Annotated in this window: 50 protein-coding genes, 1 tRNA gene and 2 pseudogenes (2 of these 53 cut by a window edge); 24 read left to right on the forward strand and 29 right to left on the reverse strand. The window is 48.5% G+C overall.

What is annotated here, in order from left to right:
- The 6 genes and pseudogenes from cyoA to AYY17_RS15930 all read left to right on the forward strand — a co-directional run.
- A protein-coding gene (cyoA, locus tag AYY17_RS15905; protein WP_067425197.1) for a cytochrome o ubiquinol oxidase subunit II crosses the window boundary here: on the forward strand, positions 1–407 show its 3' end. It extends 547 nt beyond the left edge of the window; the window shows 407 of its 954 coding nt (coding positions 548–954); the start codon falls outside the window, past its left edge; its stop codon occupies positions 405–407.
- Between the two features lie 3 nt (positions 408–410).
- The gene (gene cyoB / locus AYY17_RS15910; protein ID WP_067425200.1) at positions 411–2,402 is read left to right on the forward strand and encodes a cytochrome o ubiquinol oxidase subunit I; all 1,992 of its coding nucleotides are present in this window, start codon (positions 411–413) and stop codon (positions 2,400–2,402) included.
- Complete coding sequence (locus AYY17_RS15915) at positions 2,392–3,006, forward strand: cytochrome o ubiquinol oxidase subunit III (protein ID WP_067425204.1); 615 nt, start codon at positions 2,392–2,394, stop codon at positions 3,004–3,006. Before cyoB ends, AYY17_RS15915 begins: the two co-directional genes overlap by 11 nt.
- On the forward strand, positions 3,006–3,338 hold the full coding sequence (locus AYY17_RS15920) for a cytochrome o ubiquinol oxidase subunit IV (protein ID WP_067425208.1): 333 nt from the start codon (positions 3,006–3,008) through the stop codon (positions 3,336–3,338). Before AYY17_RS15915 ends, AYY17_RS15920 begins: the two co-directional genes overlap by 1 nt.
- A gap of 11 nt (positions 3,339–3,349) precedes the next feature.
- Complete coding sequence (gene cyoE, locus AYY17_RS15925; protein WP_067425211.1) at positions 3,350–4,234, forward strand: heme o synthase; 885 nt, start codon at positions 3,350–3,352, stop codon at positions 4,232–4,234.
- A gap of 108 nt (positions 4,235–4,342) precedes the next feature.
- A pseudogene (locus AYY17_RS15930) lies at positions 4,343–5,703 on the forward strand (MFS transporter).
- Between the two features lie 40 nt (positions 5,704–5,743).
- Here the strand turns inward: AYY17_RS15930 and AYY17_RS15935 are convergent.
- Positions 5,744–6,235, reverse strand: a complete 492-nt coding sequence (locus AYY17_RS15935; RefSeq protein ID WP_067425214.1) for a YajQ family cyclic di-GMP-binding protein — start codon at positions 6,233–6,235, stop codon at positions 5,744–5,746.
- 158 nt (positions 6,236–6,393) lie between these two features.
- On the opposite strand from AYY17_RS15935, the gene panE reads away from it, so the two are divergent.
- Together panE and yajL are read left to right on the forward strand one after the other, a co-directional pair.
- Complete coding sequence (gene panE, locus AYY17_RS15940; protein WP_067425217.1) at positions 6,394–7,296, forward strand: 2-dehydropantoate 2-reductase; 903 nt, start codon at positions 6,394–6,396, stop codon at positions 7,294–7,296.
- Complete coding sequence (gene yajL / locus AYY17_RS15945) at positions 7,265–7,882, forward strand: protein deglycase YajL (protein WP_067425220.1); 618 nt, start codon at positions 7,265–7,267, stop codon at positions 7,880–7,882. The genes panE and yajL overlap by 32 nt, the downstream gene beginning before the upstream one ends.
- A 74-nt stretch (positions 7,883–7,956) precedes the next feature.
- Here yajL and AYY17_RS15950 read toward each other — a convergent pair whose 3' ends face one another.
- Together AYY17_RS15950 and thiI are read right to left on the reverse strand one after the other, a co-directional pair.
- Entirely contained in the window at positions 7,957–9,663 is a 1,707-nt protein-coding gene (locus tag AYY17_RS15950) for a DUF7057 domain-containing protein (protein WP_067425223.1), read from the reverse strand.
- Positions 9,664–9,876: 213 nt separating this feature from the next.
- The gene (thiI, locus tag AYY17_RS15955) at positions 9,877–11,325 is read right to left on the reverse strand and encodes a tRNA uracil 4-sulfurtransferase ThiI (protein WP_067425226.1); all 1,449 of its coding nucleotides are present in this window, start codon (positions 11,323–11,325) and stop codon (positions 9,877–9,879) included.
- 213 nt (positions 11,326–11,538) lie between these two features.
- Between thiI and xseB the strand changes: the two genes are divergently transcribed.
- The 3 genes from xseB to dxs are packed head-to-tail and all read left to right on the forward strand — an operon-like array spanning position 11,539 to position 14,679.
- Positions 11,539–11,793 carry an exodeoxyribonuclease VII small subunit gene (gene xseB / locus AYY17_RS15960; protein WP_067425672.1) on the forward strand — a complete coding sequence of 85 codons (255 nt, stop codon included), beginning with the start codon at positions 11,539–11,541 and terminating at the stop codon, positions 11,791–11,793.
- A gap of 42 nt (positions 11,794–11,835) precedes the next feature.
- Entirely contained in the window at positions 11,836–12,753 is a 918-nt protein-coding gene (gene ispA / locus AYY17_RS15965) for a (2E,6E)-farnesyl diphosphate synthase (RefSeq protein ID WP_067425229.1), read from the forward strand.
- Positions 12,754–12,810: 57 nt separating this feature from the next.
- Positions 12,811–14,679: a 1-deoxy-D-xylulose-5-phosphate synthase gene (dxs, locus tag AYY17_RS15970; protein WP_067425232.1), complete on the forward strand. Its 1,869-nt coding sequence runs from the start codon at positions 12,811–12,813 to the stop codon at positions 14,677–14,679.
- Positions 14,680–14,758: 79 nt separating this feature from the next.
- On the opposite strand, the gene thiL is transcribed toward dxs, so the two are convergent.
- From thiL to queA, 10 genes are all read right to left on the reverse strand, one after another.
- Positions 14,759–15,748, reverse strand: a complete 990-nt coding sequence (thiL, locus tag AYY17_RS15975; RefSeq protein ID WP_067425675.1) for a thiamine-phosphate kinase — start codon at positions 15,746–15,748, stop codon at positions 14,759–14,761.
- A 98-nt stretch (positions 15,749–15,846) separates the two neighbouring features.
- Positions 15,847–16,263 carry a transcription antitermination factor NusB gene (gene nusB, locus AYY17_RS15980; protein WP_067369861.1) on the reverse strand — a complete coding sequence of 139 codons (417 nt, stop codon included), beginning with the start codon at positions 16,261–16,263 and terminating at the stop codon, positions 15,847–15,849.
- 27 nt (positions 16,264–16,290) lie between these two features.
- A complete protein-coding gene (gene ribH, locus AYY17_RS15985; RefSeq protein WP_067369864.1) occupies positions 16,291–16,761 on the reverse strand; it encodes a 6,7-dimethyl-8-ribityllumazine synthase in 471 nt (156 codons plus the stop codon).
- A 121-nt stretch (positions 16,762–16,882) separates the two neighbouring features.
- On the reverse strand, positions 16,883–17,992 hold the full coding sequence (ribD, locus tag AYY17_RS15990; RefSeq protein ID WP_067425678.1) for a bifunctional diaminohydroxyphosphoribosylaminopyrimidine deaminase/5-amino-6-(5-phosphoribosylamino)uracil reductase RibD: 1,110 nt from the start codon (positions 17,990–17,992) through the stop codon (positions 16,883–16,885).
- Positions 17,993–17,998: 6 nt separating this feature from the next.
- A complete protein-coding gene (nrdR, locus tag AYY17_RS15995; protein ID WP_067369869.1) occupies positions 17,999–18,448 on the reverse strand; it encodes a transcriptional regulator NrdR in 450 nt (149 codons plus the stop codon).
- 110 nt (positions 18,449–18,558) lie between these two features.
- Entirely contained in the window at positions 18,559–19,527 is a 969-nt protein-coding gene (secF, locus tag AYY17_RS16000; protein WP_067369876.1) for a protein translocase subunit SecF, read from the reverse strand.
- Between the two features lie 10 nt (positions 19,528–19,537).
- A complete protein-coding gene (secD, locus tag AYY17_RS16005) occupies positions 19,538–21,385 on the reverse strand; it encodes a protein translocase subunit SecD (protein ID WP_082981429.1) in 1,848 nt (615 codons plus the stop codon).
- A gap of 33 nt (positions 21,386–21,418) precedes the next feature.
- Positions 21,419–21,754, reverse strand: a complete 336-nt coding sequence (yajC, locus tag AYY17_RS16010; protein WP_067399073.1) for a preprotein translocase subunit YajC — start codon at positions 21,752–21,754, stop codon at positions 21,419–21,421.
- A gap of 101 nt (positions 21,755–21,855) precedes the next feature.
- Entirely contained in the window at positions 21,856–22,980 is a 1,125-nt protein-coding gene (gene tgt / locus AYY17_RS16015; RefSeq protein ID WP_067425235.1) for a tRNA guanosine(34) transglycosylase Tgt, read from the reverse strand.
- A 136-nt stretch (positions 22,981–23,116) separates the two neighbouring features.
- A complete protein-coding gene (gene queA / locus AYY17_RS16020) occupies positions 23,117–24,193 on the reverse strand; it encodes a tRNA preQ1(34) S-adenosylmethionine ribosyltransferase-isomerase QueA (RefSeq protein ID WP_067425238.1) in 1,077 nt (358 codons plus the stop codon).
- 141 nt (positions 24,194–24,334) lie between these two features.
- Here queA and AYY17_RS16025 point away from each other — a divergent pair, with 141 nt between their 5' ends.
- Together AYY17_RS16025 and AYY17_RS16030 are read left to right on the forward strand one after the other, a co-directional pair.
- Positions 24,335–24,922, forward strand: a complete 588-nt coding sequence (locus AYY17_RS16025) for an acyl carrier protein phosphodiesterase (protein ID WP_067401519.1) — start codon at positions 24,335–24,337, stop codon at positions 24,920–24,922.
- Positions 24,923–25,125: 203 nt separating this feature from the next.
- Positions 25,126–25,728: a peroxiredoxin C gene (locus AYY17_RS16030; RefSeq protein WP_067401517.1), complete on the forward strand. Its 603-nt coding sequence runs from the start codon at positions 25,126–25,128 to the stop codon at positions 25,726–25,728.
- A gap of 129 nt (positions 25,729–25,857) precedes the next feature.
- Here AYY17_RS16030 and brnQ read toward each other — a convergent pair whose 3' ends face one another.
- From brnQ to phoB, 3 genes are all read right to left on the reverse strand, one after another.
- Positions 25,858–27,189, reverse strand: coding sequence for a branched-chain amino acid transport system II carrier protein (gene brnQ, locus AYY17_RS16035; RefSeq protein WP_067425241.1), 1,332 nt, complete (start codon positions 27,187–27,189; stop codon positions 25,858–25,860).
- 433 nt (positions 27,190–27,622) lie between these two features.
- Positions 27,623–28,918, reverse strand: a complete 1,296-nt coding sequence (gene phoR / locus AYY17_RS16040; RefSeq protein WP_067425244.1) for a phosphate regulon sensor histidine kinase PhoR — start codon at positions 28,916–28,918, stop codon at positions 27,623–27,625.
- A 24-nt stretch (positions 28,919–28,942) separates the two neighbouring features.
- Positions 28,943–29,632 carry a phosphate regulon transcriptional regulator PhoB gene (gene phoB, locus AYY17_RS16045; RefSeq protein ID WP_067425247.1) on the reverse strand — a complete coding sequence of 230 codons (690 nt, stop codon included), beginning with the start codon at positions 29,630–29,632 and terminating at the stop codon, positions 28,943–28,945.
- A gap of 277 nt (positions 29,633–29,909) precedes the next feature.
- On the opposite strand from phoB, the gene sbcD reads away from it, so the two are divergent.
- The 3 genes from sbcD to AYY17_RS16060 all read left to right on the forward strand — a co-directional run bounded on the left by sbcD (position 29,910) and on the right by AYY17_RS16060 (position 35,619).
- Positions 29,910–31,136, forward strand: a complete 1,227-nt coding sequence (gene sbcD / locus AYY17_RS16050) for an exonuclease subunit SbcD (RefSeq protein ID WP_067425250.1) — start codon at positions 29,910–29,912, stop codon at positions 31,134–31,136.
- Positions 31,133–34,819 (forward strand): AAA family ATPase, encoded by a 3,687-nt coding sequence (locus AYY17_RS16055; protein WP_067425254.1) that lies wholly within the window; start codon positions 31,133–31,135, stop codon positions 34,817–34,819. The genes sbcD and AYY17_RS16055 overlap by 4 nt, the downstream gene beginning before the upstream one ends.
- 197 nt (positions 34,820–35,016) lie before the next feature.
- On the forward strand, positions 35,017–35,619 hold the full coding sequence (locus AYY17_RS16060; protein ID WP_067425258.1) for a nitroreductase family protein: 603 nt from the start codon (positions 35,017–35,019) through the stop codon (positions 35,617–35,619).
- Between the two features lie 116 nt (positions 35,620–35,735).
- Here AYY17_RS16060 and mak read toward each other — a convergent pair whose 3' ends face one another.
- The gene (mak, locus tag AYY17_RS16065; protein ID WP_067425261.1) at positions 35,736–36,644 is read right to left on the reverse strand and encodes a fructokinase; all 909 of its coding nucleotides are present in this window, start codon (positions 36,642–36,644) and stop codon (positions 35,736–35,738) included.
- A gap of 240 nt (positions 36,645–36,884) precedes the next feature.
- Here mak and rdgC point away from each other — a divergent pair, with 240 nt between their 5' ends.
- A complete protein-coding gene (gene rdgC, locus AYY17_RS16070; RefSeq protein WP_067425263.1) occupies positions 36,885–37,793 on the forward strand; it encodes a recombination-associated protein RdgC in 909 nt (302 codons plus the stop codon).
- 54 nt (positions 37,794–37,847) lie between these two features.
- On the opposite strand, the gene AYY17_RS16075 is transcribed toward rdgC, so the two are convergent.
- Complete coding sequence (locus AYY17_RS16075) at positions 37,848–38,552, reverse strand: DAPG hydrolase family protein (RefSeq protein ID WP_067425266.1); 705 nt, start codon at positions 38,550–38,552, stop codon at positions 37,848–37,850.
- 87 nt (positions 38,553–38,639) lie between these two features.
- Between AYY17_RS16075 and AYY17_RS16080 the strand changes: the two genes are divergently transcribed.
- Positions 38,640–39,266, forward strand: a complete 627-nt coding sequence (locus AYY17_RS16080; RefSeq protein WP_067425269.1) for a TetR/AcrR family transcriptional regulator — start codon at positions 38,640–38,642, stop codon at positions 39,264–39,266.
- A gap of 36 nt (positions 39,267–39,302) precedes the next feature.
- Here AYY17_RS16080 and yedF read toward each other — a convergent pair whose 3' ends face one another.
- The 7 genes from yedF to folB form a co-directional block, all read right to left on the reverse strand.
- Positions 39,303–39,548, reverse strand: coding sequence for a sulfurtransferase-like selenium metabolism protein YedF (gene yedF, locus AYY17_RS21640; protein ID WP_067401497.1), 246 nt, complete (start codon positions 39,546–39,548; stop codon positions 39,303–39,305).
- 12 nt (positions 39,549–39,560) lie between these two features.
- A complete protein-coding gene (yedE, locus tag AYY17_RS16090) occupies positions 39,561–40,772 on the reverse strand; it encodes a selenium metabolism membrane protein YedE/FdhT (protein ID WP_067401593.1) in 1,212 nt (403 codons plus the stop codon).
- A 651-nt stretch (positions 40,773–41,423) separates the two neighbouring features.
- On the reverse strand, positions 41,424–42,443 hold the full coding sequence (hypE, locus tag AYY17_RS16095; RefSeq protein ID WP_067425272.1) for a hydrogenase expression/formation protein HypE: 1,020 nt from the start codon (positions 42,441–42,443) through the stop codon (positions 41,424–41,426).
- 1 nt (position 42,444) lies between these two features.
- The gene (gene hypD, locus AYY17_RS16100) at positions 42,445–43,575 is read right to left on the reverse strand and encodes a hydrogenase formation protein HypD (RefSeq protein WP_067425276.1); all 1,131 of its coding nucleotides are present in this window, start codon (positions 43,573–43,575) and stop codon (positions 42,445–42,447) included.
- A 9-nt stretch (positions 43,576–43,584) separates the two neighbouring features.
- Positions 43,585–44,763, reverse strand: a complete 1,179-nt coding sequence (gene hypB, locus AYY17_RS16105) for a hydrogenase nickel incorporation protein HypB (RefSeq protein ID WP_067425279.1) — start codon at positions 44,761–44,763, stop codon at positions 43,585–43,587.
- 250 nt (positions 44,764–45,013) lie between these two features.
- On the reverse strand, positions 45,014–45,835 hold the full coding sequence (bacA, locus tag AYY17_RS16110; RefSeq protein ID WP_067425282.1) for an undecaprenyl-diphosphate phosphatase: 822 nt from the start codon (positions 45,833–45,835) through the stop codon (positions 45,014–45,016).
- Positions 45,836–45,956: 121 nt separating this feature from the next.
- Positions 45,957–46,313 carry a bifunctional dihydroneopterin aldolase/7,8-dihydroneopterin epimerase gene (gene folB, locus AYY17_RS16115; RefSeq protein WP_067425285.1) on the reverse strand — a complete coding sequence of 119 codons (357 nt, stop codon included), beginning with the start codon at positions 46,311–46,313 and terminating at the stop codon, positions 45,957–45,959.
- A gap of 109 nt (positions 46,314–46,422) precedes the next feature.
- Between folB and plsY the strand changes: the two genes are divergently transcribed.
- Positions 46,423–47,079: a glycerol-3-phosphate 1-O-acyltransferase PlsY gene (plsY, locus tag AYY17_RS16120; protein WP_067401485.1), complete on the forward strand. Its 657-nt coding sequence runs from the start codon at positions 46,423–46,425 to the stop codon at positions 47,077–47,079.
- 32 nt (positions 47,080–47,111) lie between these two features.
- Here plsY and tsaD read toward each other — a convergent pair whose 3' ends face one another.
- Positions 47,112–48,131 carry a tRNA (adenosine(37)-N6)-threonylcarbamoyltransferase complex transferase subunit TsaD gene (gene tsaD, locus AYY17_RS16125; RefSeq protein WP_067425288.1) on the reverse strand — a complete coding sequence of 340 codons (1,020 nt, stop codon included), beginning with the start codon at positions 48,129–48,131 and terminating at the stop codon, positions 47,112–47,114.
- A gap of 575 nt (positions 48,132–48,706) precedes the next feature.
- Between tsaD and rpsU the strand changes: the two genes are divergently transcribed.
- From rpsU to AYY17_RS16150, 5 genes and pseudogenes are all read left to right on the forward strand, one after another.
- Positions 48,707–48,922, forward strand: coding sequence for a 30S ribosomal protein S21 (gene rpsU, locus AYY17_RS16130; RefSeq protein ID WP_004240446.1), 216 nt, complete (start codon positions 48,707–48,709; stop codon positions 48,920–48,922).
- A gap of 111 nt (positions 48,923–49,033) precedes the next feature.
- A pseudogene (gene dnaG / locus AYY17_RS16135) lies at positions 49,034–50,775 on the forward strand (DNA primase).
- Positions 50,776–51,035: 260 nt separating this feature from the next.
- Complete coding sequence (gene rpoD / locus AYY17_RS16140) at positions 51,036–52,931, forward strand: RNA polymerase sigma factor RpoD (RefSeq protein ID WP_268873068.1); 1,896 nt, start codon at positions 51,036–51,038, stop codon at positions 52,929–52,931.
- Positions 52,932–53,139: 208 nt separating this feature from the next.
- Positions 53,140–53,215 (forward strand) — tRNA-Ile (locus AYY17_RS16145).
- Positions 53,216–53,626: 411 nt separating this feature from the next.
- Entirely contained in the window at positions 53,627–53,815 is a 189-nt protein-coding gene (locus tag AYY17_RS16150; protein ID WP_067425294.1) for a hypothetical protein, read from the forward strand.
- A 1,127-nt stretch (positions 53,816–54,942) separates the two neighbouring features.
- Here the strand turns inward: AYY17_RS16150 and AYY17_RS16155 are convergent.
- The 3 genes in view from AYY17_RS16155 to AYY17_RS16160 are tightly spaced (each overlapping or abutting the next) and all read right to left on the reverse strand, a layout consistent with a single transcriptional unit that may run on beyond the window.
- Complete coding sequence (locus AYY17_RS16155; protein WP_202906430.1) at positions 54,943–56,544, reverse strand: hypothetical protein; 1,602 nt, start codon at positions 56,542–56,544, stop codon at positions 54,943–54,945.
- Entirely contained in the window at positions 56,544–57,137 is a 594-nt protein-coding gene (locus AYY17_RS21935; protein WP_202906431.1) for a hypothetical protein, read from the reverse strand. Before AYY17_RS21935 ends, AYY17_RS16155 begins: the two co-directional genes overlap by 1 nt.
- A protein-coding gene (locus AYY17_RS16160; RefSeq protein ID WP_202906432.1) for a hypothetical protein crosses the window boundary here: on the reverse strand, positions 57,088–57,671 show its 3' portion. Its footprint extends 529 nt past the window's final position; only the last 584 of its 1,113 coding nucleotides appear in the window; its start codon lies beyond the right edge, outside the window; the stop codon is at positions 57,088–57,090. Before AYY17_RS16160 ends, AYY17_RS21935 begins: the two co-directional genes overlap by 50 nt.

Consider the following 57,671-nt stretch of genomic DNA (forward strand, 5'->3'; position numbering starts at 1 on the left):
CCGGCATGCAAACCAAACTGCATCTCATTGCTGATGAACCGGGTGTGTATAAAGGAATTTCCGCGAGTTACAGCGGTCATGGCTTCTCTGACATGAAATTTACCGCAACCGCCACCCCGACACGTGAAGCCTTTGATGAATGGGTCGCCAAAGTGAAAGCCTCGCCGGATACCCTGAACACCACTGACGCGTTCAATGCATTAGCAAAACCGAGTGTTAATAACCCGGTCGCCTACTTCTCAACCGTCAAGCCAAATCTGTTTGTGGATACCATTAACAAATTTGGTCACGCCGGTCATGGCAGCGCAAAAATGCAGGAAGGCGAAAGCCATTCAATGATGGATATGAGTGCAGATGAACACAGCAGCCATACGCCTGTGGCAACTCATACCGGAAATAAGGGGTAAAGCATGTTCGGAAAATTAACACTGGATGCAGTTCCCCTGCATGAACCGATTGTCGTTGTGACGCTGCTCGGTATCATCTTAGGTGGCCTTGCAGTCCTCGGTTTAATCACCTACTTCCGTAAATGGGCGTGGTTATGGACCGGATGGTTAACAACTGTTGACCATAAAAAAATTGGTATTATGTACATCATTGTGTCACTGGTGATGTTAATCCGTGGTTTCGCGGATGCCATTATGATGCGTGCCCAACAGGCACTCTCTTCCGCCGGTGAAGCCGGGTTCCTTCCGCCTGAGCATTACGACCAAATCTTTACCGCTCACGGCGTCATCATGATCTTCTTCGTGGCAACGCCATTTGTTGTCGGTCTGATGAACCTGGTTGTGCCGCTGCAGATTGGCGCGCGTGATGTTGCCTTCCCGTTCCTGAACTCCCTGAGTTTCTGGTTCTTTGTCGTCGGCGTCCTGTTAGTGAATATTTCACTGGGTGTCGGTGAATTCGCACAAACCGGCTGGCTGGCTTATCCGCCATTATCCGGGCTTGAATATAATCCGGGTGTCGGGGTTGATTACTGGCTGTGGAGTCTTCAGATTTCCGGTATCGGTACATTGCTGACCGGGGTTAACTTCTTTGCCACTGTATTGCGTATGCGCGCACCGGGTATGTCGATGATGAAAATGCCGGTCTTTACCTGGGCGGCATTCTGTACCAACATCCTGATTATCGCAGCATTCCCTATTCTGACTGTCACTTTAACCGGCCTGACGCTTGACCGTTACATGGGCACCCATTTCTTTACCAATGATATGGGCGGCAACATGATGATGTACATCAACCTGGTATGGGCATGGGGCCATCCGGAAGTGTATATCCTGGTTCTGCCGGTATTCGGGGTCTTCTCTGAAGTCACTGCGACATTCTCGAAAAAACGACTGTTCGGCTACACCTCTCTGGTGTGGGCAACCATCGCGATTACCGTGCTTTCTTTTATCGTCTGGCTGCATCACTTCTTCACCATGGGTTCCGGTGCAAACGTCAATGCCTTCTTTGGTATTGCCACGATGATTATCTCCATTCCGACAGGCGTGAAGATATTTAACTGGCTGTTCACCATGTATCAGGGCCGTATTGAGCTGAAAACACCGATGCTCTGGACTATCGGCTTCATTATCACCTTCTCAGTCGGTGGTATGACCGGGGTTCTGCTGGCGGTGCCTGGCGCGAACTTTGTTCTTCATAACAGCCTGTTCCTGATTGCGCACTTCCATAACGTAATTATCGGCGGTGTGGTCTTCGGGTGCTTTGCAGGTACTGCTTACTGGTTCCCTAAAGCTTTCGGTTTCACGCTGAATGAAAAATGGGGTGTTCGCGCATTCTGGTGCTGGTTCATCGGTTTCTTCGTTGCCTTTATGCCGGTTTACGTGCTGGGCTTTATGGGAATGACCCGTCGTATCAGCCAGAACATTGACCCGGTATTCCATACTATGCTGGTTATTGCCGCTGTCGGTGTGGCGATTATCGGTGTCGGTATTCTGTGCCAGGTTATTCAGTTCTACGTCAGTATCCGTGACCGTCACCAGAACCGTGACCTGACCGGCGACCCGTGGGGCGGACGTACACTGGAGTGGGCAACATCTTCACCACCGCCGTTCTATAACTTCGCGCAAGTACCGGATGTTCAGTCCCGTGATGAATGGTGGGACATGAAAGAAAAAGGTACCGCTTACAAACGCCCTGCAAAATATGAAGAAGTTCATATGCCGAAAAACACGGCAGCAGGTGTGATTATCGCCGGTTTCAGCCTGATCTTTGGTTTCGCCATGATCTGGCATATCTGGTGGCTCGCGATTGTCGGTTTCGCCGGTATGATCGTGACCTGGATTGCAAAAAGCTTCGATGAAGATGTGGATTACTATGTTCCTGTGGCGGAAGTCGAAGAAATCGAGAACGCCCACTACGAACAACTGAGCAAGGCAGGTGCGGATAATGTCAACTAATACCCTGACTCAACATAATAACGCCCATGATGATCATGGGCATCACGATGCAGGCGCGACCAAAGTCTTCGGATTCTGGATCTACCTGATGAGTGACCTTATTCTGTTTGCGAGTCTTTTCGCCATCTACGTGGTACTGAAAGACGGTACTGCGGGCGGCCCGTCCGGCAAGGAGATCTTTAACCTGCCGTTCGTTCTGGTTGAAACCTTCCTGCTGTTATTCAGCAGTATTACCTATGGTTTTGCCATGCTGGCGATGAACCGTAACAAGGTCAGTCAGGTTAATTCGTGGTTATTCGTTACTTTCCTGCTCGGCCTCGGCTTCGTGGCAATGGAAATTTATGAATTCCATGAATTAATCAGTGAGGGTTATGGTCCGGATCGCAGCGGCTTCCTCTCCGGCTTCTTTACCCTGGTTGCGACACACGGACTTCACGTCACTGCAGGTCTTATCTGGATTATTATCATGATTATCCAGAACAGCCGCCGCGGACTCACAGAAGTGAACAAGACGCGTCTGAGCTGCCTGAGCCTGTTCTGGCACTTCCTGGACGTCGTATGGATTTGTGTGTTCACCGTTGTTTATCTGTTGGGGGCACTGTAATGAGTCATTCAAATACAGCAAATACCGGTGCAAGCCACGGTAGTGTAAAAACTTATCTGATTGGCTTTATTCTGTCCGTCATTCTGACAGTTGTGCCGTTTTACATGGTTATCGAGGGCACAGCATCACCATCCGTGATTCTGGCGACCGTCGTCATTAGCGCCGTTGTACAGATTTTGGTTCACCTGGTGTGCTTCTTACACATGAATACCGCCTCTGAAGAGCGTTGGAACCTGATTGCGTTCCTGTTCACACTCCTCATTATCGGTATCGTGGTAATTGGTTCACTGTGGATTATGTACAACCTGAACATCAATATGATGGTTGATTAAAGGTTGCCGATATGATTAAGCAATACCTGCAAGTCACCAAGCCCGGAATTATTTTCGGAAACCTGATTTCCGTGATAGGGGGATTCCTGCTCGCCTCCAAAGGCGATATTGATTACCCTCTGTTCATGGCAACATTGCTCGGTGTTTCGCTGGTCGTGGCATCCGGTTGTGTATTTAACAATTATATTGACCGCGACATTGATTCTGTCATGGAACGCACCAAAAACCGCCCTCTGGTCAGGGGGCTGATTGACCCTAAAGTCAGTCTGGTATATGCCTCTGTACTGGGTATTGCCGGTATGGTGCTGCTTTTGGTTGCTGCCAACGCGGTTGCTATGCTGATTGCAGTGGTCGGGTTTGTCATTTATGTCGGGGTTTACAGCCTCTATATGAAACGCAAATCTGTTTACGGTACGCTGGTCGGTAGCTTGTCCGGTGCCGCTCCGCCGGTTATCGGTTACTGTGCAGTGACGGGGCAGTTTGATACCGGTGCGCTTATCCTGTTGTTAATCTTCAGTTTATGGCAGATGCCGCATTCGTATGCGATTGCCATTTTCCGGTTCAAAGATTACCAGGCGGCCAATATCCCTGTATTGCCGGTGATTAAAGGTATCTCTGTGGCGAAAAACCACATTATCCTGTACATCATCGCCTTTATGTTTGCCACTCTGATGCTCGCTATCAGTGGTTACGCGGGATATAAATACCTGATTGTCGCGGCGGCAGTCAGTGTATGGTGGCTGGGAATGGCACTGTCGGGCTATAAAACAACTAACGATCGCCTGTGGGCACGTAAGCTGTTCGTATTCTCCATTGTCGCTATTACATCACTCAGCGTTATGATGTCAGTGGATCCGGGCGTCGCTAATGACACCCTGCTGGCTTACGTCCGGTAATATTTGTCCTCTGTAATAACAAAATGGCAGGGCTTCCCTGCCATTTTGTGTTTAGCAAAAACCGCAAATCTCATTAGAATGTGGTGTCTGTCTTTTTGAGGTTACTCCATGAACGATAATAAAATGACCCCGTCCGAACGTCGCGCGACCTGGGGGTTAGGCTCGGTATTTTCTTTGCGCATGCTCGGCATGTTCATGGTTCTCCCCGTTATCACCACCTTCGGTCTTGATCTTAAAGATGCCACCAGCACTCTGACAGGCTTTGCTATTGGTGTTTATGGTCTGACTCAGGCTATCTTTCAAATTCCTTTCGGTCTGCTCTCCGACAGAATCGGCAGAAAGCCGCTGATAATCGCCGGATTGATTATTTTTATCGCCGGCAGCCTCGTTGCCGCATTCAGTGATTCCATTTACGGCATCATTGTTGGTCGTGCCCTGCAAGCGCGGGCGCCATTTCTGCAGCTGTCATGGCGCTTCTTTCTGATGTTACCCGCGAGCAAAACCGCACAAAAGCGATGGCATTCATCGGGATAAGTATTGGTATCACCTTTGCAATCGCACTGGTTCTGGGACCGATTCTCGCGAATATTGTTGGTCTGAGCGGATTATTTCAGGGAATTGCCCTGCTCGCGTTTCTTGCCATAATCGTCACATTGTATGTTGTGCCGGATAACCCGGAGCACCGGAAAAACCGCGAAACGGCCATTGTTAAAGGTGCACTAAAACGGGTCTTATTTGATAAGCAACTTACACGGCTGAATTTCGGGATTCTCGCACTCCATACTCTGCTGATGGCAACCTTTGTCGCTCTTCCGCTGGTCATGAGCGATGCAGGACTTGATCGTGGATTACACTGGAAAGCCTATCTCTATACCATGCTGATTGCCTTTGTTTCCGTTCTGCCGTTCATTATTTACGCAGAAAAATACCGGAAAATGAAACAGGTGTTTATCTGTTGTGTCGTGATGATGATGCTGGCAGAAGTCACCTTTTTGCTGGCAGGAAAAAACCTCTGGTTACTGTACCTCGGGTTGCAAATTTTCTTTATTGCATTCAATGTGATGGAAGCTATTTTACCGTCCCTTATCAGTAAAGAAGCCCCCGCCGGATATAAAGGCACGGCAATGGGAATTTACTCCACCAGCCAGTTTCTCGGCGTTGCGCTCGGCGGCAGCCTCGGCGGATTACTGTATAACATAAACGGTGCATTCGCCGTATTCGGCGGCGGGCTTGTCCTGACACTTATCTGGCTGGCAGTCAGCATGACACTGCGCCAACCGCCGTATGTCAGCAGTATTCGTCTGGATTTATCCCAAAATAATATTAATTATCAATTAATCGCAGATATATTGCGCGGGCAGCCGGGGGTCAGTGATGTGGTGATTATTGAAGAGGAACGGGCGGCGTATATCAAGACAGATACAAAACTGTCAAACCGCAGCCAGCTCGAAGCTGTGCTGCAGGGATAATCAAAAACCGGCAACCTGTAAACGGGTTGCCGGGCAATACTTAATCGCGGAAATTTTTAAACTGGAACGGTTGTCCCAATTTTCCACCGCGCACCAGCGCCATAACAGCCTGCAAATCATCACGGGCTTTCCCCGTAACACGGACTTCTTCGCCCTGAATCTGCGTCTGAACTTTCAGCTTACTGTCTTTAATCAGTTTGACGATTTTTTTCGCCAGCGCGGTATCAATACCCTGTAACAATGTGGCTTCCACACTGTACATTTTTCCGCTGTGTTCCAATTCATCCGGAACCGTCAGAGACGCACCTTCAATTCCGCGTTTCGCCAGTTTTTCACGAACGATATCAATCAATTGGTTAACCTGGAAATCGGACTCACTGGTCACTTTAACACTGTTATTTTTTTCATTGAGTTCAATTGTGGCGCTCACATTACGAAAATCAAAGCGGCTGGTCACTTCACGCTGCGCATTTTCCACGGCGTTACGCACTTCATGTAATTCAACTTCAGAAACAATATCAAATGATGGCATTGTATGATCTCCCTATATTCAACTGACCGGCATAATACCGGGTTTATCAAACCAACAAAAGCACTATATTTTCCGCTGTATTTACTAAGGCAGTACCGGTATAAAAGTGGTACTATTCAGTGATATTGCTCACATCTTTTTCACTGTCCGGAGTCCTTATGAAAATAACAGTACTGGGTTGTGGCGCAATCGGGAAACTCTGGCTTGCTGCACTGTCCGGCAATCATGAGGTGCAGGGATGGCTGCGCATTCCCCAACCCTATCTGAATGTAAATATTGATTCTCTTAACGGAGAGCCTTTCTACGGTCAATTTACCACAAATGACCCGGAATTCCTGGCTGAAACCGAATTACTGCTGGTTTGTCTGAAAGCCTGGCAGGCTTCAGAAGCTGTCAACCAGTTATTGCCGCAAATACCCGAATCCTGCCCTGTGCTGCTGCTTCATAACGGCATGGGCGTTGCCCGTGAACTATCCCGGGTGACCAATCCGCTGCTGACCGGCGTCACCTCTCATGGTGCATCTGAAGAAAATGGTTTACTTCACCACAACCGCAATGGTATGACCCACATTGGTCCGGTCAATGATCGCGCCCGTCACTACGGCTATCTGGCGGATATTCTGCATGATGCCCTGCCTGATGTCGCCTGGCATAACGAAATTGATGCCGCCAGCTGGCAAAAACTGGCAGTGAATTGTGTGATATCCCCGCTGACGGTCATTTATGACTGTAAAAATGGCGGGCTGATGGCGCATCTGCCACAAGTTCGCGAGCTGTGTGATGAAGTCGCTCTTGTGATGCAGCGGGAAGGTATCCATACTGATAGCGCGGATATCTATGAATATATCCTGCATGTCATTGAAAAAACAGCAGACAGCAGTTCATCAATGCGCCAGGATATTCTCTATGGCCGCTATACTGAAATTGATTATATTACCGGCTATTTGCTGCAACGCGCCCGTTATCACGGAATTTTACTGCCGGAAAATATTCACGTTTACAGCCTCGTAAAACAGAAAGAGGAACAAAATGCCCCCTTCAGTTCTCATTTGTCTCGCTGACGGCTGCGAAGAAATTGAAACCGTCACCACGGCTGATTTACTTATCCGTGCCGGTATTCAGGTAACACTGGCCAGTGCCAATAATGATGGCGGCTGCCTTATCACCGGCTCACGGGGGATCCGCTTACAGGCAGATCTCCCGCTGGTGCGTGTTGCCGATGAACCTTTTGATGCCATTGTGCTGCCCGGCGGCCTGAAAGGGGCAGAAAACCTGCGGGACAGCCCGCTGGTGATTGAAAAAATCCGCCGGATGCAGTGCGAAGAGAAAATTGTGGCGGCTATCTGTGCGGCACCGTCCGTTATCCTGGTGACTCACCAACTGTTTCCTCTCGGCAATATGACCGGCTACCCGGCATTACAGGATAAAATCCCCGCTAAACAGTGGGTGAACCAACGCGTTTATTTTGATGAGCGGGTAAATCTGCTGACCAGTCAGGGACCTGCGACCGCGATTGACTTTGCACTGCGCCTGATTGATTGCCTGTGCGGACAGGAAACAGCGGCACGGGTTGCCGCAGAGTTAGTACTGCCGCCGGGGATCTGGAACTATCAGGACATTCCTGAATGGACGCCTGACAATCGCTGAACAGAATAAAGCCCGGCAGATAACTGATACCGGGCTTTTATTTTAAACCGTCAAATTGTCAGCAAGGCACAACATTACTCTTGTATATCAATCTGCTGCCACTCTTTCGTTTTCAGTAAAAAACGACCTTCTTTGAGCTTGTTCCAGTTGGTTTGCCGCAATTCTGAAGACATAGATTCACTCTCCTGTGAATCAACCTGCCGCCACTCATCCATTTCTGCGCCTTCCTCCGTCACCACGGTTATCCGCTGCCAGACATAGCAGGAAAATGAGGTTCTCAGCGGTTCGTAATAACAGGCAACCACATCATTTTCGCCGTCTTTATTCACATCTGCCATAAACCCGAGACACTCTGAATCCGTATTTTTTTCCTTACAGTACCAACTTTCCGGAAAATCCGGATTACCCGACCACCAGCTGTCAGGTAGTGCAGGGCTGTTTTTGGCAATAAGCAGAATCTCTTTCAGGGTAACGGATTCGCGTTGATCATAAGGCGAATACTCCAGTTCCGTACTGTATTGCGGGGAAGCCTTCAGTGTGGCAAGCGCTGCTTCACCACGACGTCCGAGGGATTCAAGGTGGTATTTCAGATCAGAATCTATCTTGATTTTTCCGTCGCCGATTGCTGCCATCAGGCTGTTTACTGAAATACGGTTAAAATCAGCCAGCGGGCTGCTGATCACCAGTATTCCGGCGATCAAAACTAATATCCCTGCTTTATTAATAGTACCTAACAAGCCGGCCCAATTACTGCGGCGGCAGAGCACTGCAATACTGTATGCGAGGATAATCGTGGTTAAAAACAGCGCAAGGGTAAATGCATACAACCGGCTTATACTCCAGCTGTACTGATTGACGCGCATAAGGATCCCGTACAGCGACAGTACAGAGAAAATATTCAGTAACACGATACTGAACAACACAAAGTGATTCAGCCAGCCCCGGAAGCGAAATGGCTCCGTGCCTGCACCATACACCAGATTCAGCAGAATAATATTCAGGATCAGAAACCAGAGCATGGTAAATGAATCAAGTCCGCTAACCCGTGCCCCTGTGCCGGCAGAGAAAATAAGCCCCGCAATAAATATCACTGCAATGATATTCAGTACCGGTAACAGAACCCGCGCAACATAACCGGCAATTTTCCCCGCCTGAAAATCAAAGGCTGAGCGCATAAAGACCAGGCTGATATTAAAACCCAGACAAAAACCAACCCAATAAATCAATGCATTATCAAATGCTTCACTGAGATAAGTGAGATTTACAATGCCAAACAGAAAACCGGCCAGTTTAACTATCCCGGCAACTATTCCACCAATCACACAGGCAAGGACACCTAATACCACGTTCCGGATATAACTGTTAATTAAGCTGAGATAGTCGGGATTGCGGACGCCGGTATTCAGGCGTAATTGCAGCCACGGCAGCAGAAAGAAAAACAGCAGGGTCAGCATCACTATAGCCGTGAACGGATCGGCCTCACTCTCTGATTTAGCCTCTCCGCCGTACCAGAAATTAATCCAGACGATCAGCAAAACGGCACATACCAGAAAGAGATAAAACAGTGCTGATTTGAGGCTCGTGACCAGATAGCTGCTCACTGACGGCACAAATATCGCCAGTAACATCGGCAGATAAACAACCGGTGCCGGCAACCCGATATAATTTCTCAGCGTATAATCCGTCGCCGCATACAGAACGACACCCTGTAAAATGGCCATGACGATAATAAAAAGATAAATATAACGGCTGAACGATATCTGCTGTATGGCGTTTTTCATCCCGGCTCCCTGCTCAGTAAAAAATATCGCATGTCGAAAGAACATAATATGCTTATGTATAAACGGGTATCAATTTATTCTGAAAATGATTATTTACATAGTTATACCCGTATTCATTCAGGATGCGACCAACAAACCGGCAGTTTGAATGAATAAGGTATAAAAAACCCCGTGTTTTCACGCACAGGGTCAGATATCTCATTTATTCACGGCTCAGGGACGATACACTTTCACATTAGTGAAACCCTGCTCCAGCAAATAAAGTGCCTGCAAGCGGCTCATCACACCCCGGTCACAATACAACAGGTAATCGGTCTCTTTTGGTAAATCACCAAACTGTGAGCTGAGTTTATAGAATGGCAGTAATTTAACATTCACACCGTCAATGACCAGCGGATGTGATTCCTGTTCCTCCGGCGAGCGGATATCCAGTACCACGTCAGCGCCTGACAGCTCTGAAACCATCTCAACTTCGGTTACCTGCTGCTGCGGATTTTTTGTGATTTCGCGGATATCAATATTTTGCGCGGCAGCGACAACATCATTAAGAATAGCAAAGTTGAATTTCTCTTCTTCTGCTTCGATTTTCTCTTTAATGGCTTTAACTGTCGGGTTTTTCGAGATAACGCCGCAGAATTCCGGCATAACGCGGGCAAAATCTTCTGTACCGATTTCGCGGGCAACATTGATAATGGTTTCTTTATCATGAGAGATAAGCGGACGCAGCACCAGGGTGTCAGTCGCGTTATCAATCATGCGCAGATTGGTTAAGGTCTGGCTGGATACCTGTCCCAAAGCCTCACCGGTAACAATCGCCTGCACGCCGTAGCGCTGTGCCACAGCAGATGCCGCGCGTACCATCATGCGTTTGAGTACCACGCCCATCTGGCCGTCATCCACATTTTCCAGAATCTCAGCCACGACCGGCTCGAAATTAACTGCGACAAAACGGACTTTGTGCGAACTGCCGAAACGGTTCCACAGGTAATGAGCCACCTGTTTCACACCCGTTTCATGGGCGGCACCGCCTAAATTAAAGAAGCAGTAATGCACACGACAACCACGGCGCATCAGCATATAGCTGGAAACCCCGGAATCGTACCCGCCGGAAATCAGCGATAACACCTCTTCCTGTGTCCCGATAGGGAAACCGCCGATACCTTCCAGGCGACGGACCACGAGGATCAGTTTATCGTCTTCCACTTCCAGATTCACCGTGACATCCGGATGAGTCAGTTTCACTTTTGCTGATGCAATATGCTGGTTCAGACCACCGCCGACATAGCGCTCAACCTCACTGGAGGTAAACGGATGTTTGCCCCGGCGCTTAACACGGACACAAAATGTTTTATTTTCCAGTGACGCGCCGTACATCTCAAATGCCTGCTCATAAATATTGTGCAGGTCGGTGAATGCGCGATCTTCCACCTGTAAAATATGGTGGATGCCCGGAATGCGGGTCAGGCGGTCAGCAACCCCTTCACCCAGCTCTTCTTTCTTCACGCGGACTTCAATAAAATCCCAGTGACGAACAACAGCCACATCTTCTGCAAGGTCTTTCAGCACATTGCGGATATTACTGTTCAGAATTTTAATAAAGCGCAGGCGCACACTCTGGCTTTTGATGGTAATTTCAGGAAATAATTTAATGATAAACTTCATAACGGTTTAATGGCTATCATATTGATTTGCAAGGGACGGAGCGGCCGGTATCAGATAAACGGCAATCCCCGTTGATGAAATTGAAAGGCGGTAGTATATCACTATATCCCGATCTGCCCCGTAAAAATCGTAAATGAGGGCCACAATTTTCACCGGAAAGTGTAAACTGGAATTTATGTGCGACATAAATGTAACATCAGCGAAAAACAGACTATGACAAAGAAAACATCTGCTGCAAAAACAGACGCTCTGAGCTTTGAAGCCTCACTTGATGCACTTGAGGGGATCGTCACCCGCCTGGAAGCCGGTAACCTGCCGCTTGAAGAGGCGCTCGGTGAATTTGAACGCGGTATCGCACTGACCCGCACCAGTCAGAAAACCCTGATGGCGGCGGAGCAACGGGTGCAAATCCTGCTTAATGATGATGAAAATGCGCCGCTGAGCGATTTTTCATCTGATGAAGACTGACAACCCGGTTTCCGGCTGCAACCTGTGTGAATGAGAATAATCATGCCTGAACAAACACCCGACACATTCCGCACTCAACTGGCGCAAACCAGAGAGCACGTTGACCATGTCCTCGACGAGATTCTGACCACCCTGCCCTTCGCTGCAACAGACATGGGAAAAGCCATGCACTACGGCGCACTGCTTGGCGGAAAACGCCTGCGCCCTTTCCTGGTGTATGCGGTGGGAGAGATGTTTGGTGTGACCACCGAAAATCTGGATGCACCGGCGGCAGCCATAGAGTGTATCCATGCGTATTCTTTAATCCACGACGATTTACCGGCCATGGATGATGATACCCTGCGCCGCGGCAAACCGACCTGCCATGTTGCGTTCGGTGAGGCCAATGCCATTCTGGCAGGCGATGCACTGCAAACCCTGGCATTTTCTGTTCTCGCCCGCCGCCCGATGCCCGATGTCCGTCCTGCTGATCGTCTTGCAATGATTGCTGAACTGGCAGATGCTGCCGGTTTAGGCGGAATGTGCGGCGGACAGGCACTTGATCTGGCAGCCGAAGGTAAAAATGTCGATATTTATGCGCTGGAACAAATACATAACCATAAGACCGGTGCTTTAATCCGTGCATCTGTCCGTATGGGGGCCATGAGCGCCGGTGAAGCAGGCTATACTGTATTATCTGCACTCGATACTTACGCCCGGGCAATCGGTCTGGCGTTTCAGGTTCAGGATGACATCCTCGATGTCATCGGTCATACGGATGTGATTGGAAAAAGCCAGGGCAGTGATGCTGCTCACGGAAAGAGTACCTATCCGTCACTGCTTGGTTTAAAAGAGGCTCAGAATAAAGCGCAGGCGCTTTATCAGGAGTCACTGACTGCGCTTTCACAACTTGAAGAACATCATTACAACACGGCAACCCTGCGTGAACTGGCTAACTTTGTGATTGAACGCAACAGCTAATACTGCTGGTACGTTCCGGCATTTTCAGAAACTTTAATAAAAATTAGTGAGCATTACATGAGTATTGATATCGCTAAATATCCGACTTTGGCACTCGTTGAGACGCCTGATGATTTGCGTCTGTTACCGAAAGAGACTTTACCGAAGCTCTGTGACGAACTCCGGCAATATCTGTTAAACAGTGTCAGCCGTTCCAGCGGACACTTTGCATCCGGTCTGGGCACGATCGAACTGACTGTGGCACTCCATTATGTTTATCAGACCCCGTTTGATAATCTGATCTGGGATGTCGGCCATCAGGCATATCCGCATAAAATTCTGACCGGGCGGCGTGACCGCATTGATACCATCCGCCATAAAAACGGGCTGCACGCCTTCCCGTGGCGCGAAGAGAGCGAATATGATGTGCTGAGTGTCGGGCACTCTTCGACCTCGATCAGCGCCGGTGTCGGGATGGCGGTTGCGGCTGCCCGCGAAAACCGTAACCGTAAAACCGTTTGTGTGATCGGTGACGGCGCAATTACGGCAGGTATGGCATTTGAAGCCATGAATCACGGCGGGGATATCAAATCCGACATGCTGGTTATTCTCAATGATAATGAGATGTCGATTTCCGAAAACGTCGGCGCACTGAATAACCATCTTGCACAACTGCTCTCCGGCAAGCTCTACACCACACTGCGCGAAGGCGGAAAAAAAGTCTTCTCCGGCCTGCCGCCTATCAAAGATCTGCTGAAAAAAACGGAAGAACACATAAAAGGCATGGTTGTTCCGAGCACCTTCTTTGAAGAGCTGGGTTTTAATTACATCGGCCCGGTCGATGGTCATGATGTGGTGTCTCTTATTCAGACACTGAAAAATATGCGCGACCTGAAAGGGCCGCAATTTCTGCATATTATGACGAAAAAAGGCCGTGGTTATGAGCCCGCCGAAAAAGATCCGATCAGCTGGCATGCAGTCCCGCAGTTTGATCCGTCAACCGGCGCACTACCGAAAAGCAAATCCTCAAAACCGAATTTTTCCAAAATATTCGGAGACTGGTTATGCGAAGAAGCAGAAAACGATCCAAAACTGATGGCGATCACCCCTGCCATGCGCGAAGGTTCAGGTATGGTGCGCTTCTCCAAATCCTTCCCGGAACAATATTTTGATGTAGCGATTGCCGAACAGCACGCCGTCACATTTGCCGCAGGTCTTGCTATCGGTGGCTATAAACCGGTGGTGGCGATTTACTCCAGCTTCCTGCAACGCGCCTATGACCAGGTTATCCATGATGTGGCGATTCAGAAGCTGCCGGTGCTGTTTGCTATCGATCGCGCAGGGATTGTCGGCAACGATGGTCCGACTCACCAGGGCGCGTTTGATCTCTCTTTCCTGCGCACACTGCCAAATATGGTCATAATGACCCCGAGTGATGAAAACGAGTGCCGCCAGATGCTGCACACCGGTTATCACTACGGCAAAGGCCCGGTTGCTGTCCGTTATCCGCGCGGCAGTGGCTGTGGCGCGACTCTGCAACCCTTCACTGAGTTTGAAATCGGTAAAGGTGTTGTGCGTCGTGAAGGTGAAAAAACAGCTATTCTGGTGTTCGGTACCTTACTGGAAGAAGCCCTGAAAGCCGCTGAAACCCTGAACGCAACCGTCGTTGATATGCGTTTTGTCAAACCACTGGATGAAGCATTGATCCTGGAAATGGCAGCACGTCATGACACACTCGTTACCATTGAAGAAAATGCGGTTATGGGTGGTGCGGGCAGCGGTGTGAATGAATTTCTGATGGCGCAGCGCAAACCGGTTCCGGTACTGAATATCGGGCTGCCGGATATCTATGTTCCGCAGGGCGATCAGGAAGAGATCCGCCGCGATATGGGGCTGGATGCTGAGCATATTCAGCAATCAATTGAAACCTATCTGGCAAAAGCCTGATTAAGCCCGGTTAGTTGAAACAAAAAAAACCTGCTTGCGCAGGTTTTTCTTGGTCACTACAGGTATACCGCGTTTTGTATTACTCTGCCGTCACTTTCTCAGCAAAATGATCAAATCCTTTCAGTGATGGCGTGACTTCTTTGCCCTCACTGAAATAGCGGATCCCGTCACTTTCCGGTTTCATCTGACCAATACAGCGGAACGGCGCCCCCGTATGAGCCAGTGCCATTTCCAGCGCACCCCGGTTTATCTCAGGGATAGTGAAACAGAGTTCATAATCTTCCCCGCCTGACAGCGCCCAGGTCAACGCCTGCTGCGGATCAACATTTGCTTTCATTTCAGGCGACAACGGCAGCATGTCCAAATCGATTTTTGCCCCGCAACGACTGGCTTTGAGAATGTGCCCGAGATCAGAAATTAATCCGTCAGAGAGGTCAATCGCGGATGTTGCCAGGTTACGCAATGCCTGCCCCTGCAAAATTCGTGGTTGTGGCCGCAGATGGCGTTTCAGGAAAAATTCACGGGCAGCCGGATCGGTCACCTGTAATTGTTCCAGTAAAATAGCCAGCCCGGCAGCACTGTCACCCAGCGTACCGGTCACATAGATCCAATCACCATTACGCGCACCCGCACGTTTCAGGGCGCGTCCGGCAGGAACCAGACCATGAACAGTCAGGGTCAGACTCATTGGTCCGCGGGTGGTATCACCGCCAATCAGTTGCATGCCGTAATAATTGAGCTGCTCAAAGAAGCTGTCACTGAATTCGCCCAGCCAATCTTCATCAACGGTGGGTAATGTCAGTGCGAGTGAAACCCATGCCGGATCTGCGCCAACGGCCGCCAGATCACTTAAATTAACAGCAAGGGATTTCCACGCCAGGTCGCGGGCAGAGACAGAAGGCAGGAAATGAATGCCGCTGACCAGGGTATCGGTACTGACAGCAAGCTGCTGTTTTTCCGCCACTGACATCAGTGCGCAGTCATCGCCAATCCCCAGCTCGACGTCGCGGCGATAGTAGTGCTGCCGGTCAAAAAAGCGTCGGATGAGATCAAATTCACCACAGGCCATAATCAGAAATTCCACGGTCAGATAAAAGACAAAAGGCCGGTTTTACCGGCCTTCTTTATATCAGTTCATGTATGTCCGTTCATGAAAGCGTCAGATGATCACTTTTTACTACGGGCATTGGGTGCTGCTTTATCCAGCACGCCATTAACAAACTTGTGGCTGTCTTCCGCACCGAACACTTTTGCCAGCTCGATAGCTTCATTGATAACCACTTTATAAGGGACATCTTCACGGTAGCTTAATTCATACATCGCCAGGCGTAAAACGGCTCTTTCGACCTGACCTAACTCCTCAAGCTGACGGGAGAGGAACGGCGCCATCAGTGCATCAAGACGCACTGCGTTCGTTGCTGCGCCGAAAAGCAGCTCACGAAAATAGGCGACATCAACGTCTTTGACATCCTGCTCTGACAGAAATTCCACTTCGACATCCGCAATATTATTGCCGGATAACTGCCACGAATAAAGCGCCTGAACGGCACATTCACGAGCACGACGACGAGCTGCTGGTTTCACACATATCCCCTTGACTTAAATCTAAATTCAGCCTTTGATGGCTTTAATCACATTGATCATTTCGAGCGCGGTCATGGCAGCTTCCGCTCCCTTGTTACCGGCTTTGGTTCCCGCACGTTCAATGGCCTGTTCGATGCTTTCGGTTGTCAGAACCCCGAACGTTACCGGAATGGCACTATTCATGGCGACAGCCGATAATCCGGAGCTGCATTCACCGGCGACATATTCAAAATGCGCTGTACCACCGCGGATAACGGTTCCCAGTGCAATAATCGCATCGTATTTTCCGGTTTCAGCCAGTGTTTTGACTGCCAGCGGCAGTTCATAAGCACCCGGTACCCAGACCGTTGTAATATTCTCAGAGGAGACCTGACCGATTCGCTCAAGGGCATCAACTGCGCCGTCTAACAGGCTGTCGTTGATGAAGTTGTTAAAGCGGGCGACTGCGATGGCGATACGCGCACCGGGCGCACTGACAACACCTTTAATGACGTTCATAGCCTTTCCTTCTTACGAGTTTCATACTGTGGGGCGCGGATTTTACCACATTCTTTGCACTACCGCGCCTGTGTTTTTCAAACTCCGGTATAAAAATTAAATTCCGGCGTAAATTCAGTGATTAATATACAGGAGTCAACCGCAGGCGGATATCAGGTCCCACCTGCGTAACATCATCAATTCTGAACTCCGGCGCATCCCGAAGATGGGTGAGTGGCGGCAGGGTAAAAAGATCCTGCGCACCGCTGCCCAAAATTTTCGGCGCCAGATACAGCACAATTTCATCTGCCAGCCCGGCTTTCAGTAATGCCCCTGCCAGATGCGAACCGCACTCTGTCCAGACAGTATTAATACCGCGCTTACCAAGCTGCATCATCAGCAACACCAAATCAACCCCGGTGCCGCTCTCCGGCAGAATAATTTCTTCCACATTCCCCAGCCACTCATCCGGCTGAGACTGTGTCCGCGCCAGCCAGCAATCGCCCGGCAATTGTGTTACGCGGTGTTGTGCTGTCACGCGCTGACGGCTGTCTGTAATAATCCGTACCGGCTGGCGGATCTCTTCCTGCGGATACGCCACCTGCAATGCCGGCGGGAAATCGTCATAACGGACAGTCAGACCGGGATCGTCTGCCAGCACAGTGGCGCTGGTCGACAGAATTGCGCCTGCCTGCGCGCGGAACTGCTGCACATCCTGCCGCGCGGCTTTTGAGGTGATCCACTTGCTCTCACCATTTGCCAGTGCTGTTTTACCGTCAACTGACGCGGCCATTTTCAGCTGAATATACGGAAAACCGGTGCGCATCAGCTTAAAAAAGCCCTTATTCAGCGCTTCCGCTTCCTGCATCAATACGCCGTGACTGACCTCAATTCCGGCTTCACGCAGTTTATACAGCCCGCGACCGGCAACCTGCGGATTCGGATCCTGCATGGCAGCCACCACACGGCTGACGCCGGCATCAGCCAACGCTTCGGCACACGGCGGCGTGCGTCCGTGATGACTGCACGGCTCCAGCGTGACATAAGCGGTCGCACCACGGGCTTTGTCACCCGCCATACGCAGTGCATGCACCTCTGCGTGCGGCTCACCGGCACGCTTATGATAACCTTCGCCGACAATCTCACCATCGCGGACAATCACACACCCGACATTCGGATTCGGCGCTGTGGTAAAACGCCCGAGCGCTGCTAATTCAAGCGCCCGCGCCATATAAAATTCATCAGATTGCATCATGTTTCAGTCCTGTAACCGCGCGATTTCTTCGCCAAATTCACGGATATCCTCAAAACTGCGGTAAACAGACGCAAAACGGATATAAGCCACTTTATCGAGCTTTTTCAGCTCCCCCATCACCAGTTCACCGACAAACTTAGCAGAGACTTCCCGCTCACCCGTAGCGCGTAACTGTGATTTTATGTGGCTGAGGGAATCTTCAATATTGTCAGAGCTGACAGGGCGCTTTTCCAGGGCTTTCTGCATTCCCCTGCGTAATTTTTCTTCATCGAAAGGCTCACGGCTGTCATCACTTTTAATGATGCGCGGCATCACCAGTTCGGCGATTTCAAATGTCGTAAAACGTTCGTGACATTCCAGGCACTGACGGCGGCGGCGCACCTGAGAACCATCACCCACCAGACGGGAGTCGATGACTTTGGTATCAACGGCGGAACAAAATGGGCAATGCATAAATTATCCTGCGGGTCAATGAACTGTTACGGTAGTTTACCCTGTTTATACATAAAAAACACCCTGCATGCATACACATACAGGGTGTTTTATATTTTTTGCGACAGAAGTTACGGCAGCAGGGATTCCTGATCTGCGCCTTCTTTTTCGACTTTCTGGATAATCAGATGCTCGCGCTTCATCCCCAGTTTCAGGGCAAGTGCCGATGCAACATAGATTGATGAGATCGTACCGATAGAAACCCCGATCAACATTACCAGTGAGAAGCCTTCCAGCATCGCACCACCGAAGATATAGAGCATCAGAACCACTAACAGCGTTGTTGCTGATGTCATGATCGTACGGCTTAACGTCTGCGTTAACGAGACGTTCATGATTTCATAAGACGTACCGCGGCGAATTTTACGGAAATTCTCACGGATACGGTCAGATACCACGATACTGTCATTCAGGGAGTAACCGATAACCGACATCAGCGATGCCACAATGGTCAGATCCACCTCAATATGAAACAGCGACAAGATACCCAGCGTGATGATAACGTCATGCGCCAGTGCGATAACCGCACCCATCGCCAGACGCCACTCAAAGCGCATTCCCACATAAAGAAGGATACAAATGAGAGCAGCGATCAGTGCCATCGCACCGGTCTGAGCCAGTTCCGCCCCCACACTCGGGCCGACAAACTCGATACGCTTAACAACAGCGCCTTCATCAATGTTTGTATTAATTACATTGATAATCGTTTTACCGAGTTCCTGTCCTGCTGTCCCTTCTGCAGGGGGCAGACGCACCATAATATCGCGGCTGCTGCCAAAGTTCTGAATCAGCGGATCTTTGAAACCAGCCTGAGCGACTGTTTCACGGATTTTATCGAGATCAGCCGGCTGAGTGAAATTAACCTCAATGACCGTCCCCCCGGTAAAATCCAGACCCCAGTTGAACCCTTTCACACCGATGATTGCAATAGATGCAATCAGCAGCAGAGCCGATATCGTAAATGCCACGTTGTCCCAGCGCATAAAGTCATAGACTCTGCGACCATGGTTTAATTGTTCAACAGTATAATCCTGTGCCACAACGTGCTCCTTAAATAGACAGCTTATTAATACGTTTACCGCCATACAGCAGGTTCACGATGGCACGTGTTCCGATAATTGCTGTAAACATGGAGGTTGCCACACCAATGGCTGTCGTAATCGCAAACCCTTTAATTGAACCGGTACCGACTGCGTAAAGAATAACTGCCGTAATCAGTGTGGTTAAGTTTGCGTCGATAATACTTGAGAACGCGCCTTTGTACCCTTCGTGGATAGCCTGCTGAACAGAGCGCCCGTTACGCAGTTCCTCTTTGATACGTTCGTTTATCAGTACGTTCGCATCGACAGCAACGGCAAGGGTTAAGACGATCCCCGCAATCCCCGGCATGGTAAGCGTTGCACCCGGTAACAGCGACATCACCCCGACAATCAGGACAAGGTTTGCCATTAACGCGCTGCTCGCAATCAGACCAAATTTGCGGTAGTAAATCACCATGAAGAGAATCGAGGCCATCAGCCCCCACAGACACGCTTCCAGACCCTGCTCGATATTTTGCAGGCCTAAGGTCGGTCCGATAGTCCGCTCTTCCACAATCTGGATCGGTGCAATCAGAGCACCGGCACGCAGTAACAGAGATAACTGACGCGCTTCGTTACCATCATCAATCCCGGTAATACGGAAACTCGACCCTAAACGGGACTGAATATTCGCGATATTGATGACTTCTTCATTTTTCTCAAGGATAGAACGTCCGTTGACATCTTTGCGTCCGCTGTCTTTATATTCAACGAACAGAGTTGCCATCGGCTTGTACAGATTATCCTTGGTGAAATTGGACATGGTGTTACCACCGGCGCTGTCCAGCGAGATGCTGACCTGCGGCTGTCCGTATTCATCACTCTGAGAAGTGGAGTCCGTAATATGGTCACCGGTCAGAATCACACGTTTGTACAGTGCAACTGCGCGTCCGTCACGGGTGTATTTCACTTCACTGTCACCCGGAATACGACCTGCTTCAATTGCCGCCGGATCCACCGTGCTGTTTACCAGACGGAATTCCAGTGTGGCAGTCGCCCCGAGGATTTCTTTCGCACGGGCAGTATCCTGAATACCCGGTAATTCGACCACGATGCGATCCGCACCCTGGCGCTGAACTAACGGCTCGGCAACACCCAGCTGATTCACACGGTTACGCAGGATAGTAATATTCTGCATGACAGCATAGCTGCGCGCTTCACTCAGGCGCTCACCGCTCATCACGGCACTCAGCGTATTATCAGGTCCGTTTTTAAAGACGAGATCACGCAGGCGTTTTGATAAAACAGAACTGGCTTCAGAACGTGATTCATCATCACGGAAGCGGACATCCACGCCGTAATCAGCCGCTTTACGGATAGAGGCAAACGGAATATTGTTCTCACGCAGCATCGAACGGACACTGTCGAGATTCTGCTCCTGCAGTTTACCCAGCGCGGTTTCCATATCCACTTCCATCAGGAAGTGAACACCACCACGCAGGTCGAGACCCAGTTTCATAGGCTCACCACCGACGGCGCTCAGCCATTTCGGTGTCGCGGCAGCCAGGTTAAGTGCAACAACGTATTGCTCACCTAAGCCTTTCATCAGCTCTTCACGGGCACGCAACTGAATATCAGGATTTGAGAAACGGGCAAGAATTACACCATTTTCCAGTGCAATTGATTTACTCGCGATTTGGTCTTTTTCTAAGATGGTTCGGACCTGATCCAAGGTCTGTTCATTGGCGGCGGTTCCCCGCGCGCCAGTGATTTGAACAGCCGGATCCTCACCATACAGGTTTGGAAGTGCATAAAGCAAACCGATGAGGATCGCAGCGATCAGCATCAGATACTTCCACAAAGGATAACGGTTTAACACGGCAGTCCCTTCGGGAAAATCAGAGATAAAAGATTACAGCGCTTTCAGCGTACCTTTCGGTAAAACTGCTGCGACGAAATCACGTTTGATGGTTACTTCAGTTGTTTCGTTCAGTTCCAGAACGATGTAGCCGGTGTCAGACACTTTAGCCACACGACCGATCAGACCACCGGTAGTTAACACTTCATCGCCTTTAGCGATAGAGTCCATTAAGCTCTTGTGCGATTTAGCGCGTTTTTGCTGCGGGCGCAGGATCATGAAGTAGAAAATCAGGACAAACACGACCAGCATGATAATCAGGGACATCGGGCTGCCCTGTGAAGCTGCCGCACCTGTCGATGCTACTGCGTCAGAAATGAAAAAACTCATCAAACTATCCTCTTGTTATTCACATAATTATCAGGCAGATAAACCTGCTGACGATACATCGCCTATGTTATGTATCGTCAGGTGATCCCGTTTCCGGGAAATCACGCACTTAACGGCGGAACGGGTTTCCCGATCCGCTGGTAAAATTCAGCGGCAAATGCTTCCAGACGACCCTCTTCGATAGCCTGTCTGATACCCGCCATCAAACGCTGATAGTAGCGTAGATTATGAATGGTATTTAAGCGTGCGCCAAGGATTTCATTACAACGATCCAAATGATGCAGGTAAGCACGCGTATAATTGCGGCAGGTATAACAATCACATTCAGCATCAAGCGCTGATACATCTGATTTATACCTGGCATTACGGATTTTAACCACTCCGTCCGTCACAAACAAATGTCCGTTACGGGCGTTACGGGTCGGCATCACGCAGTCAAACATATCGATACCGCGGCGCACGCCTTCAACCAGATCTTCCGGCTTACCCACACCCATTAAGTAGCGTGGTTTATCTTCCGGTATCTGCGGACAGACGTGCTCAAGAATACGGTGCATATCTTCTTTCGGCTCACCGACAGCAAGACCGCCGACAGCGTACCCATCAAATCCGATTTCCACCAGCCCTTTCACGGAGACATCACGTAAATCTTCGTAAACGCTGCCCTGGATAATACCAAACAATGCATTCGGGTTTTCCAGTTCATCAAAACGCTGACGACTGCGTTGTGCCCAGCGCAGGGACATTTCCATCGATTGCTTCGCATAATCCCAATCTGCCGGGTACGGTGTGCACTCATCGAAAATCATCACGATATCAGACCCGAGATCGTACTGAATTTCCATCGATTTCTCAGGACTTAAGAAGATTTTTTCTCCGTTGATCGGATTACGGAAATGAACGCCTTCTTCTTTAATTTTACGCATCGCGCCCAGGCTGAAGACCTGGAAGCCGCCGGAGTCAGTCAGAATCGGGCCTTTCCACTGCATAAAATCATGAAGATCGCCGTGCAATTTCATAATTTCCTGACCGGGACGCAGCCACAGGTGGAATGTATTACCTAATAAGATTTGCGCACCGGTCTCTTTTACTTCTTCCGGTGTCATCCCTTTCACTGTGCCGTATGTACCCACCGGCATAAACGCCGGAGTCTCAACAACACCACGATCAAAAATTAAGCGACCACGGCGCGCACGCCCGTCTGTCGTCTGCAATTCATATTTCACAAAACCTCCGGCATCAGAAAAACAGTCTGATGGTGTTTAATTTTCGGCAGTCAGTCAGCAGTCGCTGAAATCTGCCGGATGTATGTTACTCGTCACGTTATGTTGCACGTCACGTATTGCACAAATGTACAGTATATCAGTCGTCCTGACCGACTTTTTCAAATTTTGCCTGCGGATTGCGGCTGATAAACATCGCATCTCCGTAGCTGAAGAACCGGTAACGTTCCTGTATCGCGGCTTTATACGCCTGCATGGTGTGCTGATAGCCCGCAAAGGCGGATACCAGCATGATCAGCGTTGATTCTGACAGATGGAAATTGGTTATCAGGGCATCAACCACCTGATATTCATATCCCGGATAAATAAAGATCTGCGTGTCATCAAAGAACGGTGCAATCAGCGCATCCGGTGAGGCCTTCGCCGCACTTTCCAGGGAGCGTACAGAGGTCGTACCGACCGCCACCACTTTATTACCCCGCGCTTTACAGGCCAGTACAGCATCAACCACATTCTGCGGCACTTCCGCATATTCAGAATGCATGATGTGCTCTTCTATCTTATCCACACGAACCGGCTGGAATGTCCCTGCGCCGACATGCAGCGTGACAAATGCCATTTCCACGCCTTTTTCGCGCAGTGCCGCCAGCAGCGGCTCATCAAAGTGCAATCCGGCGGTCGGTGCTGCCACGGCTCCCGGGCGGTCATTATACACAGTCTGGTATAACTCGCGATCAGAGGCTTCATCAGGGCGGTCAATATAAGGCGGCAGCGGTATATGACCAATCTGATTCAGAATAGTCAGTACATCCCGTTCATCATCAAACCGGATTTCAAACAGCGCGTCATGGCGCGCTGTCATTGTCGCTTGCACACTTTCATCATCACCCAGCAACAGCTCTGTGCCGGGCTTAGGAGCTTTGGATGCGCGGACATGCGCCAGAACGCTGTGCTCATCCAGCACCCGCTCCACCAGCACTTCAATCTTTCCGCCGGAGGCTTTACGGCCAAACATACGGGCGGGGATCACGCGGGTATCATTAAATACCAGCAGATCACCGGGATTGAGTTTATTGAGCACATCGGTGAAGATACCGTGGTTCAGTTCACCACTGACGCCATCGAGTGATAACAAACGACACTTGCTCCGCTCCGCTTGCGGGTAACGGGCAATCAGTTCGTCCGGCAGTTCAAAAGTAAAATCGGCAACACGCATAAAATTTCGGCTTCTTCATTGTGTCTTAAAAATGAAAAACAGGCGCAACAGTCTAGTGCCCGCAAGGCCGGGGTGCAAGAAATAACCCGCCGGATGACAGAATAAGAGATTGCGGTATACAGTTTGAAGGAATAAAGGTATATGAATTTTCTCGCTCATCTTCACCTTGCCTCACTGGCAAACAGCAGTTTTCTCGGTAATCTGATGGCTGATTTTGTCCGTGGTGCGCCGGAAGATCAGTACAGTGCTGCGGTAGCACAAGGGGTCCGTCTGCACCGCAGGGTGGACACTCTGACAGATTCGCACCCGCTGGTCAGAGAAGCCCGGCAATTGTTCAGACCGGAATTTCGCCGCTATGCACCGATAACCCTGGATGTTGTCTGGGATCACTTCCTGTCACGCCACTGGTCTGACATTGTACCTGAGATCTCACTCACGGATTTTACACAGAATGTCCGTAAGATTATTGAGCCGCAACTGACTTTTACGCCGCCGAAATTTCAGGAAATGAACGAATTTATGTGGCCGCAGCGCTGGTTAATCCGCTATCAGGAAGTGCCCTATATCGGGCAGGTGTTGGCAGGTATGGCCCGCCGTCGCCCGAAACTGGCCGCACTCAAAGAGACTGATTATGATTTTATTAACAACTATCAGTCGCTTGAAAGTATTTTCTTCCGCTTCTATCCACAGATGATGGAGGCTGTAACAAAGCCACCTACACCACAGTAACGGTTTTTACGTTCATTCACACAATTAGCACTTGAACTTTACCCAAATAGCTCTATCTTATTTGGGTAACAGATAGAACAAGGAAGTATTGATAGGTAAAACCTATTATATTAATCGGTATTATGCACTTTAATACCCGCCTCAAATTCCTTATTCTATTTGCTGTTTTTTGCCATACTCTATTAATCTTACAGGAGTAAATTATGGTTCTGGTAACCCGTCAAGCCCCCGATTTCACAGCTGCAGCCGTTCTTGGTAACGGTGAAATTGTTGGTAACTTCAATCTGAAAAAACACCTGAACGGCCGCCCGGCTGTTATCTTTTTCTGGCCAATGGACTTCACCTTCGTTTGCCCTTCAGAGCTGATCGCATTCGATCACCGCTACGAAGAGTTCAAAAAACGCGGTGTGGAAGTGGTCGGCGTATCTATGGACTCAGAGTTTGTTCATAACGCATGGCGTAACACTGCTATCGATGCAGGTGGTATCGGTCAGGTTCAATACCCGATGGTTGCAGATATCAAACACGACATCATGAAAGCTTACGGTGTTGAGCATCCTGAAGCGGGTGTTGCACTGCGCGGCTCTTTCCTGGTCGACAAAAATGGTGTTGTCCGCCACCAGGTTATCAATGACCTGCCGCTGGGCCGTAACGTTGACGAAATGATCCGTATGGTTGACGCGCTGCAATTCCACGAAGAGCACGGCGATGTGTGCCCTGCACAGTGGGAAAAAGGTCAGGAAGGTATGAATGCATCCCCTAAAGGCGTTGCTGACTTCCTGAAAAAGAACTCCGGCAAACTGTAATCTCCGGTAGTTAAAAGATACAAAAAACCAGCCTCAGGGCTGGTTTTTTTATGTCTTATTTTTATGTCTTAAGTCCGGATAAAAAAATACTCCGCCGTAGCGAAGTATTTTCTTTAAACCACAATCTTATCAGGCGTGTTTCTGAACCGTCTCCGGCTCAGAACCCATCAGGCGATCAACCACGATGGACACCACCATGACCGCGAGCGATGGTGCAAGCCATGCCAGGTCATATTTATAAAACGGTAATGATTCAAACCAGGTTGGTATATATGCGCCAAACATTTTAGTCGTTTTCAGCGCGCCCATTGTCCCGATAATCAGGCTGACCAGCATTGCCGGTGCAACCACCCGACCCGGTTTTTTCCAGAACTTCAATGTGAAGCTCAGTAAAATCAGCACAATACATGGCGGATAAATCGATACCAGCACCGGAATTGAAAACGCGATCAGCTTGCTCAGCCCCAGGTTTGAAATCACCATGGAGAACCCGCCGAGGATCAGCACCAGCGAACGGTATGAAATTGGCAGATAACGGCTGAAGAATTCCGCACACGCACAAGTCAGGCCAATCGCCGTCACCATACAAGCGACAAAAATCAGTACCGCAAGGAAGAAACTGCCATAATTCCCGAAAGTATACTGCACATATTCATGCAGAATTTCCGCACCATCTGCCGGATTAGGAATAATTGACCCGCTGTTTTCCCCTAACTTAAACAGTGCCAGATAAACCAGGGTCAGCAACACCCCGGCAATCAACCCGGCCCACATGGTGTAACGGGTCAGAAGAGAGGAATTTTCCACTCCGCGCGAACGGGCGGCATTCACAATCACAATACCGAAAACCATCGCGCCCAAGGTATCCATGGTCAGATAGCCATTAATAAACCCGTTTGAAAACGCCATTTCTTTATATTCCGGCGTTGACATAATTGCGTCACCGGCAGGCCACATAACGGCTGCAACACCCAGAATCGCCAGTGCCAGCATTTTCACCGGAGCAAGCACATGCCCGACGCTGTCCAGTAATTTACCCGGATACAATGAAATACCGATAACACAGGCAAAATAAACGAGGCTGTAAATCAGCAGTGATATATCAGATTCCCCGCCGACCAGCGGCGCGATCCCGATTTTATAGGAAACAGTTGCCGTACGCGGTGTGGCAAAGAGCGGCCCGACAGACAAGTACGCCACAACAGCCAGCAGTAACCCTGCATATTTACCAACCGGCGTACAGAGCGCTTCAATCCCGCCCCCTACTTTTGCCAGTGCAACCACAGTCAGTACCGGCAAGCCGACGCCGGTTATCAGAAAGCCGGCTGCTGCCGTCCAGACCATTTCACCGGCCTGTAATCCGACCATTGGCGGAAATATAATATTTCCTGCCCCGACGAAGAGCGCAAAGGTCATAAAACCTAAGGCTAAAATATCTCTCGAAGTTAAACGATGCGCCATATTATGTTTGTCTGTTATTGTTAGTTTAATGTTAACTATTTAATAAAAATATCGGAAAATAAAATCCAACCCCCTGATTTGCCACTGACGACATCTCCTGCTGTTTTAACAAATCATTAGCAAAACATTATTCATTTAAAATAAATAACTATAGTGATTATAATTAAAAAACAGTGATATTAGCCAATAACACACTACAAGTAGAGCGTTTATAGCGAAAAAAGGCAAGAGTGAAAGCAAAAACCAGAACTTTCTGCCGAACTCTATTTCTAAAGCAGCGATTGCTGTTATGTAAGCTTCAATAAACACTATATGATTTGTTTAAAATTTAAACAGCCATTTAATATATGCTGAATTTATACCCAATATATTCCGGATGCAGGCTTTCCCTGCACCAGCGAACCTGCAGTCTGATTCACGGCCGGAGCCGCTTTCAGTGAGAGGATTTAACGATAAGCTTTGCAGGGATCGTAAAGCTGAACTCCGCACCCTTCCCTGGTTTACTGACAATATCCAGATGAGTGTGGTGATGCTGTAACGCATGTTTGACAATCGCCAACCCCAGCCCCGAACCGCCGGTCTGACGGGAGCGGGATTTATCCACCCGGTAAAAACGTTCAGTCAGCCGGGACAAATGCTCAGCCGGAATTCCCGGACCATTATCTTTTACACTGAAAACGGCATTGCCGTTATGCACAGCCCACCTGACATCAATGCGGGTATGCTCAGGTGTATGATTCACTGCGTTATATACCAGATTCGACATAGCACTGCGCAGTTCATCCTCATCCCCGAAAATTTTCAATTTTTCATCTATATCAAAGCGGATATCATGCAGCCCGTGACTAAGCGTCTGCGCTTCCTGTTGCAGCATCATCAGCATTCCCGGAATATCCGCAGGCTGATCAAACTCAGTTTTAACCGCCACCTCAATTTTTGACAGCTGCAATAACTGCTTCACCATCCCGTCCATACGGCGGGTCTGTGCCTGCATAGTTATAATTGCCTTTTTGTTCATCGGGTTATCAAAATCCTGATCAGCCAGCATCTCAAGATAGCCCTGTAAAACAGTCAGAGGGGTGCGCAACTCATGGCTGACATTGGCAAAAAAATCACGGCGGGAATTTTCCAGGCGACGTTTTTCTGTTACATCACGCGCCACCATCAGTATCTGTCCCTCAGCATACGGCATGATGCGCAGCTCCATCATGGTGCCGTTATTCAATTCAAGGGTCAGCGGCAGGGTAAAATCGCCGTGTGTAAGATAACGGCTGAAATCCGGATAACGCAGGAGGTTAAAGATGTGCTGCCCGTTATCATCCGGCCAGCGGAAACCTAATAAATTCTGAGCGTGGCGGTTACACCAGAAGATATTACCATCCTCTGTCATCATCACCACCGCATCCGGCAGGGACTCAGCACCACTGCGAAAACGTTTGATTAATGTGGCAAGTTCCCGGCGGCGCTTGCGGTTGCGCTGCTGTAACTGATAAATACCGTAAAAAATCGGTTCCCAACTGCTGCGCCCGGGTGGTGGCAACACACTGCGATCCAACCACAGCCAGTCAGATAATTTCAGTAAGTTATAACCATGCCAGAGTGTTACCGCAAATAATGCCCCGGCAAGAAACCAGCCGGTAAATCCGAAAAAAAGCGATAAAATAAGTGCGGGAAGGCAAAAGACCAGCAATTCCAGCACGATTTTTTTCCACGAAAGACGCTCAAGCACGCGCAATCCTCTTGCGGTATATCATTAGTAACGCACGGAAAAACGGTAACCCGTACCCCGGACAGTCTGTATCATTTTGTCGTGACCGTCTGTTTCCAGAGCTTTACGCAGCCGGCGGATATGTACATCCACCGTACGATCCTCGACATAGACATTTTCACCCCAGACATAGTTCAGCAATTGCTCGCGGCTGTAAACCCGCTCGGGGTGTGTCATAAAAAAGTGCAGTAATTTAAATTCAGTCGGCCCCATATCCAGCGGATTGTCATTGCTGGTCACCCGATGAGATGCGGGATCCAGTGTCAGCCCGTTCATAGCGATGAGGTCATCTGCTGCCATCGGGGAAATACGACGGAGAATAGCTTTAACCCTGGCAACCAACTCTTTTGGTGAAAACGGTTTAGTCAGATAATCATCCGCGCCGGTTTCCAGCCCCTTTACGCGATCTTCCTCTTCTCCGCGGGCGGTCAGCATCATCACCGGTATATCGCGCAGCTGATTATCACGCTTCATATATTTGATAATCTGGATACCCGTGCCACCCGGGATCATCCAGTCAAGCAGTACCATATCAGGAAACGGCTCGACCAGGCGGGCAATTGTCGCGTCATAATCATCAGCCTCAATTGGCTGATACCCGTTCTGTTCCAGTACAAAACAGACCATTTCACGGATAGGTGCTTCATCTTCAACGACTAAAATTCGTCTTGCCATGACTACCCCTGTTTACCGTTAATTTCATTTCATCAGACAGTGCCGCGATTATGCGTCACTTTTGTGACAGATTTATGAATATCGTCCGATACGTCTGTCTGTACCGCACAGGTGATGTCACCAAAATGACATATTACACAAAAAATGCGAGGGGTATCGAAAATAACTGTATAAACATCCAGTATCTCTTTTTGCGGACGTATTTCCGTTATACTCTGTTTTCTGTGAGCCGTGTACTGCACACACAAGTCGTTTTCCGGACAGGGATCAATAATTAATGAAGATTATTCACACATCAGACTGGCATCTGGGGCAATATTTTTACACCAAAAACCGTCTGCAGGAGCATCAGCAGTTCTCAGACTGGCTGATTAACCTGATTGAAGAACAACAGGTTGATGCGCTTATTATTGCCGGTGATATTTTTGATACGGCCTCACCACCGAGCTATGCACGGGAACTCTATAATCAGTTTGTCGCAAAACTGCAACGCACTGGTTGTCATCTGATTGTACTGGCCGGTAATCATGATGCGGTGGCAACGCTTAATGAGTCCCGTGAATTACTTGCCTGCCTGAATGTGAATGTCGTCGCCCGTCCTGATCCGGAGCAGGATCTTATCGTATTGTATAATAAACAAAAACAACCCGGTGCGATTATCTGCGCAATTCCGTTTCTGCGTCCCCGCGATATTCTGCTGAGTCAGGCAGGACAATCAGAAAGTGAGAAACAGCAGGCGTTGCTGAGCGCGATACAGCTTTATTATCAGTCACTTTATGACAAAGCCGTGGCAAAGCGTACAGAGCTGAACACCCATGTCCCGATCATTATGACCGGGCATCTGACCACCGTGGGCGCCAAAACCACTGACTCTGTCCGGGATATTTACATCGGTACCCTGGAGGCATTTCCGGCAGGGGCGTTTCCGCCTGCTGATTATATTGCGCTCGGCCATATTCACCGCGCTCAGAATATCGGTGACAGCGGCACTGTCCGCTACAGTGGATCGCCGGTTCCGCTGAGTTTTGATGAAACCGGCCAGGAGAAAAGTGTCTTTCTGCTGACCTTAAACGGCACACAAATCACCCATATTGAACCGGTTCCGGTTCCCTGCTTTCAGCCGATGGTCTGCCTGAAAGGCGATCTTGATACTATCAGCCGGGCACTGTCACAATTTCCTTTGCGGGATGAAAAAACACAACCTGTCTGGCTGGATATCGAAATTGCCGGGCGGGACTATCTGCCGGACATACAAAAACGCATTCAGACACTGACTGAACCTTACGCCGCAGAAGTGGTACTTCTGCGCCGGGAGCGCCGCAAACAACAGTGGCAGGAGAGTGATATTCTGAAAGAAACCCTGAATGAACTCACCACCGAAGAAGTTTTTGCACGCCGGCTGGCACTCAGTGACACCGAAGAAGACGCTATTCCCCGCCTGACCACGCTTTTCCGGCAGGTCTGTCAGCAGGTCAGTGAGGAGCAGAAGGTAAAAAGTGAATGAAAATCCTGACATTACGTTTCAAAAATATTAATTCCCTGCAAGGTGAATGGAAAATTGATTTCACCGCAGAGCCTTTCGCCAGCAACGGTTTATTCGCCATTACCGGCCCGACCGGTGCCGGAAAAACTACACTGCTGGATGCTATCTGTCTTGCGCTTTACCACAGAACCCCCCGGGTGGAAACGTCCGCATCCCACAATGATGTAATGACCCGTCATACCGCCGAGTGCCTTGCTGAGGTCGAGTTTTCTGTAAAAGGTAAAGCCTACCGCGCCTTCTGGAGTCAGCGCCGGGCAAGAGACAAAGCCGACGGTAATCTCCAGGCACCGAAAGCGGAAGTGGCAGAGTGCGCCACCGGAAAAATATTGTCCGATAAACTTACACAGGTGCGGGAAACCATCATTCAGATAACCGGGCTGGATTTTGCCCGTTTTACCCGTTCTGTACTGTTATCACAGGGAAACTTCGCCGCGTTTTTGAATGCTGATGATAATGAACGGGCAGATTTACTCGAAGAACTCACCGGGACTGAAATCTACCGAATAATCTCCCGTCAGGTATTTGAACAACATAAAGAAGCCCGCCATGAGCTGGACCGGCTGGAAGCACAGGCATCAGCCATCCGTCTGCTGACACCGGAACAACACCAGCAGTGCCGCGATGAGCTTGGTTCCCTGCAAACGGAAGAAAAAGCACAACGTAATCTGCAAACGGAGATACAAACGGTACTCCGCTGGTGGCAGCACAAAAATGAGCTGAATACAGAAACCGCACAGCACCAACAACAACATGCCACGGTTATACAACAGATTCAGGAAGCACAGCCACAGCTCATTTTACTGCACAGAGGGCGTCCGGCAGAAAAATTGCGCCCTGCACGGGACGCACTGATACGCAGCAGGGAAATGAGCTCACAGCTGGATGCACGTTTACACGAATTGCAGCAAATAACGGAAACAGTAACCCCGGAACTTTCTGCCCTGGGTGAACAGTATGAAACACAGCAAACTGAGTTAAATACGCATCGCCTCCGCTGTCAGGAACTGGAAGCACTGGCAGAAAATGAAATTCGTCCGCTGGATAATCAATTACAGCTTCTCAGCAACCAGTTGAGTACACAGCAACAGCAATATAAGAACTCGCAGACCGAACAGCAGGAACTGCAATCTCAGACTATTCAGTTACAGGAAAAACAGGCACAGATACGCCGTACACACGAACGTAACCTGCTCTGGCATAGTGAAAACCATCAGAAAGAAGCGCTTCCGGCAGCAATAGTACAATGGCAGCATCAGTTACAGGACAGGTATAAAAACAGTGAACAAATACACCTTACTTCTGAGAAATTGCAGGCTAACGAACAACAACAGAAGATATTGACCGCCACACTCAGCCAACTATCAGATAACTACACAGCAAAACAGCAGACTACCGCACCGCTGCGCTCACAGCTGGTAACACTGCAAACACAGTTGCAGGATGAACAACAGGTAACCGGAACCGATACACTCCGGTTACAGCTGAAACAAGCCGGTGAGCAGCAACAGTGGCTGCAAAAACTGTCACAGTTATCTCCGCAGACAGCTCTGCTGACCCGGAGCAAAGCAACCACACTGCGGGACGCAGAGCAAGCGCAGGAAGATATTGCCGCTCTCACCGCCTGGTGCGCACAACAAATTCCTGTTTTGGCTGAGAAACAACAGCATCTCAGTGACCTGACAGCACGACAGCAACTGGAGCAAACTATCATCAGTCTGGATGCTGAGCGTCAGCGCCTGCAATCCGGGGAACCATGCCCGTTATGCGGCAGTACCACCCATCCGGCAATAAATGATTATCAACAGATAAAACCGGATGACACCGCCGTGCGCCTGAACACACTGACACGGGATGTCAGGCTGGCTGAGCAGGCGCTGTCAGCAAAACAGAATTTACTGGCACTGACACAAACACAGTTTGACACTCTCTCCCGTGGCCTGCTGGAAACAGAGAGCAATCTCACACAACTGAACATTCAGTGGCAGGCAGCCTGCGCCGGTGGTGGATTTACTGCTTTACTGACCTCACCGGAAGATCTGCCCGCTGTCATGCAACAGTCTGATGAACTATATCAGCAGAAACAGCAGGAGCTGGAAAACCGTCTCGCGCTGGAAACACAGATTTTACAGTATCAGAATACACTGCAAACCGCGGAAGCTGACTGTGAACGCCTGTTGCAAACCAGGCAAACCACAGAGCGGGAACAACAATATCTACTGCAACAATATACTGAATATAACGCGCAGCTAACACAACTCCGGCAGCAACAACAGTTACTGGAAGAGACGCTGACACTCGCCGTCACTGCCCTCGGCTATACCGTCCCGGCCCCTGAACAAACGGATGACTGGCTGGCACAATGTCAGCAGGATAGTGCGCAATTCACCGCAAATGAACAGCATATCCGGCAAAGTACCCAACAATTGTCTGAACTGACAGCACAACAACAAAACCAGGATGCGCTTTCAGCCAAACTGACCCGCAGCCTGACTGAGCAATCTGTCACGCTGAATGAAATCAATAAGCAACACCAGCTTATTGCTGAAAAGCGCCGGAATTTATTCGGTGACAAAATTATCAGTACCGAATTACAACGAATGCATATTCAGCGGCAGACACAGGAAACGCTGCTGACCACGCTGGCACAAAAACGGGAAAAATTACAAAACAGGCTCTCCGGCTTACAGGGAGAGGAGAAACATATGCAACAGCAGCGGCAGGATTCACAGGCGCAACAGGAAAAAGAACAAATTCGTTTTCAGCAACACCTGGCTGACAGCCCGTTTGCAGATGAACCTGATTTTCTCGCAGCATTGCTGAGTGAAGAAGACAACCTTCGCCTGGAAGTGCTGGAAAATGAACTGAACCTGGCACAGCTGAAAGCCGCAACAAGCCTGAATGACAGTCAGTCCCGCCTGGCCCGGCATCTGGAAAATCAGCCGGAAACACACCGTGAACTGACACCGGAACAGCTTAATGAAAAAGAAACGCTTCTGGCACAGCAACTGCGGGCTCTCAGTGTCCGTGAGGGCGAACTGCAGGGACAGCTCAGCACCGATGATACTCAGCGGGTTCAGCAGAGTGGCCTGCTTAATCTGATTGCACAAAGTCAGCAGGAATACACAGACTGGAGCCGCCTGAACCTTTTGATTGGTTCCGCTGAAGGCACAAAATTCAGTCGTTTTGCCCAGGGACTAACGCTGGATTACCTTATTCACCTGGCAAATAAACGACTGGATAAATTGCACGGACGTTATGTGCTGCAACGTAAATCAGGCGAAAGCCTGGAGCTTCAGGTTACCGATACCTGGCAGGCCGATACACAACGCGACACCAAAACCCTCTCAGGCGGGGAAACCTTTCTGGTCAGCCTCGCACTGGCGCTCGCATTATCTGACCTGGTCAGTCATAAAACACAAATTGAATCCCTTTTCCTCGATGAAGGATTCGGCACACTCGACCAGGAAACACTGGATATCGCACTTGATGCCCTCGATAACCTGAATGCATCCGGTAAAACAATTGGTGTTATCAGTCACATTGAAGCCATGAAAGAGCGCATTGCAGTACAGATCTCTGTCAGAAAAATGAACGGACTGGGGATCAGTAAATTATCGCCGGAATATAAGGTTACGCCTGAGTGATATCTGACAACGCAGAGTTAAAGCTACAATAAGAAATTGATAATTATTGTGTTTTTTTATATTGACCGAATTTTTTGAAACATAATGTTAAATATTTTCGGTATGTTTTTTGATTCATTGCTTATATGCTATTGAACATGACGTAACAAGACAGCGGAAATCTGTTTTTCCGACAAAAAATTTCAACGGAGAGCAACATGTCTAATTCATTTATCGAGTTAATTAAAAAACGCAGAACAATCTACAGCCTTGGTAATGACCTGCCTGTTTCTCAGGATCGTGTCACTGCACTCATCAAAGATGCGGTAAAACACAGCCCGACTGCATTCAACTCACAATCATCACGCGTAGTCGTTCTGTTCGGTGAGAACCATAAAAAATTGTGGAATATTGTTAAAGATTCCCTGCGTGCCATCGTTCCTGCGGATGCCTTCGCCGCGACTGAAAGCAAAATCGATAATGCATTTCTGTCCGGTGCAGGTACTGTTTTGTTCTTTGAAGACCAATCCGTAGTAAAAGGATTACAGGAACAATTCGCACTGTATGCTGAAAACTTCCCGGTCTGGTCTGAGCAAGCCAGCGGTATTGCACAGTTCGCTGTCTGGACTGCATTATCTGAAGAAAATATCGGCGCATCACTGCAACATTACAACCCGATTATCGACGAGCAGGTACGTAAAGCATGGGATCTGCCGGAAAGCTGGAAAATGCGCGCACAGTTAGTCTTCGGCTCTGTTGCACAGGAAGCCGGTGAAAAAGCATTTATGGATGATGAAAACCGCTTTAAAATCTTTAACTAATTACACTGTGTTTTTACAGTGATCTTTATTGTCCCGTAATCATCAGGCGCTTTATCTGTCATAAAGCGCCGCCGTTACCTTCTGTACCCAACATCATTCAGGATGCGGGCTTTTTTTCAGGCTTTCGGCCACAACCAGGCCGCACCACGGACGCCACTTGAGTCCCCGTGCATCGCTTTACGGATCGGTGTATCACATTCGCCGCCAAATACCCATGAACGCATCAGTGCCGGCACAGTCTGATACAGGCGATCCACATTACTCATGCCGCCGCCGAGTACAATAACATCCGGATCCAGCATATTCACAGCCTGCCCCAGCGCTTTTGCAAGGCGCTGCTCGTAATTTGCCATCGCCTGCTCTGCAATAAGATCTCCCTGAGATAACCGACGGATAATCTCCGCGCCCTTACAGGTTTCACCACTCAGAGCGGCATAATCCGCCATAAAACCGGTGCCTGAGATAAACAATTCAGTACAGCCCGGCTTGCCGCAATAGCAATCTGTCATACCTTTAAACTGACGATCACTCTCACTCTGCCACGGCAGCGGATTATGTCCCCATTCACCGGCAACACCGTTGCCGCCACAGTGAACCTGTTCATTTAATGCAATTCCTGCACCGCATCCTGTCCCGATAATGACAGCAAAGACAACAGGAAAACCGGCTCCGGCGCCATCAACCGCCTCTGACACAGCCAGACAATTTGCATCATTGGCAACCCGCACTTCCCGTTTCAGTAATTCACTCAGGTCAGCATCAAACGGCTGCCCGTTCAGCCAGATCGAATTGGCATTTTTTACCCGTCCCGTTACCGGCGATAATGTCCCGGGAATACCAATACCGACAGAGCCTCTCTCACCCGTCGCGGTTTCAGCATCATTCACCAACCCGGCAATAGCCAGCAATGTCTGCTGATAATCAAAACGCGGCGTATCCACACGCTTGCGGAACAATTCCTGCCCCTGCTCACTCAGTGCGATCACTTCAATCTTTGTGCCGCCCAAATCAATTCCGATCCGCATATTGCCCCCTTGCGTGATGAATTTATGTTCCGGATATCATTATATAATAATGCAAGGTGACAGGCTGACAATCAAGCCCCTGCATATGCCCGGCATCATTCAAGTTGCAGGCTGGCATCACACCGCCAACGAACCAGCAGTTTGAATGAATAAGGGTGAGCAAACCGGCAAGATCCGGTATCATAGCCGGATGCTATCGTCACCGCGCAATGACTGTGCGCCATAAAACAGGACTGTCCGATGTGGTTTAAAAATATACTGGTTTACCGCCTTAGCTCCCCGTTCCCGTTGTCTGCTGATGAACTGGAAAAACAGCTGGAGCACTCGGCTTTCACACCATGCGGCAGTCAGGACATGATGAAAACCGGCTGGGTATCGCCGATGGGCTCCCGGGGTGATGCGCTGACTCATTCTGCCGGTAAACAGATCCTTATCTGTACCCGTAAAGAAGAGAAAATGTTGCCATCTACTGTGATCAAGCAGGAATTACAGGCGAAAATTGAAAGGCTGGAACATGAACAGCACCGGAAACTGAAAAAAACCGAGAAAGACTCACTGAAAGATGAAGTGGTTCACGCGTTACTGCCACGCGCATTCAGCCGTTTCAGTCAGACCACTATCTGGATTGACACTGAGCGCGACCTGATTATTGTCGATGCCGCCAGCGCCAAACGGGCAGAAGACAACCTGGCGCTGCTGCGTAAAGCACTGGGATCGCTGCCGGTTATCCCGCTGACCACCAAAGATCCGATTGAACTGACTTTGACCGAATGGGTACGTTCCGGGGATTTACCGACCGGTTTTGTACTGATGGATGAAGCTGAGCTGAAAGCTATTCTGGAAGATGGCGGCGTGATCCGCTGTAAAAAACAGGATCTGGTATCAGATGAAATCGCTACCTGTATCGAGGCCGGTAAATGTGTGACCAAGCTGGCGCTTGACTGGGAAGAGCGGATACAGTTCCTGCTCTCTGATGACGGCTCCATTAAGCGTCTGAAATTCAGTGATGAACTGAAAGATAAAAACGAAGATATCGATCGCGAAGATTTTGCCCAGCGTTTTGATGCTGATTTTATCCTGATGACCGGCGAACTGAGTGCCCTTATCAGTAATACCATTGATGCGCTCGGCGGTGAAGCCGAACGCTGATTTGACTGAAACGGGAGCCCCGCTTGTGGCGCTCCCGCTGTTTTTTGTTATTTATTATGCCCACGGCAACGGTGCTTTTTCATCATTTCCGTGCTCGCCGTAATAAATAGACGGCAGAAAACGGGACAGGTACGTAAATTCGTTATAGCAGTGTTTCATCAATCCGAAACCTATTTCATCCGGTAATTCTGTTAGTGGATCGTTGAGTGATGCTCCCAGTAAAAACCGGCTGCGCAGCACACAGCCAAATTCGGTGTCATACGTTATGTGCAACATTTTACCGTCAAGCGGATAGCCCAGCGTATCTGTTTTTACATCATCCCCGAACCCGATATGTGCACAAATTGCGGCAGAAAACTGATTATCAGCCCGGGCAGCGGCCAGCTTTTCTGCATCAAAAAAATCCGCAGCATCATTAAATTTCAGCGTTGCGCCGACCGGCGGGATCGGCCCGAGTGATTCGACTGCCCGGATAGTTGCGCCGATATAATTTTCACCTTTCTTCCAAACAGAATCCCAGCCATGATGCGCCACATGGTCATGCGGGTGCCACCAGCGGATATGCTGTGTGGTTTCAAAAAAAGTAAACCACCATGCCAGCATCCGGCCTTTGCAACCATGCAGATCCGTTCTGACTGATACAGTCAGTAAGCCGTCTTCGCTGCGCTCCAGCCCCATTTCCATCCTCAATGGTTCCGGGGATAATAATTCGTTAATATCATTCAGTGCCCAGGGTAAATTTTGTTTTTTAGCTGTCATATCGTATACTCCATAATTAGGAAACTAATTTCGTTTCCTAATTAATATCGTCACTGAACGGGTATTTGTCAATTGAGGATCGCACGTATGGCTACAGAACCTGCCACCGAAGCAAAAAGCCGGGGACGTCCGGCTGTACCGGAACAGGAACTTATCTCAAAAATTCGCGATGCCGCGCTTAACCTGCTGTTATCGCAAGGTTATTCAGCTACTACGATGGATGCAGTCTCAAAGGAAGCAGGGGTATCAAAAAAAACACTGTATCGTTTCGCTGAGAACCGGGAAGACCTGGTTGAGCGTATTGTCCGTGGCTGGACTGACACATTTGTGCCGCTGTTTACGCAGGATACAAAAGATAAAACTGAATTTTATCAATTGCTCACAGAGCATCTGACTGCGATGAGCCACAAAGTTCTCAGTGCTGAGGCGGCGGGTCTGTTTTGTCTGCTGAGCAGTGAATTTCCCGGACGGGAGACGCTGCTGGCGCGATATCAGACGGGAGGCATTGAGCGCGGACGCGCATTGCTGACTGAATGGCTTTCCCGCCACCGGACTTTTTTACCGCTGCCGGATCCGGCGCTGGTCAGTGACTTGCTGTTATCAATGGTGATGGCAGAGCCGCTGCGCCAGATTGCCCTGAAGCTGGCACCTCCTGCACCGGATTACCCGGTTGAGGCACGCATTACCGCTGCCGTCACATTGCTGAAACAGTGACAGACGCCGGCGTTAAACCGGCACCTGCCGCAGGGCTTACTTCTGAATAAGATAGCGGATTGTCGGTCCATCCTGCTGAATAGATAACACGGTATAGCCGTGGTTTTTCGCATCGAGCGGAATGTTATTTATTGACTGTGGGCAGTCACTCACGACTTCCAGAATTTCCCCGGGTTTCAGTGACGGCATGGCTTCGAGTGTTGCCACCGCAGGGTACGGGCACGGTTCGCCGACCATATCCAGCCGGTAATCCGGTACAATTGTTGTGGTATCTGTACTCATTTTAATTGCTCCTTAGTGTGCGGCAGCCGCTGCGGTTTCAGCCTGATTTTTACGGCGAAAGAATCGTTTTTCCCACATCAGTAATAAGATAAAGGCAAAGGCCAGTAACCCGTAAGTCACCAGCAGGCCGCCTGTCGGGCCAAATGTATCCAGCAGATTAACTTTATCGTAATCTGTTGCCAGTACAGGTGCGAGTGAATCCCAGTAATACGCAAGAATGGTTGCACCAACAATATTTCCAAGGCCCACCCACCAGAAGTGAACCTGACCTTCCACCGCGCGGTACATCCAGCCGGTTTCACAACCACCGGCAAGGACAATACCAAACCCGAACAGCAGGCCGCCGATAACGGCATTAGGTCCTGCCCAGAAAATTTTTGGCTGAACACCTAACTGCACATAACTGAAAATCCCGATAGCACTGACAGCCATCCCGAGGATAATTGCTTTTGCCATGTGGGTGCGCCCGGTTATCCAAACATCACGGAATGCGGAGGTAAAACAGATTTGTGCCCGCTCAATCAATAATCCGAAACCGATACCAAATAACATCGCGATACCCAGTTTTGGTGATTTAAATAAGGTGAACAGAGACCAGGTGACACACAGCAGAAAAATCAGCATACCAAGGCGAAAACGGCGCTTCGCCCGTTGCAGATCCTGAGTCAGCGGGGATGCTTTACTGACTTTTTGTAGTTTGACCGGAATACGGAACATCGGCATTAGTGTGAATTTTGCGCCAAAATAGGAACCGGCAGCGGTTGCCAGGGCAAAAAACCAGGCGTGCAGAGAGAATTGCGGAATACCGGTAAAGAAAGCCGCGAGGTTACATCCCATTGCCAGACGGGCACCGAAACCGGCGATCATGCCGCCGATAATGGCCTGCCAGATGCGGATTTTGTGCTGCGGAAGACGGATTTTGACATTATTTGCCCATAAGGCCGCGGCGATACATCCGGCAAACATGCCGATAATCATCATGCCGTCGATTCTGTCCAGGGGCGAGCCCTGCAAACCGATTACCTTAAAATACCCCCAGTTCTCCGGTTCTGCGCCGAACAGTTGCATTATGTGTCCGCCCCAGCGCGTAAATTCTCCGGTGACCGCCCAAAATGTGCCGGTTAATCCAAAATAGTATGTGGATAAGATGCCGGCGGCGATCACTGCAGGCAACGGCTGCCAAAACTTGACAAGATACGTTGATTTAAATGTAGACCAGTTCATTTTTTTACCAAAAAAAAAATCCCGACAGCGTCGGGAAACAATGTCAGGGTACGTGTGTACCAGTAGGATCTGACAGCGCAGATCCACCCGCAAATCATACGCCTGTATAACGCTTTGCGCTAAAAAATATTTACAGTGAATGATAAAGCTCAAAGATATCCGGGGATAACCAGTACAACGACAAATCGAAAACACAAAAAACCAGAAAATCATGGATAACATAAGCCCGGGGACGCGGGGATAACCGGCAAAGCGGAAAGTCGTTGTAAACACATCCCTGTCCGCTCGGATCGCGCCATCCGTGGCGCTTTACGCTTTCCTTTTTTTGCCGGTTATTCCCTTATGTTCTTTGGCACTGCAAAAACACCAAAAAAAACAATCTGCTAAATCATTCGTTTCACAGCAAGGCGGCAAATAAAAATCCCCGGGGAGCATACACAAGTATGTGACCCGGGGATTTTTATGACATCCAATACCGAAATCATATTTATCATATTGATATATAGTGTTTTTATATACCAAAAGACAATCTGCTAAATCATCCGGTTTGTGGCAAGGCGGCAAGTGAAGGATCCCGGGGAGCATACATAAGTATGTGACCCGGGATCCTGAGCGCAGCCAACACAGCCACAGACCGGAGGATGACGCAGATTAGCAGATGCGGGGTAGCGGCTCGTTATACGGGAGATCCAGGAGTCTCGTTGCCCCGAATATCCCCTGCACCTTCACTTTTTTCACTTCTGTTACCTGCCCGATGGTACAGGCATCCTGCCCCAGCGGGCTTGCGTGCAATGCTGCCAGCACGGCATTTTCTGCTTCCGGTGCCACCACAATCACAACTTTGCCTTCGTTAGCAAAATTGAGTGCTTCCAGCCCCAGTAGTTCACAGACACCGCGCACCGCGTTTTTCATCGGTAACGCCTGTTCTTCGATATTCATACCACACTGAGAGGCATCGGAAAATTCATGCAGGATCGCAGTGACACCGCCACGGGTGGCATCCCGCACAGCTCTGACGCCGCTGATGGCACGCAGAGGTGCCAGCATTGGCTCAAGTACTGCGCAGTCACTTTGCAGATCCGCATCCAGCCCGAGGTTTTCCCGCAGGTTGAGGATCGCAGCACCATGGTCGCCCAGTGTACCGCTGACAATAATTTTATCGCCGGGACGGCACTGTGCTGCTGCCCAGTTCAGTTGTGGTGGGATCACACCAATTCCGGCGGTATTGATAAAGATTTTATCTGCAGCACCGCGTGGTACCACTTTAGTATCACCGGTAACTATCTGAATTCCGTTTGCTTTTGCGGTTTCTGCCATGCTGGTGACCAGTTGTGACAGAATGTCAAAGGAGAGCCCTTCTTCAAGAATAAATCCGCAGGAGAGATAACGCGGAATGGCACCGCCGACAGAAAGGTCGTTTGCCGTGCCGCATACTGCTAACTTACCGATATTGCCACCGGGAAAAATAATCGGATCAATCACATAGCTGTCAGTACTGAATGCGAGACGATCGCCTGTCGCCTGTAATTCTGCCAGCGGGATCCGCGCCTGATCTTCTTTTTCATTCAGATACGGGTTAGAAAATGCCTGTAAAAACAGCGAGTCAATCAGTTGCTGCATTCCCTGCCCGCCGTTGCCCTGCGCTAATGTGATTTCAGTGATAGGTTTCATTTTATTCTCCGCGACGATATTGATAATAAGCCGCGCATGCCCCTTCTGAAGAGACCATCAGCGCACCAAGAGCCGTTTCCGGCGTACATGTTTTGCCGAACAGCGGGCAATCCACCGGTTTACAGCGTCCGGTTAATACATCACCGCACCGCGCCTGCGGATTGTCGGCAACGGATTGTGGCTTAGGCTGAAAACGGCGCTCAGCATCAAATTCATAATACGCCGGTTTCAGTTGAACCCCGGAATCGGCAATATTGCCCAGCCCGCGCCATTCACTGTTGGCTTTCAGTTCGAATACGTCTGCCAGCGCTTTTTGTGCCAGTAAATTTCCGTGTTCCGGCACAATGCGGCTGTATTGATTTTCAACCGCCATCGGCGTGGTATTATCCTGCGCCTGCACTTTCAGCTGGCGGATAACCATTAAGATGGCATGAAGTAAATCAAGTGGTTCAAAACCGGTGACAACAAACGGTTTGGCAAATTCATCACACAAAGGTTGATACGGCGTGCAGCCGATGACCATGCTGACGTGTCCCGGCGCGATAAAGCCGTCGATAAACACATCTTTTTGCTCAAGTAATGTACGCAGTGTCGGAATGATGGTGATGTGCTGGCAAAATACAGTGAAGTTTTTAAGACCGGCTTTTTTCGCCTGCTGCAATGTTGCCGCAGTGCCGGGCATGGTGGTTTCAAATCCCAGCCCGAAGAAGACAATCTCTTTTTCCGGGTTATCGCGGGCGATGGTCAGCGCATCCAGCGGTGAATAAACAATTCTGATGTCGCTGCCGTGACGACGGGCATCCAGCAATGAACCGCCGCGTCCGGGAACGCGCATGGCATCCCCGAAGGTACAAAAGATGACCTCCGGTCGTGCGGCAATTTCCAGGCAGGCATCAATGCGCCCCATGGGTAATACACACACCGGGCAGCCCGGACCGTGGACAAATTCCACGGTGTCCGGCAGTAATTTATCCAGCCCGAATTTAAAGATGGCGTGAGTATGACCGCCGCACACTTCCATAATCTGCAACGGCTGCTTCAGAGGATGTGGCCAGTCTGCCATTTCCTCATGGATCTGTGCCAGTAATTTTTCTGCCAGCGCCGGATCACGGAATTCATCAACAAAACGCATAAAAATCCCTTATTCCACGATTGCGCTGCGCTGCTGTGCAACATCACTCAACCGGTTTTTCAGCCAGGTTATCCACTCATCCATGCCTTCGCCTGTTGAGGCAGAAAGAACAATCACATCAATGTCCGGATTAACACGGCGCGCTGCATTTACACAGGCTTCAATATTGACATCAACATACGGCAGCAGATCGATTTTATTAATCAGCATCAGATCAGCGGCTGCAAACATATGCGGGTATTTCAGGGGTTTATCCTCACCTTCAGTGACAGACAGGATCGCCACTTTATGCTGTTCACCCAGATCAAAACTGGCAGGACAAACAAGATTCCCCACATTTTCTATAAATAACAGGCTGTTATCTGATAATTTCAGATGATGCATTGCATCATGCACCATCTGGGCATCCAGGTGACACCCTTTACCGGTATTCACCTGAATTGCCGGTACACCGGTCGCGCGGATGCGCTCTGCATCATTGGTGGTCTGCTGATCACCTTCAATGACGGCACAAGATACTTTGTCTTTCAGGTAATTAAGTGTACGGGTCAGTAAGGTGGTTTTGCCTGAACCGGGGCTGGATACTAAATTCAGTGCCAAAATGCCCTGTTCTTTCAGGTGTTCACGGTTATGTGCCGCGATCTGGTTATTTTTATCCAGCACGCCCATCTCAATCTGTACCATTCGTTTCTGGCTCAGACCCGGTGCGTGAGTTCCGGCTTCACCCATGCCGTAATGCATATTGTCATCATCGACTACCGGTGCAAATGCGGCGGTGTGCTCATGATCGTGGCTGTGATCGTGTGCATGGTCATGATCATGAGAATGGTTGTGATCGTGAGTATGTTCAGAAGAGTGACTGTGTTCGTGAGAATGACTGTGATCATGGGCATGACTGTGATCATGGGCATGACTGTGGTCGTGTGCATGATCGTGCCCATGGTCATGATGGTGTTCATCATGTGCTGCATGTTGATTATCCGACCCGGTTTCACGACCGCCATAGTAATAGTGATTTACATCCCCGCTGTGGTGGTAGTGGTGATGATGAATAATAACGGGACGGGAATAATTTTCATGGTCGTGATGGTGATGACCGTCGTGGTGATGTTCATGATGATCGTGATGGTCGTGGCTGTGACCTTCAATTTGCACGTTTCCTTCACTGCAACCGCATGTGCTGCACATAATCCTGGCTCCTGCTCGATTTATTGGCTCCGGCGCGGCTTTGTGGTCAGATTCGTGACAGGTGCTTGGCATCTGATCACGCTGTGTCGGGCAGTCAACATAAATAAAATATTATGCATACAGCCCGGTGAATTATCACCGGCTGTATGCATCCGTTATTAAGTATATTAGTAGCAAATCTGCGGTCTGCCCGCTTTGACTTTGCGCAGGACAACGGGATTTTCTCTGCGCAAAAAATGATATTTCAGATTTAGTGAACAAACACCATATAAACAGCTGCCGCCACAATGAAACGGTAGATAGCAAACGGAATAAAAGAAATCCGCTTAATCAGCGACAGGAATGTCTTCATGGCTATCAGCGCGACTACAAATGCGGAGAGAAAGCCGACCGCAAACATCGGGATATCCGAACTGCTCAGGAAGCTCCAGCTCTTGTATAAATCCAGTGCGGTTGCCCCCATCATCATCGGAACCGCTAAAATAAAGGAAAATTCTGATGCGGTGTACCGGTTAACCCCGGTCAGCATACCGCCGGAAATGGTCGCACCCGAGCGGGAAAAACCGGGCCACAGAGCCAGACACTGGAAACAGCCAATCGCAAATGCCTGACGGTAACTGATGTCATCAAGCCCGGTAGATTGTGCTTTTTTGGGTTTGAATACTTCCGCGATAATCAGCAGGACACCGCCTGCCACCAGGGCATACATCACATTGACCGGGTTAAACAGCGCTTTGATCTGATCACGCAGTAATAATCCCAGAACCACCGCAGGCACCATGGCAATAATAATATGAAGTAAATTCAGTTTTCCCTGAGTCTGCCCTTCATGAGGAACCTGCCCGAAATGGATACCGATCAGGGCAAACATCCGCCGCCAGAACATAAAAATAACTGCGAGAATTGAGCCGAGCTGTATAACCACTTCAAAGGTTTTTTCTTTATCACCCGTAAAACCGAGTAACTCACCGACAATGATCATATGACCGGTTGATGACACCGGCAAAAACTCCGTTAATCCTTCAACAACCCCGAGAATCAACGCATGCAGTAATGTTGTAAAATCACCCATATCAGGCCCTGTGCAAAAGAAAAAACAAGGCAACCCCGGAAACGGAATTGCCGGATTCGGACATCAGCATATTACGACCATATGACAGTTTAATGACATGTTGAGCCGGTTTATGACAGTTTCAGACAGCGCGTCGGCGCTCAATAATAACCCCGACTTCATCCGCCTGAGCAACCGCCCCCGGTTTTGCCACACAAATCCGTACCCATGGCGTACAAAAACGGGTAAGCAGCAGACCGGCAACCTCTTCTGCCACACGTTCCACCAGTGCGAAACGTTTTGACTGAACATAATCCATAATTGCACTGCTTACCTTTGCGTAATCCAGACAATGTTCTACATCATCACTCTTTGATGCGCGTTTATTATCCCAATGCATTTCGATATCGAACACCAACTTCTGCGTGATATCCTGTTCCCAGTCGTAAGCACCAATTGTTGTGAAAACAACAAGTTTCTTAATAAAAACAACATCCATCCGCATTTACCCCGTTTTTTTATGCTCATCGGATATCACTTCCCATGAAATATGCGTATTATCCATGGAGACTATATTACTGCAATTTACTGTCAATCAGGAGGAAGGCATGAGTGGAATCGCGCTTGCCATGATCATTTTCGCTTATCTGCTGGGATCTGTTTCCGGTGCGATCCTGATCTGCCGTCTTGCGGGACTGCCCGATCCGCGCCTTCACGGTTCCGGAAATCCCGGTGCCACCAATGTCCTGCGTATCGGCGGAAAGCTGGCTGCCGCCGGTGTTCTCATCTTCGACGTGCTCAAAGGTATGCTGCCTGTCTGGTTTGCTTACCTGCTGAATATACCTTATTTCTACCTCGGTATTATCGCTATTGCCGCCTGTTTAGGCCATATCTATCCGATATTTTTCCACTTTAAAGGCGGGAAAGGCGTTGCAACCGCATTCGGATCGATTGCCGCTATCGGCTGGGATCTGACCGGTCTGGTCGCCGGAACCTGGCTGCTGACAGTACTGCTGAGCGGCTATTCCTCTCTGGGTGCGATTGTCAGCGCGCTGGTTGCCCCCTTTTATGTCTGGTGGTTCAAACCGGAGTTTACTTTTCCTGTCGCGATGCTGTCCTGTCTGGTGCTTATCCGTCATCATGACAACATTCAGCGCCTGTGGCGCGGACAAGAGAGCCGCATCTGGCAGAAGCTGAAGAAAAAGCGGGCAAAAACAGAAAAAGAGATTATTCAGGAAGTAAAAGAGCAGGAAAAAGAAGATTAAAAAAAGGCGCTGATGCGCCTTTTTGGTTTCTGTTACTTATCCAGCGGCGGCAGTTCTGCGAGCGGCCAGCGCGGACGCACTGTCACACCTAATCCGCTGCGCATTCCGCCTTTAAAGCGGATCATCCCGGCCAGCGCAATCATCGCACCGTTATCTGTGCACAGCTCAGGGCGTGCGTAGAAGGCTTCTCCGCCCAGTTTTGTCAGTGTCTGCGCCATACGCTCACGTAACGTGCGATTGGCACTCACACCACCTGCCATCACCAGACGTTTAAACCCGGTCTGTACCAGCGCGCGTTTGCATTTAATAATCAATGTATCTACTACCGCATCTTCAAACGCGCGCGCAATATCTGCTTTCGTCTGATCGGAATCATCATTCTGATGAATAGTATTAGCCGCCGCCGTTTTCAGACCCGAGAAACTGAAATCCAGCCCCGGGCGATCTGTCATCGGGCGTGGAAAAACAAAGCGTCCGGGCGTACCCTGTAAAGCCATACGGGAAAGAGCCGGACCACCGGGATAATCCAGACCCAGTAATTTTGCTGTTTTATCAAACGCTTCCCCGGCGGCATCATCAATTGATTCACCCAGGAGCGTATATTCCCCGATACCGGTCACACTGATAAGTTGGGTATGACCACCGGAGACGAGCAGCGCGACAAACGGGAAGTCCGGCTGATGTTCTTCCAGCATCGGTGCCAGTAAATGCCCTTCCATATGGTGAACCGGCACAGCCGGAACATCCCAGGAAAACGCAAGCGCCCGCCCGACAGTCGCCCCGACCATCAGCGCGCCGACAAGTCCCGGTCCTGCGGTATATGCCACAGCATCAATATCCTCAGCCGATAAATTCGCTTCTTTCAGCGCGGCCTGAATCAACGGCACCGTTTTGCGGATATGGTCACGGGAAGCCAGCTCAGGCACAACACCGCCGTAATCCGCATGGACTTTTATCTGGCTGTATAACTGATTAGCCAGCAACCCGGCTTCATCATCATAAATTGCGATTCCGGTTTCATCGCAGGATGTTTCAATGCCTAACACTCGCATGGGGCTTAACTCGCAGGAACAAAAACTGACAGGACTGGAGACGGATAGCATGACAATACATCCGTCTCCGTAAAGGCGTCAGTGTATCACCATAATGGCGCAGTGACAGGTATTAAGGTGAAATGCGGGGTGTTTCCGGTGGATTTTCATTCAGTATTTACCCTTATTCATTCAAACTGCAGGTTCGTTGGCTGCGCTCAGCTATCCGGGTCACATACTGATGTATGCTCCCCGGCAATCGGAGCTTGCCGCCTGCCTGCAACTTGAATGACGTTGGGTACAGGTAGTTTACCCACAGGTTAATTACAGTTATCCACATACTTTTCCCCTCCGGGGTGATTTCTGTTGCTGACAAATCACCGCATACCCGCTATACTCTTCCTCCTCTATGAAACCCCTTGTCTGGTGCGTGGATCCTGTTTTGTCAGTATGACCTGAACATATCCCGGAAATTTCTCTGCCTGATTATCCACAATGCTTTACAACGTGGGTCACATTGAAGTAAAATTCCGCACCATTTTGAAGACAACTGGCATAACGCCAGTACAGACCTATTTTATTGAGGTGAGAGGCACATGCCGGTAATTAAAGTACGTGAAAACGAGCCATTTGACGTTGCACTGCGTCGTTTCAAACGCTCTTGCGAGAAAGCAGGCGTCTTAGCAGAAGTACGTCGTCGTGAGTTTTATGAAAAACCAACGACTGTACGTAAACGCGCTAAAGCATCCGCTGTTAAGCGTCATGCTAAGAAACTGGCTCGCGAAAACGCACGTCGCACTCGTCTGTACTAATCGCTGCGGCCAGCGCCGCAACTTAGTCAGACTGCAGTAGTTGCAGTTAATGGCCGTGTTTCCGGAAGGAAGCGCGGCTTATTATCGTTATCAGACGGACGAAAAGGGGCTATGGCCGGGCGCATTCCACGCACATTTATCAACGATTTATTAGCGAGAACCGATATCATCGATTTGATCGATGCCAGGGTGCCGCTGAAGAAGCACGGTAAAAATCATCAGGCGTGTTGTCCTTTCCACAACGAAAAAACCCCCTCTTTTACAGTCAGCAGCGACAAACAGTTCTACCACTGCTTCGGCTGTGGTGCCCACGGCAATGCTATTGATTTTTTACTTAATTATGATCGGCTCGATTTTGTCGAGGCTATCGAAGAGTTAGCAGCAATGCACGGGCTGGATGTTCCTTATGAAACGGGAAGCGGCAGCAGTCCGATAGAAAAACATCAGCGCCAGAATCTCTATCAGCTGATGGAAAAACTCGACAGTTTTTACCGCCATGCGCTACAGGCACAAAATGCCGGTCACGCCCGTGAATATCTGAACCGCAGAGGATTAAGTCAGGAAATTATCAGCCGGTTTGCTATCGGCTACGCCCCCGCAGGTGGGATAATGTCCTCAAACGTTTTGCGCGCACTGATGATGACCGCCAGCAATTGCTGGATGCCGGGATGTTAGTGGTCAATGATAACGGCCGCTGTTATGACCGGTTCCGCGAGCGCGTGATGTTTCCTATCCGTGATCGCCGCGGGCGGGTCATTGCATTTGGCGGACGTGTTCTTGATGACGCAATACCTAAATATCTGAACTCCCCGGAAACAGATATTTTTCATAAGGGCCGTCAGTTATTCGGTTTGTACGAAGCGCAGCAAAGCCAGCGTGAATTACCCCGTATCCTTGTGGTTGAAGGCTATATGGATGTGGTCGCACTGGCGCAGTTTGGTATTAATTATGCGGTGGCATCACTCGGTACATCGACAACATCCGAGCATATACAGTTGCTCTATCGTACAACTGATACCATAATTTGTTGTTATGACGGAGACCGCGCCGGACGCGAAGCTGCCTGGCGGGCTCTCGAAACTGCCCTGCCCCATCTGAACGACGGGCGGCAGTTGCGCTTTATGTTTTTACCTGACGGCGATGACCCTGATTCACTGGTGCGCCGTGAAGGTCGCGAAGCCTTTGAGCAACGCCAGAATAATGAAGCCCATACACTGTCGCAGTTTTTATTTGATTCACTGCTGCGTCAGGTGGATATGAGCAGCCCGGAAGGCCGCAGTAAGCTGAATGCGCTGGCGATGCCGCTGATAAGTCAGGTTCCGGGAGAAGCACAACAGGCTTATTTGTTACAGGATTTAGGAAATTTGCTCGGACTGCCGGATATTGCTCAGCTTAAACAGGCGGTCAGCCGTCAGAGTGAGTCAAAAACAGGTTATCAGGCACCTAAGCTGAAACCGACCACGATGCGTATCCTGATAGCACTGCTGGTACAAAATCCGCAGTTTGCTCAGTTTGTGCCACCGCTGGAATCCATTGATACCAGCCAGATAGCCGGGTTTTCACTATTCAGGGAACTGATTGATACCTGTTTATCACAGCCTGGTCTGACAACAGGGCAGTTGCTGGAGCGCTATCGCGATAATAAATTGGCGCCACAGCTTGAAAAACTGGCAAGCTGGAACGATATAGAGATAGATGAGATCGCAGAAAACACGTTTAAAGATGCATTAAATCATCTGGTTGTTTCTGCCCTTAATGACCGTTTTAACTTCCTGATCGCGAAAGAGCGGACAGAAGGCCTGACCCCGGAAGAGCGAAAAGAAGTCAGTCTTTTAGTGCGGGTCCGGCAATAAGTATTATTATTATACCCAACGTCATTCAAGATGCAGGCAGGCGGCAAGGGAAGATAGACGGGGAGCATACACAAGTATGTGACCCGGCTAGCTGAGTGCGGCCAACGAACCTGCAGTTTGAATGAATAAGGGTACATATAATGACAATTATAACGGCTTAAGTGCCGCCGATAGCAGGAATAGATCCTGCATGCCATGTCACCAAGGGCCATGGCTGATGAAATGAAACCTTGACTGTTATTGTTGCTGGCTAAGTTGTTTTGCCGACCAACACAAACCTAAATACTCAGAAGTGTGGATACCGTCTTATGGAGCAAAACCCGCAGTCACAGCTGAAACTCCTTGTCACCCGTGGTAAGGAACAAGGCTATCTGACCTATGCTGAAGTCAATGACCATCTGCCTGAAGATATCGTCGATTCGGATCAAATCGAAGATATTATCCAGATGATCAATGATATGGGCATTCAGGTAATGGAAGAAGCACCTGATGCTGATGATCTGATACTGGCCGAGAATTCAACAGACACCGATGATGATGCAGCTGAAGCTGCGGCACAGGTTCTCTCAAGTGTGGAATCGGAGATTGGCCGGACCACTGACCCGGTGCGCATGTATATGCGCGAAATGGGAACCGTGGAACTGCTGACCCGCGAAGGCGAAATTGACATCGCCAAGCGCATCGAAGATGGCATCAATCAGGTTCAGTGTTCTGTTGCTGAATACCCTGAAGCAATTACTTATTTACTTGATCAGTACGACCGCGTTGAAGCGGGCGAAGTTCGTCTTTCTGATCTGATTACCGGCTTTGTTGATCCTAATGCTGAAGAAGATCTGGCACCGACGGCAACCAATATTGGTTCCGAGCTGCCGGCTGAAGAACTCAACAAAGATGATAACGACGAAGACGAAGACGAGGACGAAGAAGAGGAAGAAGCTGATAACAGCATCGATCCTGAACTTGCCCGTCAGAAATTTGATGCGCTGCGTGTGCAACATGAGAAAACACGTAAACAAATCAAACTTAACGGCCGTGACCATCCGAGTGCCAATGCTGAAATTCAGCAGCTCTCAGAGGTCTTTAAAGAGTTCCGTTTAGTCCCGAAACAGTTTGACTATCTGGTCAGCAAAATGCGGGAAATGATGGACAGAGTCCGTCTGCAGGAACGCTTTATCATGAAACTCTGTGTTGAGCAGAGCAAAATGCCGAAGAAAAACTTTATTACCCTGTTCACCGGCAACGAAACCAGTGATACCTGGTTTACCGCTGCTATTGCAATGAACAAACCGTGGTCTGAAAAACTTCAGGATGTCGCGGAAGAAGTCCAGCGCAGCCTGCAACGCCTGCGCATGATTGAAGAAGAGACCGGTCTGACCATTGAACAGGTCAAAGATATCAACCGCCGCATGTCTATCGGTGAAGCGAAAGCCCGCCGCGCGAAAAAAGAGATGGTCGAGGCGAACTTACGTCTGGTTATCTCCATCGCGAAAAAATACACCAACCGTGGTCTGCAATTCCTGGATCTGATTCAGGAAGGTAACATCGGTCTGATGAAAGCGGTTGATAAATTTGAATACCGTCGTGGTTATAAGTTCTCAACCTATGCAACCTGGTGGATCCGTCAGGCTATTACCCGCTCTATCGCGGACCAGGCCCGTACTATCCGTATCCCGGTACATATGATTGAGACGATTAACAAGCTCAACCGTATCTCCCGTCAGATGCTTCAGGAGATGGGCCGTGAGCCGTCACCGGAAGAACTGGCAGAGCGTATGCTGATGCCGGAAGATAAAATCCGCAAAGTGCTGAAAATCGCTAAAGAGCCTATCTCCATGGAGACGCCGATTGGTGATGATGAAGATTCGCACTTAGGGGACTTTATCGAGGATACCACTCTTGAGCTGCCGCTGGATTCAGCCACATCTGAAAGCCTGCGCTCAGCAACTCATGAGGTACTGGCCGGTTTAACACCGCGTGAAGCGAAAGTCCTGCGTATGCGTTTTGGTATTGATATGAATACCGACCACACACTGGAAGAAGTGGGTAAACAGTTTGATGTAACCCGCGAACGTATCCGTCAGATTGAAGCGAAGGCACTGCGCAAACTGCGCCACCCGAGCCGTTCTGAAGTGTTACGCAGCTTCCTGGATGAGTAATCCGGTTAATCATCAGTAAAGTATCAGGCGCCGCTAATCCGGCGCCTTTTTTTTTATCTTTCGCTGCCCTGCGGATAAAGAACAATCGGCTTACTCAATTTATAGTTACAAACTATTTACCACAGTCAATATTCCGCTCATAAAACAGGCATATAGACAAGAAAAGCTAGACCCCGCCAACAACTGGCAGTATAATCTTACGCACTTTGGCCCCTTAGCTCAGTGGTTAGAGCAGGCGACTCATAATCGCTTGGTCACTGGTTCAAACCCAGTAGGGGCCACCAAATTTTAGCTTCAAAATCAGTATATTAAGCCACTCCTCACCGAGTGGCTTTTTTACATCTAGTACTGAGTGTCGCAAAAGTGTCGCGTTAAATTTTTTGATTTTACTCTCTAGTACTTAAAAAAATCAAAATGTTACGTTTTTATAATTATATCCACACAAAACCGAAATCAAGTCTCAAGTCTCAAGTCTCAAGTCTCAAGTCTCAAGTCTCAAGTCTCAAGTCTCAAGTCTCAAGTCTCAAGTCTCAAGTCTCAAGTCTCAAGTCTCAAGTAAGTATGTGGTAAAAAATTTAGATGTGACACTCGTTGTTAATCTTCTTACCTAAAATATTATTAATTTTATAAATTATCTACACACTCAATAATAATTGTATATACTGAATTTTTATCTATTTACAAATGGAAATAAAATGACGCTAAAAAAACATTATACATTCATTGATAATGATGACAAAAATAAAAAATATTATGTTGAAATTGATGACTATGGGGAAGAAATTACTATTTATCTTGAGAAAGAGATAATAGGGAATATATCCCTTAATAACATGGATATACCTAATAATAAAAAAAAATTTTTACCTTATAACCGAGCTTAATTTAAAAGAGAAGTACAATAGGAAAGGAATAGGAACTAATTGTTTAAGATTTCATAAGGAATCCTTTGATTCTTTATTAATTGCAAGACCGAATGATGGAATGAAATACGATGATGGCAGCTATCTAACAGGTTATGGCTTATCTTTTATTGAAAAAATGAGAAAGCTTAAAATAGTTGAACCTAGCCCTAGCGGCCAAGAGCACGAGGATGAGGATAGATAAATTGATTATTAATATCATACAATATGATTTCAGTATTAAATAACTATCAACGCCGCACCGTTGCTGCCTTTTTGTAATTCTGCGGCGTTTTAAGTGATCTTTAATTTCCCACGTAAAATAGAATACTCCCTGTTATTTCAATATGTTGATTTTTTATCGCGATCCTCTTCGTGATCCTTTTACTGAAATAAACTGAAAAGTCTTTCACACATTTCAGTTGCGGCTTGCTTGTAACTCCCCAGTAGTGGCGCGGTCTGGCGTATCGGTTTGAAGAATTTTAAAACTGAAATAATTTTATTACCCAAAGTGCGCAGGCGGGTTTGGTAACGCCAAAAATGTTAAAGACCACCGGTGTGGTTAACCATGTTATTTCGTAACCTTATATTATTTTCTATTTATGTTTGACTATGGTGAAAAATGATTAATATTATATTGTTATTTATTATTGAAGTTTTATCACCTGCTATTATTTTATTATCCCTATACACTTACATAAGAAATACTCACAAAGTAAAAAAAAGCAGGCTTTGCCGATAGTTTTTTTATTATTAATAACTCACAATCCTATTACCATTTCTTTATTTTTTTCTCCACGTATGGGTACGTGATTATTTTTATGATATTAGTTACCTTAAAATGAAAATTACTAGAAAATTAACAGTGAGTAATACATTATTTATGGCTATTATTTCATTGTATATTTTAAATTTAACATTGAAACACTCTTCATCTGAAGAAGATAAAAAGAAAAATCAAGATAATAAAAGATTACCTGAAAAATAAATATTATTATAAATAGTTTTAGATAAGATAATCATTACAATACGTCAATTGGATAAACTGCAGGTGCGTTAACTGAAGCATCTGCATGCAAAATATCAATTAACGCCAGCTCATGAATAAATCATATCAATAGTTTTCTCAATTCCGCATCCAGGTATTCATCAACAGCATCAACATCAATATGACCCGTATTGTACCAAGCATAGACTTCTTTCAGAGCCAATGTGCCGAGCCTTACCCAGCCAATAAGATTGGTTCTGAGTAGAAATTGAATCATATCACCACCAGACCTCAGCGCGGCATCACCAGCATCAATCAGGCAAAGTGTACCGTGAGCGACTAATAACATCCGGCGCAGCTCGGAATTACCCGCTGAAGGAATACATTCCTTCCATGGTTTCTTATGATAAAAGCGCTGTTTACTTGCCCACATTAACCGGGTTAAAAGCTCGGTAATCAGCACAGGGATAGCCATAGCAATACCGTGCCTGAGATCGTAACCTTTCTCAAACACTTGTGTGGCTACCGTAGCAAAAGATTGTCTGTGTTGACCAAATTCCCCAACATCCAGTAGCAACAGTAGGTTATAGAATGGAATCGGAATTCCCGCGCCACGTCCCGACGCGCCAGAAGAACCCGCCATGTCAGAGAACAAATGCCCCAGCCAGTTGACGAAACCAGAAAAGACTTTGGCTGCAAAATTACCACCGTTTAACTCGTGAGTTTCTGTATCAATTGTAATGATCCGGCCATCAGAGATAAAAGTCGATGTATTAGTAAATTGATTCAGAATTGAGAAAAAGAGGCCAATAAGGTCGGGGGAATGCCCCAAGCTTTTTAAATGATGATTTTTAGGTGAAAGATTTTTGACCGCTCCATCTGTTCCGTTTGTGCCATGCGTTGTCGCTTGGTCATAATTAACTTTAAACCCTTTAAAAAATAATGCACCGTTCTTCTTTCTTTCAGCTAGGCCTGTTTTTTCAAGGAACCAAATTAAAGCGCTACTTGTGTTTTCAACATCAATATTTCTACCATTCTCTAAAAAACCGATAGCACTTTTAGTGGGTTTACTTCCCTCTTTCGGTACTTTCCAGCCTAACGCTGATGCAAACTTTTCGACCGCCGAATCAACAGCATTATCCGCGACTTTAGTCAGCTTTCCTTCTCCGGGCATTCCTACAAAGAACACGTCAATCAGCCCACCGATAACACCGCATGTCCCAGCAATGAGATAGTCATATTTGTCACATTGAACATTCTTGATAGTAAATTCATCTTTGATGCGCTTTTCGAGTTCTATCCGCTGAATGGGTGACATCAGCGTCGTAAAAGGGTCTGCATTCAAATCAACATTATTATCCAAGGCATATTGTTCAACCGAACCCTGGTACTGTGCCCAGCTCATATCTTCATTAAAATCCAGGGTGTTAAGAAGAGTAACAGGCGTGGTCATTGTCTCCGTGTATGAAGATATGACAGAACACTCAAGCTGATGTAATTCAAGGGTAACATTGACATTTTCAGCTAATACAGCGTTAATATTTTGACACGCCAACATCATATCCAAATCGGCCAGCGCCTGGTCAAGAGCATCGTTATTGGATTGTTGGTTTACCTGTAAAGCATTAAGCACCGCATCCAGTTCACTCAGTTTACTCTCTGACTGGTCCAGCTGGTGCTTTTGCACCAGCATGGCTGAAATTTGTTTATCTCGCTTACTCACTATGAAAAAATCCCTGACAATTTTCCTTTGATAACGTTAGCAGCATTAAAGTAGCCTATCGCCTCAAAGATATTTGCAAGTTTCTCCATTTCTAAAGTAGGAATCTCTTGTTTTAACACGAGTACATTAACAGTGACGGCTTTACCATCTTTTTCACGCTCGACTGTTTTCTCTTCGTAGAAAGATATAATCACATTGTAAATATGCTGTTTGGTTGCTTCGCGGGTCAGCGATTGCAGTTTTTCAAGATTAAGTTCCGTCGGGCATTTCAGTTTAAAACACTTGTTTTGTACTGTATCACTTTTCTGTGTAAGTACATTACCTGCAGAAGTTAGCAGCTTCACTTTTTGTAAGAGTTGTTTTACTTTTTCATCCTGCATACCAAAAGAAAGGACAGCTTCATTCAGTTTGATAGCAATAAAATTAATATCGCCCATCAAATGCGACACCGTTGCCTGCGTCTGCTTAATAACTTCATTGAGCATCAGCTCTCTGCGTTTGGTTTTATCAAGTTCATTTGCTCCTGTCAGGTGCTTAATACCTTTATAAACACCAACGCCCAGCAGAACAGCAACACCAATACCTGTCGCCATACTGGAGAATCCAAGTACCCCCCCCCAGACCCAGCGTTGCAAGACCTGATGTTAAACCCGCCGCTGACATTCCCAGAACCGAGCCCGAAAGGTAAACTGCAGCCAGAGGCACCCCCACAGCTCCGGCTTTGGCTCCCAGCTCTTTCAGCCCCTTGGTCAGAGCATCATCACTGAAATCATCATTGAGCATTTTAAAATCGAGCTTGAGCGCATCTATAATCAGTTCAACTTCTTCATCGCTGACATTAAAGAGGTGGTTGTTGTCTTTAAAGAAGGCAAAATTATCATACTTCCCACCGTTCACACTCATATAAACGCTGAATAGGTCTTTAACAAGTGAAATTTTGACAGATTTATTGTGACTGGGAGTGCAAATTTCGTCGATAGTTTGAATCAGTGATTCCAGACTCTCCAGCTTATCGGGAGTGGTGCTGTACTCTCTCAGAGCAAAGCGTGATTCAGAACTGAGTTCCAGGCGAGTCATGAGCAAAAGAATTTGAGCAAATTCATCTTTGTCTATCCGACCGTCGTCGG

The sequence above is a fragment of the Morganella psychrotolerans genome, from assembly GCF_001676055.1.
In the GTDB taxonomy this organism is placed as follows: domain Bacteria; phylum Pseudomonadota; class Gammaproteobacteria; order Enterobacterales; family Enterobacteriaceae; genus Morganella; species Morganella psychrotolerans_B.

Excerpts from the sequence above, each read along its gene's own strand:
- cyoB (WP_067425200.1), top strand. The coding sequence starts at position 411 with ATGTTCGGAAAATTAACACTGGATGCAGTTCCCCTGCATGAACCGATT.
- AYY17_RS15915 (WP_067425204.1), top strand. The coding sequence starts at position 2,392 with ATGTCAACTAATACCCTGACTCAACATAATAACGCCCATGATGATCAT.
- AYY17_RS15920 (WP_067425208.1), top strand. The coding sequence starts at position 3,006 with ATGAGTCATTCAAATACAGCAAATACCGGTGCAAGCCACGGTAGTGTA.
- cyoE (WP_067425211.1), top strand. The coding sequence starts at position 3,350 with ATGATTAAGCAATACCTGCAAGTCACCAAGCCCGGAATTATTTTCGGA.
- AYY17_RS15935 (WP_067425214.1), bottom strand. The coding sequence starts at position 6,235 with ATGCCATCATTTGATATTGTTTCTGAAGTTGAATTACATGAAGTGCGT.
- panE (WP_067425217.1), top strand. The coding sequence starts at position 6,394 with ATGAAAATAACAGTACTGGGTTGTGGCGCAATCGGGAAACTCTGGCTT.
- yajL (WP_067425220.1), top strand. The coding sequence starts at position 7,265 with ATGCCCCCTTCAGTTCTCATTTGTCTCGCTGACGGCTGCGAAGAAATT.
- AYY17_RS15950 (WP_067425223.1), bottom strand. The coding sequence starts at position 9,663 with ATGAAAAACGCCATACAGCAGATATCGTTCAGCCGTTATATTTATCTT.
- thiI (WP_067425226.1), bottom strand. The coding sequence starts at position 11,325 with ATGAAGTTTATCATTAAATTATTTCCTGAAATTACCATCAAAAGCCAG.
- xseB (WP_067425672.1), top strand. The coding sequence starts at position 11,539 with ATGACAAAGAAAACATCTGCTGCAAAAACAGACGCTCTGAGCTTTGAA.
- ispA (WP_067425229.1), top strand. The coding sequence starts at position 11,836 with ATGCCTGAACAAACACCCGACACATTCCGCACTCAACTGGCGCAAACC.
- dxs (WP_067425232.1), top strand. The coding sequence starts at position 12,811 with ATGAGTATTGATATCGCTAAATATCCGACTTTGGCACTCGTTGAGACG.
- thiL (WP_067425675.1), bottom strand. The coding sequence starts at position 15,748 with ATGGCCTGTGGTGAATTTGATCTCATCCGACGCTTTTTTGACCGGCAG.
- ribH (WP_067369864.1), bottom strand. The coding sequence starts at position 16,761 with ATGAACGTCATTAAAGGTGTTGTCAGTGCGCCCGGTGCGCGTATCGCC.
- ribD (WP_067425678.1), bottom strand. The coding sequence starts at position 17,992 with ATGCAATCTGATGAATTTTATATGGCGCGGGCGCTTGAATTAGCAGCG.
- nrdR (WP_067369869.1), bottom strand. The coding sequence starts at position 18,448 with ATGCATTGCCCATTTTGTTCCGCCGTTGATACCAAAGTCATCGACTCC.
- yajC (WP_067399073.1), bottom strand. The coding sequence starts at position 21,754 with ATGAGTTTTTTCATTTCTGACGCAGTAGCATCGACAGGTGCGGCAGCT.
- queA (WP_067425238.1), bottom strand. The coding sequence starts at position 24,193 with ATGCGTGTTGCCGATTTTACTTTTGAACTGCCGGACGAACTGATTGCC.
- AYY17_RS16025 (WP_067401519.1), top strand. The coding sequence starts at position 24,335 with ATGAATTTTCTCGCTCATCTTCACCTTGCCTCACTGGCAAACAGCAGT.
- AYY17_RS16030 (WP_067401517.1), top strand. The coding sequence starts at position 25,126 with ATGGTTCTGGTAACCCGTCAAGCCCCCGATTTCACAGCTGCAGCCGTT.
- brnQ (WP_067425241.1), bottom strand. The coding sequence starts at position 27,189 with ATGGCGCATCGTTTAACTTCGAGAGATATTTTAGCCTTAGGTTTTATG.
- phoB (WP_067425247.1), bottom strand. The coding sequence starts at position 29,632 with ATGGCAAGACGAATTTTAGTCGTTGAAGATGAAGCACCTATCCGTGAA.
- sbcD (WP_067425250.1), top strand. The coding sequence starts at position 29,910 with ATGAAGATTATTCACACATCAGACTGGCATCTGGGGCAATATTTTTAC.
- AYY17_RS16055 (WP_067425254.1), top strand. The coding sequence starts at position 31,133 with ATGAAAATCCTGACATTACGTTTCAAAAATATTAATTCCCTGCAAGGT.
- AYY17_RS16060 (WP_067425258.1), top strand. The coding sequence starts at position 35,017 with ATGTCTAATTCATTTATCGAGTTAATTAAAAAACGCAGAACAATCTAC.
- mak (WP_067425261.1), bottom strand. The coding sequence starts at position 36,644 with ATGCGGATCGGAATTGATTTGGGCGGCACAAAGATTGAAGTGATCGCA.
- rdgC (WP_067425263.1), top strand. The coding sequence starts at position 36,885 with ATGTGGTTTAAAAATATACTGGTTTACCGCCTTAGCTCCCCGTTCCCG.
- AYY17_RS16075 (WP_067425266.1), bottom strand. The coding sequence starts at position 38,552 with ATGACAGCTAAAAAACAAAATTTACCCTGGGCACTGAATGATATTAAC.
- AYY17_RS16080 (WP_067425269.1), top strand. The coding sequence starts at position 38,640 with ATGGCTACAGAACCTGCCACCGAAGCAAAAAGCCGGGGACGTCCGGCT.
- yedF (WP_067401497.1), bottom strand. The coding sequence starts at position 39,548 with ATGAGTACAGATACCACAACAATTGTACCGGATTACCGGCTGGATATG.
- yedE (WP_067401593.1), bottom strand. The coding sequence starts at position 40,772 with ATGAACTGGTCTACATTTAAATCAACGTATCTTGTCAAGTTTTGGCAG.
- hypE (WP_067425272.1), bottom strand. The coding sequence starts at position 42,443 with ATGAAACCTATCACTGAAATCACATTAGCGCAGGGCAACGGCGGGCAG.
- hypD (WP_067425276.1), bottom strand. The coding sequence starts at position 43,575 with ATGCGTTTTGTTGATGAATTCCGTGATCCGGCGCTGGCAGAAAAATTA.
- hypB (WP_067425279.1), bottom strand. The coding sequence starts at position 44,763 with ATGTGCAGCACATGCGGTTGCAGTGAAGGAAACGTGCAAATTGAAGGT.
- bacA (WP_067425282.1), bottom strand. The coding sequence starts at position 45,835 with ATGGGTGATTTTACAACATTACTGCATGCGTTGATTCTCGGGGTTGTT.
- folB (WP_067425285.1), bottom strand. The coding sequence starts at position 46,313 with ATGGATGTTGTTTTTATTAAGAAACTTGTTGTTTTCACAACAATTGGT.
- plsY (WP_067401485.1), top strand. The coding sequence starts at position 46,423 with ATGAGTGGAATCGCGCTTGCCATGATCATTTTCGCTTATCTGCTGGGA.
- tsaD (WP_067425288.1), bottom strand. The coding sequence starts at position 48,131 with ATGCGAGTGTTAGGCATTGAAACATCCTGCGATGAAACCGGAATCGCA.
- rpsU (WP_004240446.1), top strand. The coding sequence starts at position 48,707 with ATGCCGGTAATTAAAGTACGTGAAAACGAGCCATTTGACGTTGCACTG.
- AYY17_RS16150 (WP_067425294.1), top strand. The coding sequence starts at position 53,627 with ATGACGCTAAAAAAACATTATACATTCATTGATAATGATGACAAAAAT.
- AYY17_RS21935 (WP_202906431.1), bottom strand. The coding sequence starts at position 57,137 with ATGGCGACAGGTATTGGTGTTGCTGTTCTGCTGGGCGTTGGTGTTTAT.